General features: G+C 48.7%; 41 protein-coding genes, 1 tRNA gene, 1 pseudogene and 1 riboswitch (1 of these 44 cut by a window edge). Of the genes and pseudogenes, 15 read left to right on the top strand and 28 right to left on the bottom strand.

Features of this window, described 5'->3' with window-relative positions; all coding sequences use genetic code 11:
- A pseudogene (locus B153_RS0128905) lies at positions 1–257 on the top strand (IS5 family transposase); the annotation flags it as partial.
- A 216-nt stretch (positions 258–473) separates the two neighbouring features.
- On the opposite strand, the gene B153_RS38810 reads toward B153_RS0128905, so the two are convergent.
- The 3 genes from B153_RS38810 to B153_RS0128895 form a co-directional block, all read right to left on the bottom strand.
- Positions 474–1,226 carry a site-specific integrase gene (locus B153_RS38810; RefSeq protein ID WP_342664821.1) on the bottom strand — a complete coding sequence of 251 codons (753 nt, stop codon included), beginning with the start codon at positions 1,224–1,226 and terminating at the stop codon, positions 474–476.
- Positions 1,205–1,804 carry a hypothetical protein gene (locus B153_RS38805; RefSeq protein ID WP_020600245.1) on the bottom strand — a complete coding sequence of 200 codons (600 nt, stop codon included), beginning with the start codon at positions 1,802–1,804 and terminating at the stop codon, positions 1,205–1,207. Before B153_RS38805 ends, B153_RS38810 begins: the two co-directional genes overlap by 22 nt.
- Before the next feature lie 165 nt (positions 1,805–1,969).
- Positions 1,970–2,042 (bottom strand) — tRNA-Thr (locus tag B153_RS0128895).
- A 75-nt stretch (positions 2,043–2,117) separates the two neighbouring features.
- Here B153_RS0128895 and abc-f point away from each other — a divergent pair.
- Both abc-f and B153_RS0128885 read left to right on the top strand, forming a co-directional pair.
- Positions 2,118–4,055 carry a ribosomal protection-like ABC-F family protein gene (gene abc-f / locus B153_RS0128890; RefSeq protein WP_020600244.1) on the top strand — a complete coding sequence of 646 codons (1,938 nt, stop codon included), beginning with the start codon at positions 2,118–2,120 and terminating at the stop codon, positions 4,053–4,055.
- Between the two features lie 133 nt (positions 4,056–4,188).
- Positions 4,189–5,247: a PA0069 family radical SAM protein gene (locus B153_RS0128885; protein ID WP_020600243.1), complete on the top strand. Its 1,059-nt coding sequence runs from the start codon at positions 4,189–4,191 to the stop codon at positions 5,245–5,247.
- A 54-nt stretch (positions 5,248–5,301) separates the two neighbouring features.
- Here the strand turns inward: B153_RS0128885 and B153_RS0128880 are convergent, their stop codons facing one another.
- Positions 5,302–6,246 carry a bestrophin family protein gene (locus B153_RS0128880; RefSeq protein WP_026262533.1) on the bottom strand — a complete coding sequence of 315 codons (945 nt, stop codon included), beginning with the start codon at positions 6,244–6,246 and terminating at the stop codon, positions 5,302–5,304.
- 137 nt (positions 6,247–6,383) lie between these two features.
- Here B153_RS0128880 and B153_RS0128875 point away from each other — a divergent pair, with 137 nt between their 5' ends.
- Positions 6,384–7,679, top strand: a complete 1,296-nt coding sequence (locus tag B153_RS0128875) for a type IX secretion system plug protein (RefSeq protein ID WP_026262532.1) — start codon at positions 6,384–6,386, stop codon at positions 7,677–7,679.
- Between the two features lie 61 nt (positions 7,680–7,740).
- Here the strand turns inward: B153_RS0128875 and ychF are convergent, their stop codons facing one another.
- Both ychF and B153_RS0128865 read right to left on the bottom strand, forming a co-directional pair.
- The gene (gene ychF, locus B153_RS0128870) at positions 7,741–8,841 is read right to left on the bottom strand and encodes a redox-regulated ATPase YchF (RefSeq protein WP_020600240.1); all 1,101 of its coding nucleotides are present in this window, start codon (positions 8,839–8,841) and stop codon (positions 7,741–7,743) included.
- 280 nt (positions 8,842–9,121) lie between these two features.
- Positions 9,122–9,448 carry a DUF3276 family protein gene (locus B153_RS0128865; protein ID WP_026262531.1) on the bottom strand — a complete coding sequence of 109 codons (327 nt, stop codon included), beginning with the start codon at positions 9,446–9,448 and terminating at the stop codon, positions 9,122–9,124.
- Between the two features lie 274 nt (positions 9,449–9,722).
- Between B153_RS0128865 and B153_RS0128860 the strand changes: the two genes are divergently transcribed.
- Entirely contained in the window at positions 9,723–10,157 is a 435-nt protein-coding gene (locus B153_RS0128860; protein WP_020600238.1) for a septal ring lytic transglycosylase RlpA family protein, read from the top strand.
- 214 nt (positions 10,158–10,371) lie between these two features.
- Positions 10,372–11,283 (top strand): DUF58 domain-containing protein, encoded by a 912-nt coding sequence (locus B153_RS0128855; RefSeq protein WP_020600237.1) that lies wholly within the window; start codon positions 10,372–10,374, stop codon positions 11,281–11,283.
- A 92-nt stretch (positions 11,284–11,375) separates the two neighbouring features.
- Here B153_RS0128855 and B153_RS0128850 read toward each other — a convergent pair whose 3' ends face one another.
- The gene (locus tag B153_RS0128850; RefSeq protein WP_020600236.1) at positions 11,376–12,872 is read right to left on the bottom strand and encodes a TlpA family protein disulfide reductase; all 1,497 of its coding nucleotides are present in this window, start codon (positions 12,870–12,872) and stop codon (positions 11,376–11,378) included.
- Positions 12,873–13,037: 165 nt separating this feature from the next.
- Here B153_RS0128850 and B153_RS0128845 point away from each other — a divergent pair, with 165 nt between their 5' ends.
- The gene (locus B153_RS0128845) at positions 13,038–13,850 is read left to right on the top strand and encodes a YdcF family protein (protein WP_020600235.1); all 813 of its coding nucleotides are present in this window, start codon (positions 13,038–13,040) and stop codon (positions 13,848–13,850) included.
- A 181-nt stretch (positions 13,851–14,031) separates the two neighbouring features.
- Positions 14,032–14,331, top strand: a complete 300-nt coding sequence (locus tag B153_RS0128840) for a hypothetical protein (RefSeq protein ID WP_020600234.1) — start codon at positions 14,032–14,034, stop codon at positions 14,329–14,331.
- Between the two features lie 232 nt (positions 14,332–14,563).
- Here the strand turns inward: B153_RS0128840 and pfkA are convergent, their stop codons facing one another.
- From pfkA to B153_RS0128765, 15 genes are all read right to left on the bottom strand, one after another.
- Positions 14,564–15,538 carry a 6-phosphofructokinase gene (gene pfkA, locus B153_RS0128835; RefSeq protein WP_020600233.1) on the bottom strand — a complete coding sequence of 325 codons (975 nt, stop codon included), beginning with the start codon at positions 15,536–15,538 and terminating at the stop codon, positions 14,564–14,566.
- A gap of 240 nt (positions 15,539–15,778) precedes the next feature.
- A complete protein-coding gene (locus B153_RS0128830; RefSeq protein WP_020600232.1) occupies positions 15,779–16,537 on the bottom strand; it encodes a glycosyltransferase family 2 protein in 759 nt (252 codons plus the stop codon).
- A 62-nt stretch (positions 16,538–16,599) separates the two neighbouring features.
- Positions 16,600–17,904 (bottom strand): glycosyltransferase family 4 protein, encoded by a 1,305-nt coding sequence (locus B153_RS0128825; RefSeq protein ID WP_020600231.1) that lies wholly within the window; start codon positions 17,902–17,904, stop codon positions 16,600–16,602.
- Positions 17,901–18,857, bottom strand: a complete 957-nt coding sequence (locus tag B153_RS0128820; RefSeq protein WP_020600230.1) for a hypothetical protein — start codon at positions 18,855–18,857, stop codon at positions 17,901–17,903. The genes B153_RS0128825 and B153_RS0128820 overlap by 4 nt, the downstream gene beginning before the upstream one ends.
- Before the next feature lie 106 nt (positions 18,858–18,963).
- Positions 18,964–19,770, bottom strand: a complete 807-nt coding sequence (locus B153_RS0128815) for an FkbM family methyltransferase (RefSeq protein ID WP_020600229.1) — start codon at positions 19,768–19,770, stop codon at positions 18,964–18,966.
- 104 nt (positions 19,771–19,874) lie between these two features.
- Positions 19,875–21,374 (bottom strand): lipopolysaccharide biosynthesis protein, encoded by a 1,500-nt coding sequence (locus tag B153_RS0128810; protein WP_020600228.1) that lies wholly within the window; start codon positions 21,372–21,374, stop codon positions 19,875–19,877.
- A 68-nt stretch (positions 21,375–21,442) separates the two neighbouring features.
- Positions 21,443–22,522: a pseudaminic acid synthase gene (gene pseI, locus B153_RS0128805; RefSeq protein WP_020600227.1), complete on the bottom strand. Its 1,080-nt coding sequence runs from the start codon at positions 22,520–22,522 to the stop codon at positions 21,443–21,445.
- Positions 22,519–23,040 (bottom strand): GNAT family N-acetyltransferase, encoded by a 522-nt coding sequence (locus B153_RS36105; RefSeq protein ID WP_020600226.1) that lies wholly within the window; start codon positions 23,038–23,040, stop codon positions 22,519–22,521. Before B153_RS36105 ends, pseI begins: the two co-directional genes overlap by 4 nt.
- A gap of 26 nt (positions 23,041–23,066) precedes the next feature.
- Entirely contained in the window at positions 23,067–24,098 is a 1,032-nt protein-coding gene (gene pseG, locus B153_RS0128795; RefSeq protein ID WP_026262530.1) for a UDP-2,4-diacetamido-2,4,6-trideoxy-beta-L-altropyranose hydrolase, read from the bottom strand.
- 53 nt (positions 24,099–24,151) lie between these two features.
- Positions 24,152–24,847 (bottom strand): pseudaminic acid cytidylyltransferase, encoded by a 696-nt coding sequence (gene pseF / locus B153_RS0128790; protein WP_020600224.1) that lies wholly within the window; start codon positions 24,845–24,847, stop codon positions 24,152–24,154.
- Positions 24,844–26,016, bottom strand: a complete 1,173-nt coding sequence (gene pseC / locus B153_RS0128785; protein WP_020600223.1) for a UDP-4-amino-4,6-dideoxy-N-acetyl-beta-L-altrosamine transaminase — start codon at positions 26,014–26,016, stop codon at positions 24,844–24,846. The genes pseF and pseC overlap by 4 nt, the downstream gene beginning before the upstream one ends.
- 63 nt (positions 26,017–26,079) lie before the next feature.
- Positions 26,080–27,096, bottom strand: a complete 1,017-nt coding sequence (pseB, locus tag B153_RS0128780; protein WP_020600222.1) for a UDP-N-acetylglucosamine 4,6-dehydratase (inverting) — start codon at positions 27,094–27,096, stop codon at positions 26,080–26,082.
- A 5-nt stretch (positions 27,097–27,101) separates the two neighbouring features.
- The gene (locus B153_RS0128775; RefSeq protein ID WP_020600221.1) at positions 27,102–28,643 is read right to left on the bottom strand and encodes a sulfatase family protein; all 1,542 of its coding nucleotides are present in this window, start codon (positions 28,641–28,643) and stop codon (positions 27,102–27,104) included.
- Positions 28,640–29,545 carry a hypothetical protein gene (locus tag B153_RS0128770; protein WP_020600220.1) on the bottom strand — a complete coding sequence of 302 codons (906 nt, stop codon included), beginning with the start codon at positions 29,543–29,545 and terminating at the stop codon, positions 28,640–28,642. Before B153_RS0128770 ends, B153_RS0128775 begins: the two co-directional genes overlap by 4 nt.
- A gap of 142 nt (positions 29,546–29,687) precedes the next feature.
- The gene (locus tag B153_RS0128765) at positions 29,688–30,638 is read right to left on the bottom strand and encodes a GNAT family N-acetyltransferase (protein WP_020600219.1); all 951 of its coding nucleotides are present in this window, start codon (positions 30,636–30,638) and stop codon (positions 29,688–29,690) included.
- Positions 30,639–30,776: 138 nt separating this feature from the next.
- Here B153_RS0128765 and B153_RS36100 point away from each other — a divergent pair, with 138 nt between their 5' ends.
- Positions 30,777–31,592 (top strand): hypothetical protein, encoded by an 816-nt coding sequence (locus B153_RS36100; protein ID WP_020600218.1) that lies wholly within the window; start codon positions 30,777–30,779, stop codon positions 31,590–31,592.
- A gap of 32 nt (positions 31,593–31,624) precedes the next feature.
- Here the strand turns inward: B153_RS36100 and B153_RS36095 are convergent, their stop codons facing one another.
- Together B153_RS36095 and B153_RS0128750 are read right to left on the bottom strand one after the other, a co-directional pair.
- Complete coding sequence (locus tag B153_RS36095) at positions 31,625–32,989, bottom strand: sensor histidine kinase (RefSeq protein WP_020600217.1); 1,365 nt, start codon at positions 32,987–32,989, stop codon at positions 31,625–31,627.
- A 185-nt stretch (positions 32,990–33,174) separates the two neighbouring features.
- Positions 33,175–34,065: a Ppx/GppA phosphatase family protein gene (locus B153_RS0128750; RefSeq protein ID WP_020600216.1), complete on the bottom strand. Its 891-nt coding sequence runs from the start codon at positions 34,063–34,065 to the stop codon at positions 33,175–33,177.
- A 257-nt stretch (positions 34,066–34,322) separates the two neighbouring features.
- Between B153_RS0128750 and B153_RS0128745 the strand changes: the two genes are divergently transcribed.
- The 5 genes from B153_RS0128745 (at position 34,323) to metH (ending at position 42,087) form a co-directional block, all read left to right on the top strand.
- The gene (locus B153_RS0128745; protein ID WP_020600215.1) at positions 34,323–36,185 is read left to right on the top strand and encodes a carbamoyltransferase family protein; all 1,863 of its coding nucleotides are present in this window, start codon (positions 34,323–34,325) and stop codon (positions 36,183–36,185) included.
- A gap of 30 nt (positions 36,186–36,215) precedes the next feature.
- The gene (locus B153_RS0128740; protein ID WP_020600214.1) at positions 36,216–37,379 is read left to right on the top strand and encodes an SGNH/GDSL hydrolase family protein; all 1,164 of its coding nucleotides are present in this window, start codon (positions 36,216–36,218) and stop codon (positions 37,377–37,379) included.
- A gap of 52 nt (positions 37,380–37,431) precedes the next feature.
- Entirely contained in the window at positions 37,432–37,581 is a 150-nt protein-coding gene (locus B153_RS38085; RefSeq protein ID WP_020600213.1) for a DUF5989 family protein, read from the top strand.
- A 2-nt stretch (positions 37,582–37,583) separates the two neighbouring features.
- Positions 37,584–37,946 (top strand): SxtJ family membrane protein, encoded by a 363-nt coding sequence (locus tag B153_RS0128730; protein ID WP_020600212.1) that lies wholly within the window; start codon positions 37,584–37,586, stop codon positions 37,944–37,946.
- A 130-nt stretch (positions 37,947–38,076) separates the two neighbouring features.
- Positions 38,077–38,197, top strand: a riboswitch (SAM riboswitch).
- A gap of 104 nt (positions 38,198–38,301) precedes the next feature.
- Positions 38,302–42,087: a methionine synthase gene (gene metH, locus B153_RS0128725; RefSeq protein ID WP_020600211.1), complete on the top strand. Its 3,786-nt coding sequence runs from the start codon at positions 38,302–38,304 to the stop codon at positions 42,085–42,087.
- A gap of 120 nt (positions 42,088–42,207) precedes the next feature.
- On the opposite strand, the gene B153_RS0128720 is transcribed toward metH, so the two are convergent.
- The 4 genes from B153_RS0128720 to B153_RS0128710 form a co-directional block, all read right to left on the bottom strand.
- On the bottom strand, positions 42,208–42,687 hold the full coding sequence (locus B153_RS0128720) for a PIN domain-containing protein (RefSeq protein WP_020600210.1): 480 nt from the start codon (positions 42,685–42,687) through the stop codon (positions 42,208–42,210).
- Between the two features lies 1 nt (position 42,688).
- Entirely contained in the window at positions 42,689–42,931 is a 243-nt protein-coding gene (locus tag B153_RS0128715) for a UPF0175 family protein (RefSeq protein ID WP_020600209.1), read from the bottom strand.
- Between the two features lie 61 nt (positions 42,932–42,992).
- Positions 42,993–43,196, bottom strand: coding sequence for a hypothetical protein (locus tag B153_RS37435; RefSeq protein ID WP_083928266.1), 204 nt, complete (start codon positions 43,194–43,196; stop codon positions 42,993–42,995).
- 129 nt (positions 43,197–43,325) lie between these two features.
- On the bottom strand, positions 43,326–45,806 hold the full coding sequence (locus B153_RS0128710) for a ribonucleoside-diphosphate reductase subunit alpha (protein ID WP_020600208.1): 2,481 nt from the start codon (positions 45,804–45,806) through the stop codon (positions 43,326–43,328).
- Positions 45,807–46,411: 605 nt separating this feature from the next.
- Here B153_RS0128710 and B153_RS0128705 point away from each other — a divergent pair.
- Positions 46,412–46,469, top strand: partial view of a type B 50S ribosomal protein L31 gene (locus tag B153_RS0128705; protein WP_026262528.1) — the start only. The gene runs 185 nt beyond the window's last position; the window shows 58 of its 243 coding nt (coding positions 1–58); it begins with the start codon at positions 46,412–46,414; the stop codon falls past the right edge of the window.

Here is a 46,469-nt window from a genome sequence, read left to right as displayed (position 1 = left end):
AAGCCTACAACGGCGTGTTTGCTCAAGAGCTTGACCGTTGGAGTATCGATTTTGAGAAAGCGTCGCGGCCTGAATCAGCCCAAGGTTTTGTACCGGTGGCCAAACGATGGGTAGTGGAACGAAGCATTGCCTGGACGAACTATTTTCGGAGAATCGTCAAAGACTATGAGCATACAGCATCTTCTTCGGTCAGTTGGCTGTATCTGGCCAATAGCCAGATCATGTTACAACGAATCGAGACTTATTGCCAAAGATGATTTCCCAACATACTCTAAAGCAGAATATTTCTTAGAATCTGTCTCAATGGCTTTATAATGGTTAGATTTTTCATAAGAGAGGCCTAATAGATGTATATCCTGTAACTCTTTAGATAAATCTTTGGTAGCTCTTCTAAAAACGTCATTTATACGTTCTTCTATGTCACTTGTTACCATTGGTTTAATTTCGTTTGGTCAGAAATCAGATAATAAAGATTATCCTGCAACACGTATAGCTGAACCGTTAAAATGAGGGTGCTCCAACATCAATAGTGCATTTTGCTCTGATGAAATTTTGATATAACGCAAAAACACAGCCTCTGAACGGTGTCCTGTTATCTTCATAATCGACACGGTAGGCACTTTCGCCAAAAATGCATTCGTAGCAAATGACCTTCGGGCGGTATGGGTCGTGACCATTTCACATTTTTCAAGGTATCGAGTTTCTTTCTTACCTCCCTTTGTTCGGCTAACTTCTACTGCATCCGTTATTCCAGCAAGGCGGCACAACTCCTTCAAGTAGTCATTCATCTTCTGGTTAGTAATGGTACGGGGTGGAGTGCCTTCATATTTAGCGAGAATAGAAAGGACTTTAGGGTTTAAGGGTATAGAAACCCGCTCCGATGTTTTAAGCGTCTTACGGGTTAAAATACGGCCATTGTGGGTAATGTTTTCGGGTCGTAGCTCTGAGAAGTCAGAAAATCGTAGGCCTGTGTAACAACCTATCAAAAACAAATCCCGTACTCTATCAAGTCGGGCGTTTGTCGATAAGTCGAGGTTATAGATTTGGGTTAATTCATCGTCTGTTAGGTAAACGTTGTCTACCTCCTCAACCAACTTTTTAAAGTCCCGATGCTGAAAAATCAAATTTGTGTGTTTTCCGTCGTAGTGTGCCTGTTTCAGCATCACTTTTAAGTCTTTCAGCAACGTACCTACATAGTTTAAGGTCACCCCCGGCCTGTTAGCCAAAGTTTAAAGGCGTTATAGTAATCGAGGGTGTATGCATCGTAATCGACAGAGTTGCCGGTTTCAGCCCGATACCGTTCCAGGATGCGTTTTAGTTTCATGTACCCGGCTAATGTGTAGGCCGCATAATGAACGCTACGGGCATTGAGTCGTTTGCCGGATTGAGCCTCTTTAACAAACCGTTCGATATAGGCTGTAAATGGTTCGTAGGAAGCTGCTACTTCCTCAACAGGTTTTACCTTTTTCGCTCGTCCTAATTCAGCGTCTAAATGCTGTTTAATCGTTTCGTTGTCGTATGGAATTTGAGCCAGTTGCAGCGCGGTTAATACTTTCTTAGTTGCAGATCGCCAACGGTCGAGGTGTGCGTTAATCGTTTCAAAGGGTTCACGGGCTACCCGGCTCCTTTGATTCGTGTAGGCACGTTGGGCGGTTTTATCCCACTGGTATGGCTCAATGGTTAAACCTGTTGAGGTTTTGAACCGCGTGTTTTCGTAGCGAAAAACAAGGTTTATGAGCGTTGGTCTGTCAGCGCGGGAATCTTTAAGTAGGAACTTAACGTCCTTATCGGCTATAGTCTTCATTATTACTTGGTTTGGTCAAGACCAAGTGAGGGATAATGTAAAGACGAGGGGACGGATTGAATTTACTGGAGCGTGCTATTGTAAAGTATTATAAACAGAAAAAGGCTAATCAGTTGAAATAGAGGGTTTTCGCTCTAAAACTGATTAGCCTTTTTTCAAAAACAGAGCCTCCTACGGGATTCGAACCTGCGACCTACGCATTACGAATGCGTCGCTCTACCAGCTGAGCTAAGGAGGCTTTTGCGGGTGCAAATATAATGGTTTCCAATTTAAGAATGCAAGTATCCGGCATCTTTTTGGTAAATTTGCGCCCATGATTTCCATCACAAACCTCTCGTATTACCTCGGTAGCCGGGCTCTTTATGAAAATGCCTCGCTGCATATTAAACCTGGACAGAAAATCGGCCTCATCGGCCTGAATGGTACAGGAAAATCTACTCTCCTTCGAATTATCAATGGCGAATACCAGGCTGATGGCGGCACGATATCCAAAGCAGGTGATGTAACCATCGGGTTTCTGAATCAGGATCTGCTATCGTACCAGACGGATGATTCGATCTTGTCGGTGGCGATGCAGGCTTTTGAACGGCAGAATCAGCTACAAAAGCAAATCGACGATCTGCTTCACGAGATGGAGACCAATTATCGGGATGAGTTGGTGGACAAACTGGGTAAAGTGCAGGAAGAATTTGATGCACTGGATGGGTATTCAGTACAGGCAAAGGCCGAAGAGATACTGGAAGGGCTTGGCTTCTCGACGGATGATCTTCAAAAGCCGCTACGGACGTTCTCCGGAGGATGGCGTATGCGTGTTATTCTGGCAAAACTGCTGTTGCAGAAGCCGTCGCTGCTGATGCTTGATGAGCCGACCAACCACCTTGACTTACCGTCTATTCAATGGGTGGAAAAATACATCCAGACCTACGAAGGTGCGGTGATTGTGGTGTCGCACGACCGCGAATTTCTGGATAATGTGATCGATGTAACGGTGGAAGTATCCGGTGCAAAGCTGCATTATTATCCGGGCAATTACTCGTTCTATCTGGAAGAAAAAGCCTTGCGAAACGAAATTCAGAAAGGAGCTTACGAAAACCAACAGGCTAAAATTCGTCAGACCGAACGCTTTATCGAACGTTTTAAAGCGAAAGCCACAAAGGCGAAACAGGCCCAAAGCCGGGTGAAACAACTGGCTCGTATGGAACTGGTTGATGCCGTGATCGACGAAACGGCACGGGTAAATTTCAAGTTTCAGTTTTCGACCCAACCGGGGCGGCATATTCTGCACCTCGACGATATTACGAAGCATTACGGTCCTAAACGGATTCTGACCCATGCCGATATCCGACTCGAACGGGGAGATAAAGTCGCGCTGATCGGCGCTAACGGTCGGGGGAAATCGACTTTGCTGCGTATTATTTCGGGTTCGGAACCGCTCAACGATGGGCGTCGGCAGTTGGGGCATAATGTGTCGTTCAGCTTCTACGCTCAGCACCAGTTAGAGTCGCTGAATGTGGAAGATACCCTTCTCGACGAATTGAAGCACGCTAATCCGACCAAAACGGAAGGTGAACTTCGGGGAGTATTGGGCTGCTTTCTGTTCTCGAACGAGGAAGTATTCAAAAAAATCAAAGTGTTGTCGGGGGGCGAAAAATCGCGCGTGGCCCTGGCAAAGGTACTTCTGTCGCAGGCCAACTTTCTGCTGCTTGATGAGCCGACTAACCACCTCGATATGCAGTCGGTGAATATCCTGATTCAGGCGCTGGAGCAGTATGAGGGCACCTATGTGGTTGTATCGCACGACCGCTATTTTGTGTCGCAGATTGCGAACAAGATCTGGTATATCGAAGATGAACAGATCAAGGAGTATCCCGGAACCTACGATGAATACGAATGGTGGATGGAAGAACGGAAAGAGCAGGGAACTGGAAGTAAGGGGGCCAAAGCCGCTCCTGTTCCCGTGGCACCCACTCCGGTTGCCCATACATCGGATGATGAGCGGAAAGAATGGCAGCGGATGTTGAAAAAACTGAACCAGCAGGCCGAAGAGTCTGAAGCCAAAATAGAACAACTGGAAGAGCGTAAAAAGCGGCTCGAAACCGAATTGGCAGATCCGGCTACCTACGGTGATGATAAGCTCATGCAGGCTAAAAACGACGAATACCGACGTGTTGTGGCCCAGATTAGCCAGCTACAGGACGAATGGGAGACGGCCATGCTTGAAGCCGAAAAGTGGGAGAAAAAACTAGCCTGAGTGAAAGATCGAAAGAGTGAATGAGTAAAAGAGCGAAATTGGCTTGCGTCAGTTTATCACTCTTTTACTCATTCACTCTTTCGCTTTTGTTTTTATCGTACAAATAAAATATAATTGTATTTTACTTGTGTGTATGGGCGACTTTAAAAAAGGGCGAGGGGCGCAGTTTAACACGGCTAATTCATTTGCTAAACATCAATATGAACCAACGGAGGGAAATGAATCTATAGACGACGATTTTCCTGAACCAGCGGTGAAAACACATTTTTTTGAGGAAACCCCCAAGCAGATTATTAGTCGCTCGGATAGTCCTGATATTGGTTTTTCGGCTTCCATAAACCCTTACCAGGGGTGCGAACATGGGTGTATCTACTGCTACGCCCGCCCAACGCATGAGTACTGGGGCTTTTCGGCTGGTCTTGATTTTGAGAGTAAGATCATGGTCAAGAAAAATGCACCCGTCTTGCTTGAAAAGCAGTTTCAGGCGCGTACATACAAACCCGTTGTCATTCATTTTTCTGGAAATACCGATTGCTATCAGCCCGCCGAGCGAACCTATCAACTTACCCGGCAGATGTTGGCGCTTTGTCTGCGTTATCGAAATCCAGTCACAATTATTACGAAAAATGCCCTGATTTTACGGGATCTGGATATTCTGAAACCTCTGGCGGAGCTTAATCTGGTTAATGTCGCCATCTCGATTACGACATTACATGAAAACCTGCGCCTGTTGATGGAACCCCGGACGGTTACGGCTGCTCAGCGGCTAAAAACGATGGGGGTTTTACACAAAGCGGGGGTGCCCGTTGGCATCATGACGGCCCCGATTATTCCCAGCCTCAATGATCACGAAATTCCAAAACTGATTGAACAGGCGGCCGAACAGGGAGCGTGCTGGTCGGCGTATACGGTAGTGCGCTTGAATGGTGCGCTGGGGCCACTCTTTACCGATTGGCTGAAACAGACTTTCCCCGACCGGGCTGAACGTGTATTGCATCAGATTGCTGACTGTCATGGTGGCAGCGTGGCTGATTCCCGTTTTATGACGCGTATGTCGGGCGAAGGACAGTATGCACATCAGATTGCCCAATTACACCGTATCGCCTGTCAGAAATACCTGAGCAACCGCAAAATGCCGACATTGACAACGGGATTGTTTCGACCCGCCGGCCAGATCGGGCTGTTTGAGTAACCGGATATCCAGGCCGGGGGTTAACGACTTGTTCGGTACCTGCCTAAGTCCACATTACCGATCATAGCGAAATCCTTTTTTAGGGCTGTCGGATGATTCGGCCTGCTCCAGCGTCAGTTTGTGATCGAAAGACTGGGTTACGGTTTTATGAATGCCTTTGCAAATGGTGTCGAGTGGTAGATCATTTTCGTCGATACCGAACGGATTTTCAATTTCCTCGGCAATAACTTCCAGGCTGGCCAGTACATAAAATACGAATACGACCAGTGGAATAACCAGATAATGCAGATTTGATACGTACCCCAGGGGCAGCGTAAGGCAGTAGGTGAAAATGAATTTCTTGATAAACGAACTGTAGGAAAAAGGAATGGGTGTGTTTTTGATTCGTTCGCAGGCTCCGCAAATGTCCATAAATGACTGAACCTCTGGATTGAGAAGAAGCAAATGCTCGGCCAGCAGGATTTGCCGACGTTGTAGATCAACCAACTTCCCAAACATAGCCAGTGCAATTTGTTGGGGAACGTGTTCGTTCATGTGCAGTTGTTGCGCATCAAAAACGGTGGTGTTGGTAAATTCGGGTTCGATCGGTCGGCTGCGGAGGTGGTTTTTGAGGGCAAAGGCAAAATTGGGAATCATGGCCCGGAAAAAGTCCCGGCTTTCGGCTTCTGAACTACCCAGCAATTGATCTAGCTTTAGGGCCATGTTCCGGCTGTTGTTGACCAGGCTCCCCCATAATTTCCGACCTTCCCACCAGCGGTCGTAGGCCGTATTGGTCCGAAAAACCAGCAACATCGAAATCACAAAGCTCAGCAGGGTGTGCATGAGCGAAAAGTTTTTGAGATGAGGATTTTCGCTTAGATCGAATAATTCGAGCAGATGGACGATGATGAACGAATAAACGCCTATGCCGATCAGGGCAGGGGTGAGTTGCCGAACCGTATCGGCTCGATTAAACGCAAGGATAAACCGAATCCATTCTTTCGGGTTATAATTGACCATAGCTACGCTGCGTTGAGTATACTTGTGCTGATAAAAATGAATGATGATGAATTTGGAATGAATAATGGAGGATGGGAAGTACCCATTTCGCATTAATCATGATTGATAACCCTTGTATGACCCTAAAAGTAACGCTCATGCGCGTTTGTATCCTGCTGTTGGCCGGTTTATTTTGGTGGATACCCCTTCTGTCGGTAGCTCAGCAGCTCCAGACCATCGACCATATTTATGATTCGCGCATCCAGACCGTGCTGTTGTTTCCACAGGTGAGCGCCAACCCGAACGATCCCGCACTAACCTTAAACCCACCTGTAATCTCGCTGGATGAGGAAGTGCCGCTCCAACTGGCATTCGATGATCTGACGGGCAATTACCGTTCGTTTCGGGCCAGGCTGGTGCATTGCAATGCCGACTGGCAGCGGTCCATTCTAAACGACATTGAGTTTACGTACGAGTATAACGATAACCCGATTACGGACTATCAAATTTCGGTTAATACCAAGATTCCGTACTTTCATTATCGGTTTACACTGCCTAAAGTGAAGCTGCCGGGCAATTATGTGCTGGTGGTGTATGACGAGCGTAACCGAAGCAATATTATTTTGACTCGTCGGTTTATTACGTACCAGAATCGGCTCAACGTAGCCGCGTCGGCGCGGTTTTCAAGTGATCCGGGTCGCCAGTTTTCCGATCAGCAGATCGACTTTACGATCAATTACCGGGGCTATCAGGTGATTTCGCCCCAGGATGATTTCAAAGTGGTGATTCGGCAGAATTACCGCGACGACCGGACGCTTCATGGCTTACGGCCCACCCATGTGCAGGCATTTGACCAGGTGCTTGAATACCGATTGATTGATCTCAGTAACACGATGCCCGGTGGTAATGAATTCCGGTTTTTCGATACCCGAACGGTCTTATCCCGTGCCAACTATATTGACCGTATCGATCGCAATGCCGACCGGAACATGGCTTATGTGCAGGTCGATCTGCCCCGTAGCCGTGGTGCGTATATCCAGAGCGACGATTTTAACGGCATGTTTGTCATCGATCACCGGGAAACCGGGAATGGCGCTACCAATGCGGATTATATCGAAACGATTTTCACCCTCAAAACCCCAGAAATCCCTGGTGTGGAAGTGTTTGTGAATGGGGCATTCAATTTCTGGCAATTAACCGACCGAAACCGGATGGAGTATGACGCGCTCCTGGGGGCATATCGGGCGTCTATCCTGTTGAAACAGGGCGTTTACAATTACGATTACACCGTTAAAACGACTGGGGCCACCCCGCGCGTCGATGAGAATTTTGTGGAAGGAAATTACTCCTCAACCGAAAATGACTACGAAATTCTGGTTTACCATCGCCCTCCGGCTTCCCGCGCCGATCAACTGGTAGCCTATCAGCGGTTAGGCATCAATAAACGTAAGTAATTTGCTAATGCGGCATCCCGTTTGCAAGTTAGCAGGTCGGAATGCCGCATTGCCAGGTTATTTATGCGCCGTGCAGGAACTCCATGATGTCGCCATCCTGCACAATGTATTCTTTGCCTTCTACAGCCAGTTTACCGGCTTCACGAACCCCCGATTCGGTTTTGAACTGCTGGAAATCGGGAAGTTTCATGACCTGCGCCCGGATGAATTTTTTCTCAAAATCGGAGTGGATTACTCCCGCTGCCTGGGGGGCTTTCCAGCCCCGGTGGATGGTCCAGGCCCGGACTTCTTTTACCCCAGCCGTGAAGTAGGTGATCAAGCCCAGCAACTTATACGATGCTTTGATTAGCTTGCTCAATCCTGATTCGGTCAGGCCATATTCGCCCAGAAACAGCTCACGTTCTTCGGGGTCTTCCATTTCGGCAATTTGCGACTCAATGCCCGCACTGATGATAACCACGTCGGCACCTTCGTCTTTTACGGCATCGCGAAGGGCATCGGAATAGGCATTTCCGTTTGGCAACGAACCTTCATCGACGTTTGCCACGTAAATCACCGGCTTGATGGTAAGTAGCGCAATATCGCCAATGGCTGCTTCACGTTCTTCGGGCGACAGGGCTACCGTTCGGGCACTTTTGCCTGCTTCCAGGGCTGTTTTGTACTGCTTCAGAATTTCCAGCTCGGCTTTCGCTTTGGCATCTCCAACCTGGGCCGCTTTCGAAATGCGCTGAATTTTCTTGTCAACAGATTCCAAATCCTTCAGTTGCAACTCAGCGTCGATGATTTCCTTGTCGGCGATCGGATTCACCTTTCCTTCGACGTGCACGATGTTATCATCTTCAAAGCAGCGAATCACATGCACAATGGCGTCGACTTCTCGGATATTGGCCAGAAATTTATTGCCTAAACCAGCGCCCTGGCTTGCTCCTTTTACGAGTCCGGCAATATCGACAAACTCAATAATGGTGGGTACTACTTTTTGGGGTTTCACCAGCCCTTCGAGTATATCCAGCCGTTCGTCGGGGACGATCACTACACCGACGTTTGGTTCTATTGTACAGAACGGATAATTGGCGGCTTCGGCCTTTCCGCTCGAAATCGCATTAAACAGCGTCGATTTACCGACATTCGGTAAACCCACGATTCCACATTGTAAACCCATAGTTAAGTGTGAATGAGCAATTGAGTGATTGAGTGAATAGCTTACGCAGAGCGTATTGGCCGGAAGGTATTCACTCAATCACTCATTCACCCATTCGCTCATTGATTTTTGCAAAAATACACTCGCAACGGCGGACCGCAAAAAAAGCCTTCGGTGGAGTACCGATGGCTAAGGAAGAGCTGGGCAGAAAGCCAAATTTTTGAGCTGTAAAGTTTACGTCATAAATAGCGTATAAGGCGGAATGCGTTACGACAACGGTGGGCTTTTTCAAATCGATGGCTTACTCCCACTTCAACTCACTGGCAAAGTCGTCCTGCTCATCACGTTCGCGTTGGACAAACTGCGTAAAATCCACGTCAGGCATCAGTTCGGTTTTGACATGCTCGACGGTTTCCTGCAACGCTTCAACAAACTTGTCGAAGTCTTCTTTATAAAGAAACATTTTATGCTTCTCATAAATAAAGCCTTCGCCCTGCGGATGTCGGCGACTTTCGGTGATGGTTAAATAATAATCGTTGGTGCGGGTCGATTTAACATCGAAAAAGTAGGTTCGTTTTCCCGCCCGAACACGCCTGGAATAGATTTTCTCGCGGTCTCTGTCGTCCACAATCAATTAGGTTTAGTAAGTTCACAACCACTAAAGTACGGTCATAAACCAAAGAACAAAAACAAAGCCAACAAATATATTTTGGGGTAGAATTGCCACAAAACGAAACCGGGGTTGTGGAGGCCGTTCCACAGTTTTTTGGCTAAATGCTTGGTTATTAAGTCCGTGTAAGCTATCTTTGTTTTACAGGAATTGCACTTTTTGGGGACGGGTGGTGTATGAGATACTTATCTGCATATGCCCCGTTTATTTTTTTCACGTAACCAATAGCTGTATGAGTTTGATCATGTCCATTATGTTGTTTTTTAGCAACATAAAACCGGCGGAGGCCCTTCCGGGCCTCATACAGAAAGGCAAAGCGTCTTTTTATTCCAAGAAGTTTAACGGTCGCAAGACCTATTACGGTGAGCGTGTTAGTTCCGATGCCCTCGAAGGCGCTCATCTCCACCTGCCACTCAATACCCTGGTTGAAGTTACAAACCTTGACAACAACCGCTCGGTAATTGTACGAATCAATGATCGGGGTCCCTTTTCCAAAGGGCGAATCATCGATCTTACACATGCGGCAGCGCGTGCACTTGGTATGGTTTCGAAAGGAATCGCCAATGTATCGCTTCGGGTTGTCGGAAAAGGCCAGGCCATTGCGCTGGCGCCTACCGCATTTGATACCCCCATCGATTACCAGTTTATGCTGGAACCTGTACTCTAACCCATCTGGTAAGCTGTACCAACCGAACCGTTTGAATTTCCCTGTGCAATTCCTGTGGGAGATGTCAAACGGTTCGGTTTTTGCGTTAAATTCAATGAGCGGATTTAAAGAGCGAGATAGTGAATGAGCGAAAGAGTGAAAACCTGCCGGATGGTTTTTGCTGACGCGTCAGCCCTTCGCTCTTTCGCTCATTCACTCTTTCGCTCTTTAATCCATGAAGCAACCCCTTAATCTTAGTCAGGTTCGTTCGTTTGGTAACGTTGAATTTCTGGCCCGTCAGTTGGTCGAAGGATTTATTACCGGGCTGCATAAATCACCATTTCATGGTTTTTCGGTGGAGTTTGCCGAGCACCGGCTGTACAACACAGGTGAAACAACCCGCCACATCGACTGGAAGGTCTTTGGCAAGACTGAAAAGTTATTTGTGAAACGGTACGAAGAAGAAACGAACTTACGCTGTCACCTGCTGATCGACACGTCATCGTCGATGTACTATCCTGATGCCAATTATGGCAAAATAACGTTTAGTGTGATGGCGGCTGCCTGTCTGGCGTATATGCTCCAGCGTCAGAAGGATGCGGTAAGTCTGACTACGTTTGCCGATCAGATCGATCTGCAAACGCCTACTAAGTCGACACCGTCGCACGTTCACAAACTGTTTACGCAACTGGATCAGTTAATGCAACAGCCTAAACCACTGCGTAGAACATCAGCGGCCGATGTGATTCACCAAGTAGCTGAAAAAATAAACAAGCGTTCGCTGGTCGTGATTTTTAGCGATATGTTCGAGAGTGCTGAAAAGTCGGATGCATTATTTTCGGCACTTCAGCACCTACGCCATAATCTGCATGAAGTTTTGCTGTTTCACGTTACCGACAAGAAAACAGAAGAAGACTTTGCCTTCGATGAACGGCCCTATGAGTTTATCGACCTCGAAACGGGTGAGAAAGTAAAACTTCAGCCTGGGCAAGTGCGCGAAACTTATCAGCAGGCTGTTAAATCGTATTTTCAGGAATTAAAGATGCGATGTGGCCAATACAAAATCGACTTCATCGAAGCCGACATCGCCCAGGGTTTCGACCAGATACTGACCGCCTATCTGGTGAAAAGAACAAAAATGAAGTAGTTAGTAACGAGAAGTGAGAAGTGAGAAGGGCTGACGCATGAAATCTATTGATGCGTCAGCCCTTCTCACTTCTCACTCCTTGTTACTAACTACTATTTTTTTACACTTGCCTTTGCATTGGCGGGTGCTGAAGCGGGGCTTTTAGCAGCCTGAGCAGCCTGCTGGCGTTTGTGGAATAGAATGAAATCTTCCATTTGCTCGACCGGGAGTTTACGCGCTATAATTTTCTTGTTCTTGTCGAGCACATAGATTGTTGGCGTTGTCCAGACGTCGTATTGATGCCGATAATCGGTTCGGTAGGTGAAATCGTATCCGTTGATAGCGTTGCCGAGCTTAAACTCCTTGATAAACTTCTTCCAGTCTTCAGGGCTTTGGTCAATGGCAACAGCCACTACGTCAACACCTTTTCCTTTGTAGGTATCGGCCAGTTTCTGGACCTTCGGGGCACTCTCACGACAGTGACCGCAGGTAGGCGAATAGAAGAACACTACGGTGTAATCAGATTTCAGGGCCGAGAAGTTAATAGGCCGCCGAAGGGTGTCGCTCATGACGGGGGGAACGAGTGTTTTGCCAACGAGGTTCGGTTTTAACGTAGCCACCCGCTCTCCAATCGATTTCAGGGTCGATGAATCCGAAACGGTCATTACCCCGGTGGCGTAGTATTTCTCGAACATGTGTACAAACAGGCCATCTGTGCCCATCACCTTGGGTTGTTCGTACTCTTTGGTGATGTAATAAATGGTGTAGTATTTTACTTCGGTATTTTTTCCGGCAATTGCCTTATTGACCAGGAAGTCGGCTTCTTTAATGAGCGAATCGGGAACCTGAACCGTTAGCTCTTTGATGTACCGCTCAATTTTCTGTTGTAGAAACGGGGTTCTGACAAAGCGTTCATCCGCAAAATCGAAATTGTCCCAGAAATGGCGTTTGAAGTAGTTAAATACCCAGGTTGAATCGGGACGTCCGTTGGCAGCCTTGGGGGCCGTGGGTACGTCGGGCTCGGCGGTCGCCGTAAATAACTTAACGGCAAATGCACCGTTGTTTTCTTTCAAAAACTGGGTGCGATAGTCGGCTGCCTGTTTTTGAAGATCGCCCATCTGCTTGTTGAGCATGGCTACTGAAACAGCATCATTCTTTATTTTTTTCTGAAGGTTGAGTACCTGGGCTTCTTCTGAAAGCTGCCCCATTTTTTGCTGATAGGTATAAAATAGTTCGTTTTCTTTCGAGCCCGTTATCTTCATGCTTTTAGTAATACTGGCGGTATCGGTATCGAATGAAAACTGCTGGTCGGCAGTAATCAAAAACTGGATATATGGATTTTTAGTCGGTACCACCACCATGTACAATCCCTGAGGCAGACTTTTTTTTCCTTCAAAGGTCATGTTACCAGCTGCATCAATGCGTGCCGTGTCTTTGGGGATATACTGAGTAGAACCGAAGTAATGGGCCAGAATACAGGTTGTATCTTTCAAGCCTTTGATGTGTCCCGTAATTTTAAATCCGTCAGTAGGCGTATCGGTGGTCGACTGTGCCCATACAGCCGGAAGCAGAAATAAGCCAAGCAGAGCAGTCAGGAGAGGGTTTTTCATAAAAATGGGTGCGTATCTTCGCAGATAAATAACGACAAATTTACGGCAAGAATTTGGTATGCCATGTAGGCTATTCGGGTTACGCCCGGTGTCTGAATACCTATAAACCGAATGCCTTAAACAGACTTAACCTATACAAAACGCTTGCCACATCTTCCGTAGTCTATGTTTTATTTCTTTTCTAAAACCATTTCGTTTGTATTGACCCCCGCTGGTTGGCTCGTATTGGTTTTAGTGTGGGCTTTTTTTACCAAAAAATCGTACATCCGTCGTCGGTTGGTAGGGGTTGCTTTGGGCTTGTTTTGGGTATTCGGCAATCCATTTCTTACGAATGAGCTGGCGTTGTGGTGGGAGTATCCGATTCAGAAAGTACCGGCGGCCCCTACCGATTCGACAAAGCGCGTGGCCGTTGTCCTGACGGGAGGGATGATCAATGGCCGAAAGGAAATTCCAGATGCCAAAACCGACCCTGCGCATACGCTTCAATTTATGCTCTGGCGCGAAGCTGATCGGGCAGCACAGGCTCTGTTTCTGTATAAAGTTGGCGCTGTACAAAAGATTCTGATTAGTGGTGGCGTTGCGGCTATACCGTTTCGGTCGGCCAGTTTGAACGACGAAGGCCAAATGACGGCCCGGTTTCTGATCATTGGTGGGGTGCGGCCCGACGATATTATTCTGGAAAATAAATCGCGTAATACACACGAAAATGCGGTTTTTACGGCCCAAATGCTACACCAGCGTTTTCGGCAAAATCAATGCGTGTTGATTACATCTGCCTGGCATATGCGTCGGGCAATAGCCTGTTTTCGGAAAGAGGGCGTACGTGTTACACCGTTTCCTACCTGTTTTCTGAGCAATCAGCGATCGTTCGCACCAGGCGACTGGTTGCTTCCTCACGAAGAAGAGTTCTTCAACGCCTATTACCTGGTCCGCGAACTGGTTGGGTATGTATCCTATTGGGTAGCAGGATACATTTGATTGAATGGGTCGGGCCAAGGCTTAATGAGTAGCTTCCGATATGGAACAACCGACCCGTTCATGCAAAAGAAAAATAGCTGACGAGTACCTGTCAAAAACAAATTGCCGAAGAAGTGGTTATTTGTGACAGTATTTAACGCATCTGGAGCAGGGCTCCTTTTACCATCACACAAAAAACGTTATGAAAACGAAAATGCTTTTATCGATTGTCCTTTGTGCAGCCTTAACCACTGGAGCATTAGCACAGGACGATGCAACTACGCGGGCAGCCCGTAAAGAAAAAACCAGAGAAGACGTAAAACGCGTTGGCGATAAAGTCGAAAACGGAGTTGCCGACGGGGCACACGCTGTTGGTACGGCTGGCAGAGCCACAGGGAAAGCGGTCGCTAAAGGAGCGAAGGCAACTGGTCGGGCTGTTACAAAAGCAACCAAAGCAACAGGCCGTGCTATCAGCGGAGAAGCTAAAAAGATAGACAATTAGCCTTTATACTTAGCGGTTCTTCAGCGCTACCCGATCAACGGGAAAACGACTAACCGGGGCATCAAGACACCTTCAAGACCAATGCCTCTGATTCTGTAAGGTTCAGTATAGGAATACTGCCCATGGGATCTCAAAGGGGCGTCGCTGGGTGCTACCAGTAAAGCCAATCGATTAAGTAATTGAAAGTAATGTTAAAACGCCTTCAATTATTTAAACGATTGGCTATCTACTTTTAAACACTTAGAATCTTCACCATTCGCAACAAATCCTCGTTGATCGGTTTGGGCAACCGGATGGTGTCGCGGAAAGGGGTATAAACCAGTTCATTGTTTACAATTCCGGCCATAACGTTCTTCTCGCCGTTCATTAATCCTTCCAGGGCGCCTAAGCCTAAGCGACTGGCCAGAATCCGGTCATAAGCTGTTGGAATGCCTCCGCGCTGAATATGCCCCAATGTGGTTACGCGCATGTCGATGTCAGACGCAACCTGCTGGCGGATTTTTTCGGCAATTTCCGTGGCATTACCTGCTTCTTCGCCTTCTGCAATGACAACGATGGACGATGATTTCTGACGGCTCCAGCCCGACTTCAGGGCTTCAACAACCTCAGAAATTGGGGTCAGTACTTCAGGAACCATCACCATCTCGGCGCCACCGGCAATACCCGACTGGATGGCAATATACCCGGAGTCGCGGCCCATCACTTCAATAAGGAAAATCCGGTCGTGCGAATCGGCAGTGTCCCGAATCTTGTCGATAGCTTCTAAGGCGGTATTTACGGCCGTATCGAAACCAATGGTATAATCAGTACCGTAGAGGTCGTTGTCGATGGTTCCGGGTGCGCCAACGGTTGGAATGCCGTACTCATCAAAGAAAAGGGTTGCCCCCGTAAACGTACCGTTACCACCAATAGCGACCAGACCTTCAATACCAAACTTTTTAATCTGGTCATACGCTTTGGCGCGGCCTTCGGGTGTCATAAACTCTTTACTGCGGGCCGATTTCAGAATGGTGCCACCGCGTTGTACGATGTTACTGACCGAGTGAGAGGTCATCTGAAAAATATCGCCATTTATCATACCGCTGTACCCCCGGCGGATACCGAATACTTCGATTCCGTGATAGACCGCCCCCCGGACCACGGCCCGGATACAGGCGTTCATACCCGGTGCGTCGCCACCCGAGGTAAAAACAGCTATTCGTTTCATAGGTTAGAACAATTTTTTAACGGAATTTCACAAAAAGGTTGGTAGGGTACCGAAATAAACCCCGCAAATTTATCCGCATTTCGCAATCTAAAGGCATTAAACTGGTAATTATCCCATTGTTTCCAGCTAAATTTTACAAAATAGTTAAATACGTTTTTTACCAGAGAAGGTATTTCAGATCATTCTGATTACTCAATTTTTACGATAGATCTTATCGGCAATTCGCTCAGGTACAGCCAGTCAGGGCTGCCGAAAACGCCGGGCCCGGAGAACGATCTGAATATGATTACCTATCGTTTTTAGCCAACCGAAATGAGTTACCAGTACACGGAATCGATCAATCAGCGAGCGCCGATGCTGCTGAACCGATAAGCCTCCCACCAGATACTTACAAAGAACAAAAGGAAGAAACTCAATTTTTTGGGCCGCCTTCAGGCAACGAATTTCCCAATCCAGGTCGGCGCTTAGATTATCAACCGGATAATCAGGAGCAATGGAACGACGGGCAACAAAAGCCTGGTGGCAAATTTTCATGCCCAGTTGCATATCCTGCCAGGTAATATGTTGCGGGAGTGTATGCGGGGTTACCTGACTTCGTAAGCCAATCGCTGTGCCGGAACGCTGGCCGCCATCATCCCGAACAAAGAGGGCGTCGCTGTAATAGACATCGGCTTTGGTTGTCCTGATTCGGCTTAACAGATTGGCCAGCGTTTGCGAATCATGCAATTCATCGCCCGCGTTCATATACCAGACATACTCACCTTGGGCCCGGTGAAGTCCCTTGTTCATCGCATCGTAAAGCCCCTGATCGGGTTCCGAAATCCAGTGGGTGATATGCTGCTCGTATTGATCAATAATAGCCCGTGTTCCATCGGTTGAGGACCCATCAATCACCAGGTATTCAAAATCGGTCGCCTGCTGCGCCAATACGCTCTGTATCGTACGCTCCAGAAACCGCTCGGCATTGTACGTGATGGTGATGATGGAAACGGTTGGCATAAGTTAATGATTGAATGGTCGAGTGATTGAATGATTGAATAGCTGACGCATACTGTATTCAATCATTCAATCACTCGACCATTCAACAATTGATTATAAAGGTCAATATGTTGCTTTGCTACGATGTTTTCGGAGAAACGATCTTCGGAAGATTGGCGTGCGTTTTGACGAAGGGTTTCGGGCAATGTATGCTTTAAAATGAAGGCCATACCATCGGCTAGTTGCTGGGCCGAACCCACATCGGCCAGATAGCCATTTTGCTGGTGATCAATCATTTCGGGGATACCACCCGTTCGGAAGCCAACGACTGGGGTTCCGCAGGCCATCGCTTCGATGACCGTGTTGGGCAGGTTATCTTCCAGCGATGGGACAATCATGACGTCGGCCGCATTATAGGCGGCTACAATATCGTCGGTAGAGGTTAAAACTCCCAGATGCCGGACAGGATAGGGTAGTTCATTAAACAGATACGAACGGCCTTTTCCGAATACCAGGATTTCTGGATTCAAATCTGGGTGTTGCTGATGGAGCAGGGTTAAGGCTTCAGCAAAATAGCGGAAACCCTTACGAACATCGGTCACGTTGGCACTGCCAAATAACAACCTCGGTCGATTGGTATCGGGTAGCTCCAGATGAGCGTTAGCTTCGGTTCGTTCGACAGGTTCAAAAACCCTTTGGTCAATGGCATACGGAATCACCGTAAATGGAAAATCACGTAAGAGCGCACTTTGTTGTGCTTCGCTGGCCAGCCAATGACTAGGTGGTGTAAAATGGATACGGGCGTTGCTGAAAAGGGTTTTCTTTTGGCTAAATACCCGGTTCGATAAATCGTGTTCAGATGGTTTTTTCAGGTAGGGGCACTGACCACAGTGGCTCAGAAAACGATCGCAGCCCCGCGAATAATGGCACCCACCCGTAAAGGCCCATTGGTCATGCAAGGTCCAGACAATCGGTTTACCTAACCTGAACAGCGATTGAAGGCCATTAAGTGACAGGAAGCCAAAATTGATCCAGTGCAGATGCAGTATATCGGCCTGTTGAATGGCTGGATGAAAGTCAAGGGCAGCACCAAATCTGGCGGGCGAGAACTGAAACCGCACCGATTGATCCCGTTCATGAGGCAGAAAATAGAGTCGTTCGGCCACAAACCGCCCGAAGGCAGTTTGCTCAGCCAGAAAGTTATTGGCCAGATAAAGTACACCTGGTTCAGGCTTGTGCGTTTCGAGTCGATTGGCCGTGCCGACGAGTAGGGTACTTTCAATAGATTGCCCATTCCAGATCTGATTTTGCAGGGCGCGATGAAGTCGTGTGGCGGCTACGGCTGCTCCTCCAAACAGGTGATAGGTGCTCAGGTGCGTAACTCTCAACGTCCCAGAAGTTTATCGAATTTTTTCACCACTTCAGGCCAGAAACCTAATCCGAACACCCGTCCCCAGATGCTTCGACGGGAATAGGCTTCCATCTCGGCAAAGATTGGGTCAGAAAAACGGCTTTTGGCTTTCTGGGTTAGAATCAACGCAAACCCATGTTGGCTGAGCGTCGTTGCAAACACCCAGCCTAGGAGCAGATTGCGTTGCGTTAGGGTTGCTTCATCAGCAAAACGATTCAGGTAGGTCATTTCGCCCCAGACGGCACTGTTTTTCAACGAAAAGAGAACGAATTTCTTAACCAGCGGCTGGCTCGTAAAACTGTCGAGTAGGGCAGGGGTGATACGCGGGGAACCTTTCGGTAATAGCTCGGCCAGCCAGTGACTGCCCGTTTCCTCCATGTACTGCAAAACCGTGTAGAGTTTGTCTTCACCTTCATAAATCGACGCAATACCGGGTTCAAATTCAGCGGTCAGTACCTTAGTTGCGCGGTCGTCGCCCAGGTTACGAAACAGCCGCAAGTCGGTTCCCTGCGAGTCGGTTTTGAACCAGTCGACCTGACCGATATTCAGGCTGTCCAGTGTTGAGCGTAGGCTGCGCGTTTTCAACTGAACAACTTTGGTGGGTTCAAACTTTGGCGCAAACGCATATTCCTGAATCCAGTCGGGGCGGGGTTTCAATAAACTGGAGCAGTGGGGCGATTCGGTCAGGTAAAAATTGGCGGTCTCCGTGTCCGAATTGGTAACGATATGGTTGAACGTGTACAGCTTTCGAAAATGACTGGATTCGCTTTCGACATAGCCAAAGTCGCGATCGTCGGCATCGAAGGCTATGCAGATGGCATATTTGGCAAATGATTTCCAGCGCGTATGTAGCTGCCCCGACGCACCAATATCCACCAGCACAGGTGGTTCAGTTTGGAACTCAGGGCGGGAAAGAATTTTGTCGATCATCTAAGTAATGGTCATTGATGGTCTTTTGTGGTCATTGACTGTCATTTTGATGTTCACTATTAATGACTGCGAATGACTACCGATAACTGTTAAATGACATCAATAACTAGTTTCTGTACGCAAAGATATTCAATTGTAAGTCCATGCTGTCGTTGCCTTTGTAGCGATGGTTGACCAATGGGGCCGGGCGGTATTGGCTGGTGTTGATGTAATACCGGAAGCCGCTATTTTCCAGTACCTTCATCACTTCGGCCAGAGTTTGCGGATGGTCGAGGTAGGCATGGAATTCAACGAACAGATTCTGGACGTGAGCCAGTGCATCCTGGCAGTCGGTGAGTACGGCAGTTTCGGCTCCTTCGATGTCCATTTTGAGCATATCGATTCGGGTTTCACGCAGCAAGTAATCCCGTAATCGAACGGAGGGAACAAGCTTGCGGTCCGTTTGCGAAAAAATAGAAGCTGAGTCGGCCTGATCGCTCCCAAACCAGATGCCTTTATCGTTGGTCCAGACGGCCTTCGTAATGACCTCTACGCCCGAAATCTGGTTCTGCCGCAAGTTGTTTTGTAGCGTAGCACTGATGTGCTCGTCGGCTTCAAACGCTACGATGCGGGCGGTTGGGTAATGCTCGCGGAAGTAGGCAATGCTGGTACCAACATTTGTACCGCAGTCGAAAATGACCGGATTGGTATTGGTTGCGGTAAACTTGTAAAACTCATCGACGAAAATCTCCCGATACTGCCAGACAAACGACAGCGCATCCGGCACGCGAAACCGATAGCTTCCAACTGAAACATCGACGGATTGATTTCGCGGTCGGTCGCCATACTGGAGTGCCAGCCACAGCAGTCGACGACCTTCTACCGAGCGCAGGAGCCGGGCCGTTTCGGTGAATAAGAATTTAAAAAACCACATAAGCTATCTTGTTACACAGAGATTTACGGAGGAATAGAAGAGGCACAGAAGGTTTCTCCGCGAATCTCTTTTAACGATGTGTATCTGCGTGTTATACCGTTTACCTATTTAAAAAATCGCTTTCGTAATCCAACTACTGTTTCGTTAATATCTGTTGAGAGTTTGAGCCCGATAACGCCCCCGCCGAATAGCGCTGTAATGAATGCTGAACGCCAGGCAAGATCGAAAATGACTTTCCATTTTGGCGCATCGGCAGCCGGGTAGGGGATTTGCACCGATACCCACCAAACGGCCAAAGCCAGGACAATGACGACCAGATTTCGCCAGGTGAACGGCTGTAATTTAAAGGCAATACCGACAAACAGGGTTCGAACAAAATTGTACAGAAACGTAGCCAGCGCAGCCCCAATAGCCGCCCCATTGATACCAAAGCGGGGTATTAAATAGATATTCGCGCCAATGGTGATAAAAATGAGTACGACAAAAAAAGCCGAGTCGTAGGCATAAAAACGGGATGTGTTCAGAATAATGCCGTTTACACCCGTAGCCATATCGATGAGTTTCCCCAGCCCCAACCACAAGATGACATAGTAACCAGCGGCATAATCGGCCGGAAGGAATCGAAAGACGTTCGACAGGTTAGCCGCTACTCCAACGAATACCAGACAGCCCGCAATGAGCTGATTCAGACAGCTTTTTCGGTAAATCATCGCGATGTTTTGCAGGTCGTTGGTTTTCCAGGATTCGGCTATAAGTGTTCCCGAAACTTTGTAGAGCATCGTAGCCGGTATGGCGATCACAGCCGCAAAATACGAAGCGGTACCATATACCCCTGTGTCGCCCAGACCTTGTTTACTGTTGATCATTACTTTATCAATCGTCCAGACAATCTGGGTCGATAGGGCTGAGGTAAGCGTAATACCCGCATAGCGCATCAGGTTCCGGCGTAGGGTTGCATCGATCGACACAAACCGACGGCTGAAAAACAGGGCTTCGTCGCGGGCTACACTGACGATCATCACCAGCAGAGGTACCAGAAACGCTAACAACCATACCCCCAGAAATTGCGGTAACGTGACCCAGCCCAGCCAATATAAGCCACCTGCCAGCAGGATAAGTACCCGTTGGACGAACTGTTGCAGGATGGTGCCCGTAACGGGGTCGTACAGCAGCCGGGCATAGTTGTCGAATACGGTGAAATAGACGGTAAACAGCGTAAGAGGAATGAGCAAATAATAGTATTCGACGAACAGAGCCGAGTCTTTCTGATACCACTCAATGACCCACGGACGGGCCAGCCACAGAGCAAAGACACATAGAGAAAACCCAGCTAGTGTGGTCAGGCAGGCAATCAGCAGATACCCATTGTGTTGCTGCTCCGCATTCCGAAAAAATGGAAAATAGCGGCCTCCTGCGCCATTCAACCCCAGATTGGAGGCCTGTGCCAGAACCTGCGATAATGAAATGAGCAACGTCAACAACCCAACAACCTGCGTTCCCTGAAATATATTTGGAAAGAAAACGCCCTGCGTTAAAAAACCAACGGCCACACCCGCGTAGGCATAAAGGGAACTCTGAATGGTTTGCCGTTTAATGATACCCATGTAGATGAAAGGCGAAAGAGTGAAAGAGTGAAAGAGTGAAATGCCGACGCAAGCCAACATTCGCTCTTTCACTCTTTCACTCTTTCACTCTTTATTAAATTCCAGCTAAGGGCTGTGCCTGCGGTGATGTCTTGAGTGGCGGTTTTGCCCAGGATGGTGTCGTAATAGCGGGTATGCAGACCGTTGGCCGGACGAATACTGCGGACATTTTCAGCGGTAAAAGGCTCGCCCACTTTCACATCCTGTACAACATACAGCGACCGTTTGAATTGAAGGCTTTTCTCTTCTTTGGGGGTGAGCGAATAACTTACCTGCCCCATCGCCAGATGTGCCCGTTCGGTTTCGATGACCAGACTTTTTAGTTCGTCGGGCTCCAGCGAAAAAGCTGAATCGACCCCACCATCAGCCCGACGCAATGTAACGTGTTTTTCCAGCACCACTGCCCCTAAAGCGACTGCTGCTACGGCTGCCCCAATCCCCATCGTGTGATCGGAGAGGCCCACAGGTACATCGAACAGGTCACGCATGTGTGGTATGGTGAGCAGGTTCGTACTTTCTGGAGTAGCTGGATACGTGCTGGTACATTTGAGCAGTACCAAGTCTTTGCAGCCATGAGCCCGGAGAACTTTGACCGATTCGTCGAGATCAGCCACCGAAGCTACACCTGTGCTCATAATGACCGGCTTACCCGTCTGCGCTACTTTTTTGAGCAGGATATGGTCGGTATTTTCAAACGACGCAATTTTATAGAGGGGTACATTGAGCGACTCCAGAAAATCGACGGCGGTAGTATCGAATGGCGAGCTAAACGCAATCATCCCCCGCTTCTGAGCGTGTTCAAAAATCGGTTTGTGCCACTCCCAGGGTGTATACGCTTCTTTGTACAGCTTATACAGATTTTTGTCGGCCCAGAGCGACTTGGCATCCCGAATGTAAAACTCCTCCGAACCTCCATTAAAGGTGATGGTATCGGGGGTGTAGGTCTGGAGCTTGAGCGCATGCGCACCCGCATCGGCTACGGCATCGACAATTTCTAGGGCTCGTTCCAGCGACTGGTTATGATTGCCCGACATCTCGGCAATAACAAACGGACGATGCGCGGGACTGAGGGTATAGTGGGCAACCTGAATCGGTTGAGTACTACTCATTGACTGTTTATGTAAAGCAGGCTTTGCGTTGGCTGGCCTGATGTGATCCGGCCTGATGAAGAGGGGCTGGAATCCCCAAATTTACCGCTTTCACCTGACAATCTGAAACCGGCTCGTTCAAAGGCGTGTATGGATGCCTGATTATCCGGTTTGATATAGGCATGAATGGTAACGGCTTCCCAGCGCTCCCGACAGATAGCACAGGCGTGCCGAATGAGTTGAGGGGCCAGCCCTTTTCCCCGGAAATTAGCATCAACTGAAATGCTTATGACGATTTCATCAGGCATATCCGCTACGGGTGTTCGCTCAAAACGTACCTGACCAACAGGTTGCCCGGTATCGCTCAAAAAAACAAGTAAAAGGGCATTGGGGTCGGCTAGCTTACGGGTAAACCAGGCCGTGTGGGTTTCCAGCGAAATCGGAGCCGAGCTAAATGACTGCCGTCGGGTATCGGGGTCATTGGCCCAGTCGAAGTAAAGCTGGGCATCAGTAGGGCGGGCAGTTCGATAGGTAAGCATGGCTGATTCGAAAACGGTTGATCGAATTAAGCACTTAAATTTCGAAATAACGCACGAAAACGCTCGGGTGATTGTCCGTCGAAATAATGACGTTGAGCGCGTAGGGAATGAGTGACGATTTCGCTCGTGGGCTGAAAGTCCTGTACTGCCAGTCGGATTTGCTCGTCCAGACCCAGAACGGGAATCCGGCTTGTCAGGTAGGTGGAAAAAAGTACGGACAAGGCCAGTTTTTCGTCCAGAAGGAATCGGGCCAGCCGCGTCTGGTTATCGGCCGTTACAACGGCAATCAAAGGGCGGTTAATGGCACAAACTTCATAACTGATGGTACTACTGGCCGTAATGGCCAGGCTACAGGCCTGTAAGATGTCGACCATCTGACGGGCACTCAGATTTTGTAAAATAGTCAGATTGGGTAGGTAGTCCTGAAAGGCTTCAATCGCTGGTCGGTTAGGATGAAATGGCCCTAAAACGATGTTGACAGGCAAATGAGCATCTACTTTCTGGATTCCCTGCAATACCGCAAGCGATCTGTTTTCTGGGTCGGCACCACCCAGACTAACAAAAATAGGGCCGTTGGCTGATGGCTTACCGAAGCCTTCCGGTTCAAGAAATTCAGTTCGGAGCATTGTATAGTGCGGCCCCAGGTAAAATTGGGTGTATGGTTCAGCGTCATACTCATCAGCCGAAACACCACCGGCATGATTGATGACCACATCCGCCACCTGATGACCCGTAACCAGATCATCAATAAAAACGAGCTTTCGGGCTCGTGAGCGTACTGACCGTTGAAAGGCTTCATCAAATGCATAGCCGTCCAGTACTACAATATCGCCTGGTTCAATCTGGTTAATAAATGCCGACTGTGAATCGGATTCCGGTAAGGGCAAAACGACTGCGCCAGACGCTTCGATCAGGTTTTTAAGAGTGGTTGTTGGCTGTACACTGGCGAAACGTACCGAAAAAACATCTTTGAGCATGTTGGCCAGGGCCAGACAACGCATCACATGACCAAGACCGATTTGAGCGTTCCCCTCCGCCCTAAAAAGTAGTCGACCCATATCGAATGATGAATGATGATGAATGAATGATGAATGCGCATTTGGCAGATACATTATTCATTCGTCATCATTCGTAATTGGAGTTTCATCTCGGCAATTTGCCAGTCAGTTTCGTTGTCGATGTCGTGGGCGTCCAGTTCTGAAATAACGATACCGCCCGCATTATCGGTAATTAGCCGATGACTTTTTCGAAAGGCGGCCACGTTGAAAAAATAGAATTGACCGGCATCATGAAAGGCAGGTTCTAAATCTTGTGATCGGGTGAGGGCATGTTCCGGATTAAACCAGGCTACTTTTGAATCGTGCAACCGGACGGCCCGTTGAATGGGAAAGCTGAACGGCTGAACTGGATAAACCGTATCAAACCTGTGCTCGGTCAATTTTGTAAAAGCCTGGTTGAGCAGGTTTGATGTGACAAACGGAGCAGTAGGGTAGAGGCAGCAGGCATACTCGAACAGGTGTCCTTGTTCGGCATATTGATTAAGTACTTCCTGTAGCACATCGGCTGTGGTGGCAAAATCATCGGACGTTTTGGGCTGGCGCAAAAACGGGATGGAAGCGCCATATTGTTGGGCAATATCCGCAATTTCGGCATCATCGGTCGAGACCATTACCTCATTGAACAAACCCGATCCGAATGCTGCCTGAATGGCATAGGCTATGATCGGTTTGCCCAGAAAGGGGCGAATGTTTTTACGCGGAATCCGTTTGCTGCCCCCTCGTGCTGTGATGATTGCAACGGTGCTCATAAGCCTATGAATTCGTTGACGCAAGAAATGACATACTGCTGCTCAGCGTCGGTCAGGGTCGGAAACATCGGAAGGCTCAGGCAACGGGCGTAATAGTGTTCGGATTTTGGGAAATCACCCGGTTTCCAGCCAAACTGCCGATAGTAGGGCATCAGGTGTACGGGGATGTAATGTACCTGCGCCATGATCTGTTTGGTTCGCAGAAAGTCGTATAGGCCTTTGCGGTCGTCCACCTGAATGACGTACAGATGGTAAGCATGCGTGCTGTTGGCAGGTGGAGCTATTGTCGTAATAATGGTTCCGGCGAAGGCTTCGTCGTAACGTTTGGCAATTTCCTGCCGTCGGGCCATCATATCGTCGGCACGATTTAACTGGCTCATACCCAGAGCGGCCTGCATGTCGGTCAGTCGGTAGTTATAGCCCAGCTCCTGCAACTGCATATACCAGCCTCCGCGTTCAGGTTCGCCGGGGTAGGGCTCAACCAGTTCATCAGGTTTGTTGGTAATACCGTGTGTGCGTAACCGAAGCAGGTGTTTATAAAGGGTTTCGTCGTTGGTGGTAATCATACCACCCTCACCAGCCGCAATGTGTTTGACCGGATGAAAACTGAAAATGGCCAGTTCGGCCAGCGACCCGTCCCCACACCGATGGACCGTTCCTTCTGTGTCGGTAAATGAGCCACCCGGTGCATGACAGGCATCTTCCAGAATCCACAGACCATACTCATCGGCTAATTCCCGAAAAGCGGCTAAATCGACTGGATAACCCGCAAAATCGACCGGAATAATACCCGAAAAATAGCCTTTGGGGTGTTGCTCAAGCAGTGTTCGCACCGCGTTTATATCGAGTACGGCGGTGGTAGGGTCGATGTCGGCAAAGTACACCTCACCCCCGCAGTACCGAACGCAGTTGGCAGAAGCGGAAAACGTGATGGGGGTTGTAATGACGCGTGTACCTTCGGTAACACCCAGAGCCAGGCAAGCGAGGTGCAACGCGGCCGTTCCATTGGCAACAGCTACCGCATACTGACACCCGATGTAAGCCGCAAAGGCCGATTCGAACGCTGCAATGTGTGGCCCCTGCGTCAGAAAAGGACCACGCAGAACATTGGCAACAGCGTCAATGTCTTCGTCTGTAATGTGCTGGCGGCCGTAGGGAATGGGATTCATAAATCAGTAATGCGGGAGAGAGCCCGCTTTAAGTGATTACAAATTGCGGATTCTCTCCCCGCATTACACTTGAAAATCAGGATCAACGTGTTGCCGAATCTGATCGCGGAGTTGATCGATGGTGAGCCAGTCGGTATTTGTACCGGAATTGTATTTGAAGCCCATCTCAACCTGACGACCGTTGAACGCTTGCATATACTCGTCGATGCTCCAGGTAGGTGTAGACGGGGTAATGACGTAATATTTATCCGTCTCGACGGTGTTGAGCGAGTCGGTTTCGGTGATCATTTCTTCGTGCAGTTTTTCGCCCGGACGAATACCAACTAACTTCTGTTCGCAGCCGGGGCCGATGGCGGTAGCGACATCCGTGATTCGGTACGAAGGAATTTTTGGTACGAAAATCTCCCCTCCCCAGGCATGTTCGAGAGCATGGAGGACCATCTCAACCCCTTCTTCGAGCGAAATGTTGAAACGTGTCATATCAGGGTGGGTGATCGGAAGAATACCTTCTTTTCGTTTATCCAGAAAGAAGGGTACTACCGAGCCTCGTGAGCCGATTACGTTGCCATATCGAACAACCGAAAATCGTAAGTCGCGGCTCCCTTTCATGTTGTTGGCGGCCACAAACAGTTTGTCGGAGCATAGTTTCGTAGCCCCATACAGGTTGATGGGGGCGGCAGCCTTATCGGTCGAAAGCGCTACAACACGCTGGACACCGTTGTCAAGTGCCGCATTGATGACATTTTCAGCACCGAACACGTTGGTTTTGATGCACTCCATCGGGTTGTACTCGGCGGCTGGTACCTGCTTCAGAGCAGCCGCGTGAACAATGATGTCGATGCCTTCGCAGGCCCGTTTGAGCCGCTCCGCATCACGTACATCGCCAATGAAAAAGCGGATGGATTTGTAGTGAGCATGTGGGTAATGCTGCGACATCTCAAACTGTTTCAGTTCGTCGCGAGAGTAGATCACTAAGCGTTTGAGATTCGGGTGCCGCTGGTACATCATTTCGACAAACTTCTTGCCGAATGAGCCGGTGCCGCCCGTAATCAGAATCGATTTATTGGTTAGATCAAGCATAGTCTTTATGGTTCATTCGTATACCCTTCGGTTTCGCGGACGGCCTTTAGCAAGTCAGCAAGTTGGCTTGTCCGTTCTGGTTGCTGATTGGCCAGATTAACCGTTTCACCGAGGTTAGTTTTTAAGTTATAGAGTTGTGCGTTAGGGGCATAGCCCGTTTCAATATTGACTTCCTGCATGTGTGCAGGGCCAGCATGTGCTTCAATGTATTTCCAGTCGTTCTGAATGATCGAAAGGGTTCCATTGAGCGCGTGTTCAATAACATAGTTCCGATTCTTTTTCGACTTTCCCAGAAACGTAGCCAACGAGTTAAAGCTATCCCGGGCATCGGTTTTTGATAGGGTTTGGCCGGTGAGAGCCGCAAAGGACGCCAGCAAATCAACCTGACTGACCAGCGCATCACTAACCCCCGGCTTGACCTGACCGGGCCAGCGCAGGATAAATGGCACCCGGGTTCCGGCATCGAAGGCACTGTACTTCCCTCCCCGTAGTGGTCCGGCAGGGGTATGGCTTCCCAGTTTTTCGACGGCCTGATCTTTGTACCCATCATCAACCACCGGACCGTTATCGCTACTTACGATAACCAGGGTATTCTGGCTGAGCCCCAATCGGTCGAGCGTTTTCAGGACTTCGCCCACACACCAATCCAGTTGCAGAATCACGTCGCCCCGTGGACCCATGCCGCTTTTGCCCGCAAACCGTGGGTTCGGCATACGCGGCACATGAATGTCGTGAGTTGAGAAATAAACGAAAAACGGACCTGTTTTGCTATCTTCTATAAATTGAGTCACTTTGCCAACCAGTACATCGGCCATGGTTTCATCGACCCACCGAGCCGTTTTTCCACCACTCATATACCCAATTCGACTCACACCATTGACAATGGTCTGATCATGCCCATGTGAATAAGTCATTTTGAGCCGTTCTGGATGGGCTTTACCCGTCGGATCGGAGCCAATGGGGGTTGTATAACTTACCTGAATGGGATCGTTGGGGTCTAGACCAACCACCCGATGGTTTTCTACATACACACAAGGCACCCGGTCGCCGGTAGCGGGCAGGAGATACGAATACGTAAATCCGATTTCGAGTGGGCCGGGTTTGATGTCGCCGTTCCAGTCGGGGCCACCCTGTGGCCCTAACCCCAGATGCCATTTCCCCACAACGCCTGTTTTATAGCCCGCTTTTTGTAAAATACCAGGCAGGGTGGTACGATTAGTCGGGATAAGCAATGCGGCATCGCCGGGGGCAATGCCCGTTCCCGACTTTCGCCAGGCATATGAGCCCGTTAACAGCGTATAGCGTGAGGGCGTACAGGTCGACGAAGAGGCATGGGCATTGGTGAAACGAAGGCCCTCACGGGCAATTCGGTCAATATTAGGTGTGCGGATTTGGGTAGCTCCATAGCAACTGACATCTCCGTAGCCCAAATCATCGGCATAAATGAGTACGATATTTGGTCTTTGCTGCCCTACAGCCTCCAGGCTAATCAGCCAGAACACGCTAAAAAGCAGACTTAGTACGAGTTGGGGGCGGGAATGGTTCATGGGTTACTGACGGATTGGGGAAGCTTTTCGCGTTCGAACGCGTCAATATAGCTTTTCGCGCTGGCGTTGATCACTTTCACACCCTGGTAATCGGCATAGTCTCTAAGCACTTCGTAGCCCCGAAATACTTTGTGCAACGATAAAAACTGCGAAGCCATCGAAAAGGTACGCTGGCGTTGCGCATCGGAGTAAACAGGCTGATGCGTAACATCTTTCGGTTTGTCGTAAAAGTGAATCTGCTTAATCAGTAACTGGTTCTGATCATTGAGCCGGATTTGTTCATGCCAGGATGTATCGGCTCCGAATAGATAGATCCGTTCGAACTTCCGGTTGATCATCAGGGCCAATGCAGCAATGATGACCGTTTGCGCCTGCGGCATACCTAATCCTTTGGCATACAGCCAGTAAATCAGGCTCCGAAAGCCGCGTACAACAGTGTAATTGAAATAAACAACTGAAATAGCCGGATTGCTCTGCTCAATGGTCTTCAGCAGGTAGGAGCCCCTGGCAAAATGGGGTACATACAACGTCATGGGCCAGTTGACACGCTCGCGGAAAGAGGCCAGGGTTTGTCGGATGTCGTCGCGGTCGGTAGTATGCTCTGTAAAAACGAAGTAATTGGGGTCTGAAATAATGTAATTCTGAGGCTGTAATCGAGTAAAAATGTCGGCGTGGGCAAAGTTGTTGACGCAGACAATTTCGGTTTGTCGGATAAAATCAAATTGGTCGGCCAGGGATTCGTTGAGTGACGGACCATTGCCTAAAACCGAACAAACGGGCTGTTGACGCGGGGGTAAATGCGTGGCATGTTGGAAACGTATGGCCACTTTCAGCAGCGATACCAGCGATGCGAATACTGCATTCAGAAATTGACTAACCGAATTAAAAACTGCTTCAATCATGCCGTCGGCTCCGGGCGAGGGCTCCTTTTTTTTCTGTAAAATAACGAAGAAATTAGCAGACCGACACGAGTTGGTTTTTGGGAGTGGTTTAGAAGGGTTGAGTCGAAGATCAGGGAAGCAGGCGAAGCTTCGGGAAGATGGATTAAAGATCCTTCTCAAAAATTAGTTTTACAGATTCAGAAGCGCCCAGATTGCGCTTGAAGCGTATTAAACCTGGTTTAGGTGTATGGAGGTTGTCGAGCGATACGCCCAAATCAAGCAGTTGAATGTGGTGTTGCTGACAGTAAGCAAACAAGCCATCGAGCAGCAAGACCATCGGGCTGAACGTTTGATAGACGGGATTTGATGCGGGCAAAAAATAATAGAGAATGTCCTGACGAACACGCACGGTTATGGCAAGCGCTGCCAGATCTGATCCATCCGTAACGCTGAAAATCAAAAACTTATCGGGGAATGTACACAGCAACTCCGTAAGCCGTTCGGGAGATATATTGAAGCGATAGCCCAGTTTTTGCCGGGTTTCGGTGATAAACGTGAGGACGTCTGCCAGTACAGGGTTAGCCCAGTATTGAAAACGAAAATTAGCCCGCAGGCATTTACGAAGTCGTCGGCGCTCCTGGGGGCGAATTGCCTGTTCGAATGGTCGATTGCTGATTGATAAATGCAAATTTTGATGGGCTGCTACCAGGCGGAACCCATGTTCGAACAGTTTGGTGGTAAGGCGGTTTGCTTGTTGAGGGGCGTAACAATCAGGATAATTCACAAGTCGGAGGGTGGGCTTTTTGAGGAGCCTGACCGACGAAAGCAGGGTTTCCAAAAATTGATCCAGCACGGCATCGGGCAAGGTTTCGGTAAACTCAATCGAACCAAACGGAGCGGCTGTCGGACTGACTACCTGATTACACTGATTAAAAAAAGCACACCGAATATCGGTCTGTTGTGTGGACTGGTTAACAGCCGTTAGTAAGTAAAAATGGCCATCGGCCTGTTGTCGGAGGTGCTCGATTTCATTAAAGAAAAACCCATCCTGATGAAAGGGTGGGGTGTCGGACCGATGCGGATTATGCTGGAGTAAAAACCGATACGCTGCCATGCAATGAGCGGTTGGCTCATCAAGACGGAGACTGTATGGAAAAAGTAACCTGACCAGACAGAATTAGAATTTGACGGCCCGGTTGTTTTTAAAATGTGGAATCAAGCGTAACTTAGCCTTTGAGGTTCGGACAGAGGGATGGCTTATAGAAAGAAATCAACGGATGCAGGTAACGTTAGGAACGTATTTGTCGGGCTAACTGAGGTTACGCTTCGTCGGGTTGCACTGTGCTTTTGCCTGATTTTTTTCTGTTTATGGTCTATCCAAAAGGTAAAAGCACAGTGCCCTTCCATTACCAATACGACCCAGACCTCGGTAACGGTTTGTTCGGGTTCACTTGTCGATAGCTTACAGGTTAGAACCACCGCGTTCTGGCCTGATAAAATTGAACTGGTGCGCTTTGATACGCCACAGCTAAACCCTTATCAGGGGGGCGTATCGTTGGGTGAGTTGATTTCTTCGAATGGGATTGCGACCATGCGTACCGTTGCCTTTCCACCAAACACCGATGTTTCGGATAAAACCTATTACGTTTATGGACGTCTGAATCCACTGTCTGCTGACGGTAGCTGTCGTCCGTTTGCCCTGGTAACTGTCATCGTAAAACCACTGCCTCAATCTACGGTATTAGCCCAGGAAGCAACCTGCCAGAATTCGGTCTCTCTAGCCGATGGCTGGGTACGGATCAATGGATTTTCCGCAACCGACACGTACGAGCTGGCCAACAATGGCGTATTCTCCGGCTCCAGCCACCCGATTCCTACTGATGGCGTTGTCGTACAGAATCTTAAGCGGACAGGGAAGCCAGAAAGTTATATGGTGAGAATCTATAATGCATTTGGCTGTTTTGTCGAACGGTCGGTTTTGTTGGCCAATACCCTCTGTACTTGTCCTCCTACCCGATGTGTACCGATTGTCATTCGTAAAATAAAAGGAGGCCGCTCGGGTCAATAAGTGATCAGCCACTACATGGGTAAGTCCTGTCGTCAGGCTGTGGGTTGTGTAGGAAGATAAACCAGGAAAGTAGCGCCCTGGCCGGGTTGGCTCATAGCCTTGATGAAGCCCCGGTGATTTTCGGTAATCTTTTTCGCAATAGCCAGCCCAATGCCTGTTCCCGGATATTTTCCCTGACCATGCAATCGCTGAAAGGTACCGAAGATGCGTTCGGCATGTTGGACATCAAACCCAATTCCATTGTCCGTTACGTCAATGAGCGCGTAGTCGGATGGAGCGGCCAGGAGTAAAAATTCGGCTGGTAAATCCGAACGTTTTATGTGCGTACTTCGAATACGAATGTGGGGAACGCAATCGGGCTGCGTAAATTTGAGGGCATTCGAGAGTAGATTCTGAAATAACTGCCGGAGCTGGCTCTCATCGCCGGGTACGATGGCCAACTCCCCAATGTCTATCTGGGCACCTGACTCCTGAATGGACATATCCAGCTCATTGGCTACCGATTCCACAATCTCACTCAACGACTGCGGGCGCCAGGTATCCGATTGTAGGGTTAGCCGGGAGTAGTCGAGCAGGTCCTTGATGAGCAGCGACATACGCTTGGCTGCCAGCACCATACGATCGATAATGTCGGCACCTTCCTCGTCTAAATGGGGTGCATACGCCACTTTCAGCCGGTCGCCGAAGGAACGGATTTTGCGGAGCGGCTCCTGCAAATCGTGCGAAGCTACGTAACTAAAAGAGGCCAGTTCGGCGTTTCGGTTCGTTAATTCCTGATTTTTAGCCAGTAATTCTTCATTGACGGCCTTTAGGTCGGCTTCATATTTTGTCCGCTCCAACTCAAACTCGGCTCGTTTGGCAACAATCTTTAATAAGGAAGCAATGTATTCGGGTTGATCGATGGTCGATTGGTGCATAACCGTCAATATGCCAAACGCGTTGCCTTTTGTGTCATACAACGGGTAGCCGATGTACCCTTCCACATTAAACTGAACCAGGGTCTGGTTTTTGGGAAACAATCGGCGGCATTGGCTTGGGTATTTCGACAGTTGGCCCTGAATCACCTGCTCACATGGACCATCGGGCAAATCGTACTGAATATTTCCAACCGTTTGCCCGTAGGCTGTGAGGGCAATGGTGCGAATGGCAAATTGATTGGGGACGGGCTCAATCAGTTCGCCCAGAAAGACAAAATCCAGCCGGGTTTGTTCGGCAATGTATCTGACCAGAGAGTGAAAAAACTCATCACCAACCGTATACGTAGCAAACTTGTCGGAGAATTCAATCAGGAATCGTTGATCGACCTCCTGTTGGTCTAACTGCGATTTCAGCCGGATATTCTCACGGATAAGTGTATCGATTTGTTCTTGTAACGGAACGGTAGGCATCACGTCCATGGTGTTTAGAGTAAGCTTGCTTTAGATGGTAGCGAGGATAGGCATTCAGGATGCATTATAAGCAAAAAATAAACCAACTAGCCTTGAATGACGAACCGAAAGTAATTAATCGTTAACGTAATGGTAAGTTAAGTGGTCAAATACTTGAAAATGGCGATTCGAAAGAGGGATATACAGCTATTGGTTCAGTAACCGATTGGTTTGCGCTTGCCCAAATGGGCATACACGAGTTGAATGATCCCATCTTTCAGGCCCAGATCTGGTACGATAATACGATCGGCCCCTGCCCATTTCATCACCGAAATGTAAATGTCGGAAGCGGGTACAATCACATCAGCCCGGTCGGCATTCAGGCGGAGTCGATTGATGCGTTCGTCCAGACTGAAGCCCGAAATATAATCCCGTATGCGTTCAATCTCGTCGCGGGTGGTTTCTGTCTCCGATATTTTGGACGCCAGATTGAACAGTTTACTAATGTTGCCGCCTGTGCCCACGGCTACGATTTCCTTTGACGAATCAATATTCTCTTCGACCCAATCTTCAATTTTACGCCAGGCTCCTTTCGTTTCTTTACCTTCCAGCAACCGAACCGATCCTATTTTAAACGATTTTGAATTGATTTTCTGCCGATTTTCATAGACGTTCAATTCCGTACTGCCACCGCCTACATCAATGTGCAGGTACTGTTTTTCGTCCAGCGCCTGTACAACTACATTATTGATCAATTCAGCCTCTTTCCGGCCGTCGATAATGTTGATTTTTATGCCTGTTGCCGCTTCAATCCGTTTGGCCACTTCATGTCCATTCGATGATTCGCGCATGGCCGACGTGGCACAGGCCATATAATCCTCGACTTCATGGAGTTCCATGAGCAGCTTATAGGCCTGCATGAGTTTCGTGGTACGGGCTTCGCTTTCGGGGGTAAGTTCGCCGAAATTGAATACATCATGCCCTAGCCGAAGCGGGAAACGAACATATTCCACCCGTTTGAAACTAACCTGATTGTCATTGTATAATACCGTTGAGATTTGGAGACGAGCTGCATTAGAGCCGATGTCGATAGCTGCCAGTTTCATTCAGTAAAGAGCGAAAGAGTGAAAGAGCGATTGAGCGAGATTAAGTTTGGTAAAAAAGACCTCTACAGATCATTTCACTCATTCACTCATTCGCTCTTTCACTCTTTATGACTGGCCAAAGATACGCTTTTTTAGCACCCTAAAGCCTATTTCCCCGTGTATGTCGATTGACCACTGAGTAAGTCCTGGAAAGCTTAATAATACGTTTACCAAAAAATCAGTTAATTTTGGCCCCTGTTTGAACAGGACTATAGTTCATGACCATATTAGGTATTTCTGCTTTTTATCACGATTCAGCGGCTGCGCTAATCGAAGACGGCCGTATCGTTGCCGCAGCTCAGGAAGAGCGATTTACGCGTAAAAAGCATGACCCAGGATTTCCGGCTCACGCAATTCAATATTGTCTTCAATACGGTGGGGCAGACCTCAATAAATTAGATGCCATTGTCTTTTACGACAAACCGTTGCTGAAATTTGAGCGATTACTCGAAACGTATTATGCCTTTGCCCCTAAGGGCATACGGTCGTTTCTGATGTCGATTCCGGTTTGGCTGAAAGAAAAACTGTTTTTGAAGCGACTGATTCGGGAAGAGCTGGAAAAGATAGGGTATAAGTCATCCAGCAAAGTAAAACTGCTGTTTCCCGAGCACCATCTCTCGCATGGAGCCAGTGCGTTTTATCCATCGCCGTTCGAGCGGGCAGCTATTTTGACCATCGATGGCGTTGGCGAATGGGCAACGGCCTCAATCGGGCTGGGTGAAGGGAAAAATATTTCGATCCTGAAAGAACTGCGGTTTCCGCATTCGCTGGGGCTTTTGTATTCTGCATTTACGTATTTCCTGGGTTTCCGGGTGAACTCAGGTGAGTATAAATTGATGGGTCTGGCTCCCTATGGTGATCCTACGTCGCCCGATGTAGCTCGCTATATGGCGATCATCAAAGAAAAACTGGCTGATTTGCGACCCGATGGTTCTGTTTGGCTCAACCAGGAGTATTTCGATTATGCAACCGGGCTTACCATGGTGCATGATGAAAAATGGGCCGAACTGTTTGGGTTTCCGAAGCGTCAGCCGGAAGATGAGCTTCAGGCGCATCATTGCAACCTGGGGCTGGCCATTCAATACCTGACCGAAGAAGTGGTACTCAACATGGCCCGTGAAGCGAAACGACTCACGAACGCCGATGCGCTTGTACTGGCGGGTGGGGTAGCCCTAAACTGTGTATCGAACGGAAAGCTTCAGGCAGCAGGCTTATTTAAGGATATCTTTATTCAGCCTGCAGCAGGCGACGCGGGTGGTGCTCTGGGAGCTGCTTTAGCCGCATACCACATCTATTTCGGTAAGGAGCGCGAAGTTACCAAAGAGCGGGATGCTATGCGCGGTTCGTATCTGGGGCCAACTTTCTCCGATCTGGATGTGGAACTGATGGCTGTAAAGTATAAAGCCGTTGGTAAACACTTCGACAATTTCGACGAACTGAGCCGGGAAACGGCCCGATTGCTGGCCGAAGGCAATGTAGTTGGCTGGGTGCAGGGTCGTATGGAGTTTGGTCCTCGTGCATTGGGTGGTCGTAGCATTCTGGGCGATCCGCGCAATGCTGAGATGCAGAAAAAACTGAACCTGAAAATCAAGTATCGGGAGTCGTTCCGGCCGTTTGCTCCGTCCGTATTGGCCGAAGATTGCGCTGAATATTTCGATTATGACGGCATTTCGCCGTATATGCTCTTAGTGCATCCGGTAGCTCAAAAGCGTCGTACACCCGTACCGGCCAATTACGCTAGTTTCCCGCTGCGTGAAAAGCTGTATTACCAGCGGTCCGATTTACCGTCAATTACGCACATCGATTATTCGGCCCGGATTCAAACAGTGCATAAAGACACCAACCCTCGGTATTACCAATTGATTGATGCGTTCAAGCAACTTACCGGGTATGGCGTTATTGTGAACACCAGTTTCAACGTTCGGGGCGAACCCATCGTTTCCACGCCCGACGACGCCTATCGGTGTTTCATGCGTACCGAAATGGATTACCTGGTTGTCGGTAACTACCTGTTCGATAAGCGTCAGCAACCCGAATGGCAGGACACCGACAACTGGAAAGAAGAGTTTGTTTTAGACTAACGGGCGCTTACCGCCGAATGTGCTGAATTAATGCAATCAAAATTTGTTTCGAGTGGTATTCGTTTACTATTCCTGGCGTTCTTAGCGTTTCTTCTGTATTACGGAGATCGAATCCATGTGGTTCTGGATTACCCGCATAGAGGTCTTTTCGACAATGTTTACGTTCGGCTAGCCAAAATTGCCGTTCTGCTTCTGGTGATGATGGAGTTGGTTCGGCTGTATTATTACGGAGTAGTTAAGAACCCAAATCCGCCTAAGCTGATCGGAAATCTGGCTACATTGCTGGTGCCAACAGCCCTGTTGCTGGTGTTCGTCGAAATTATTTTCATGTTCATTGCGCAGAGCCAGGAGGGTGGGCTTACGTTGGCATCGCACATCTGGTTCGAGCGGTACTGGCCCCCCATGGTTGGCGATTATCGCGATACGCCCAGAACCGATACTCTGGGTAAGAAATTGGTGCTGGTCGTGGGCGATTCGTTTACGTCAGGACACGGCCTAAAACGGGCAGAAGAACGATACGGAAACGTTCTGGGCGAAAAACTGGGTAATCAGTATATAACCTATAATCTGGGTATATCAGGCTCAGATACCCGGAATGAATACGAACGACTGGTTAAGTTTGGTAAAAAACCAGATATACTGGTGTTGCAGTATTTTCCGAATGATATCGAAAAAGTGGCCCACGATCATGGCTTAGTACCGGCTTCGTTCGAGCCTTATTCCGATGTACCCCGGGTATTTCAGTCATTGTTCATCAAGTCTTATCTGCTCAACTACCTCTACTGGCAGTTTCCGCATGGCAACTTCGCTCCGTTCGATACGTATGCCCGCACGGCCTACGGAACGCCAGCGATTATTAACGATCATTTGAGCGATCTGGCTAAATTTGTGACGTATGCGAAAGAGCATAAGGCTCGGTTTTATGTTGTTTTATTCCCATTTTCGCATAATCTGGAGAAAACAACAGAATACGTTAAGCCAGTCGTTTCCTTCTTTCAGCAGAACAATGTACCTGTGCTGGAAGCGGGTAAACTGATGGGGGATATTGAACCGAAGGACCGGGTTGTTGGCCGGAACGATGGTCATGCCAGCGCTTTAGTGAATGCACGCGTAGGAGAGGCTCTGTTCAAGCTGGTTCAGTCCAATCCGGGTATGGGGCATATGACGTCAGATAGCAGTCGTGTTAAGCTTTAGCTTTTTTCAAGATTACTGGTTCAGTAAACAAGTACATAATTCAAATTAGATCATGGAATTTTTGCAGGACATTATCAAATTCATGCAGCAGCGTAAAAAATGGTGGCTGGCACCAATGATTATTCTGTTGCTGCTCATTGGTATTCTGATTGTTATTGGTGGCGGGTCGGCCGTTGCACCGTTCATTTACACGCTGTTTTAAGCATGGACGTTTCTGAAAAGGTAAAGGCCCAGTTGGTTATCGTAACTGGACTGGTAGTACTGTATTTTATATTCAAATCGCCCTGGTGGTTGTATGCTGCGGCTGCAGTAGGCGTGTTGAGCCTGGCGATTCCGGTCGTAGGGGATCTGATTGTGAAAGTATGGTTTAAAATCGCGGAGGTGTTGGGAAACATCAACGGCAAAATCATTCTCTCCATTCTGTTTTTCGTCTTTTTATGGCCTATTGCGATGCTCTATCGGCTAACGGCTAAGAATCCGCTGGCTATTAAGCGGACTGATCAAAAGTCGTTTTACAACGAACGAAATCATCAGTATACAAAAGAGGATTTAGAACAAACCTGGTAAGTAGGTAGCTGCCTTAAACGGGTTGTCGATACGAGATAGGCTCATTTCCAATCCGTATAGGCTATACGATTCGCTGAATCTTAGGGTACACTAGGTAGAGTGTACCCTATTTTTATCTATTTTTGCTTTAGGCTTATCCAGAAAGACGGAGGGACGGACCCGATGAAGTCTTGGCAACCCTTTCATAACCCCAGGGTTATTGGAACTCGGTGCCAATTTCCTCCCGGTATACAAACCGGGCCAGATAAGTTAGCGCTCCGCTACCTGTCTTTTTGGTGCCTAATCTTTTGCGGTTTTGGACTTTTTTAAGGACACTGATTGTTAGTATTCCTACAATCGCACTACATAACTGCCTTTGAAAACGATATACGAACTTCTGAACGAGCGAATTCTCGTTCTCGACGGTGCCATGGGCACCATGATCCAGCGGTATAAATTGACAGATGCCGATTATCGGGGGGAGCGATTTAAGGATTTTCCACACGACATAAAAGGTAACAACGATTTGTTGTCGATTACCAAACCAGAGGTGATCAAGGCCATTCATCGCCAGTATCTCGATGCAGGAGCCGATATTATTGAGACCAATACCTTCAGTGCCACCAGCATTGCTATGGCCGATTATTACATGGAGGACCTGGTTTATGAACTGAATTACCAATCAGCAAAAATTGCGAAGGAAGTAGCCGAGGAAGTAACCCGTCAAAATTCTGACAAACCCCGGTTTGTGGCAGGGGCTATGGGGCCAACTAACCGTACGGCATCGCTCTCGCCCGATGTGAATAATCCAGCGTACCGGGCGGTTACGTTCGATGATCTGGTCGATACGTATTATGAACAGGTGGGTGGACTGGTTGAAGGCGGAGCCGATTTGCTGTTGGTTGAGACGATTTTCGATACCCTGAATGCGAAGGCGGCTATGTTCGCCATCGATAAATATTTTAATCTGAATCCACAGCGGCCGGTTCTGCCCGTCATGATTTCGGGAACGATTACAGACGCCAGTGGGCGAACCCTTTCCGGGCAGACAACTGAGGCCTTTTTGTATTCTGTTTCGCACTTGCCGCTGTTGAGCGTAGGGCTAAACTGTGCACTGGGGGCCGAGTTGATGCGTCCGTATATCCAGACATTGGCCAAGGAAGCGCCCTTTTTTACGTCGGCCTATCCGAATGCTGGTTTGCCGAATGAGTTTGGTGAATACGATCAGACGCCCGACGAAATGGCCGCTCAGGTGGAAGGCTTTATCCGGGATGGCTTCGTAAATATCGTTGGTGGTTGCTGTGGTTCCACCCCCGACCATATTCAGGCCATTGCGCAGGCAGCCGCCAAACACGCCCCCCGGCAACGGCCACAGGCTGAACCCTATCAGAAACTGAGTGGTCTGGAACCGCTGAAAGTAACGGAACAAACCAATTTCCTCAACATCGGTGAACGCACCAATGTGACGGGGTCTAAGAAGTTTGCCCGGTTGATTAAAGAGGGCAATTATGACGAAGCCCTTAGTATTGCTCGTGGACAGGTTGAAGGGGGCGCTCAGGTAATTGACGTCAACATGGATGAAGGTATGCTCGATTCGGTCGAAGCCATGACCACCTTCCTGAACCTGATTGCCTCCGAACCCGATATTGCCCGCGTCCCGATCATGGTCGATTCGTCGAAGTGGGAAGTGATTGAGGCCGGTTTGAAATGCGTACAGGGCAAAGCTATCGTCAATTCCATTTCGCTGAAAGAGGGCGAAGAAGCGTTCATCGAGCGGGCGAAGCTCATCAAACGGTATGGAGCCGCAACGGTGGTGATGGCATTTGACGAAACAGGCCAGGCTGATTCGTATGAACGGCGTATCGAGATTTGCGAACGGGCTTATCGAATTCTGGTCGACAAGGTTGAGTTCCCTCCGCAGGACATCATCTTTGACCCTAATATTCTGACGGTTGCAACGGGGATCGAAGAACATAACAACTACGCCGTCGATTTTATCAATGCCACCCGCTGGATCAAGGAAAACCTACCTCTGGCTAAAGTAAGCGGTGGGGTATCGAACATCTCATTCAGCTTTCGGGGCAACGATGTCGTGCGTGAAGCCATGCACTCGGCCTTCCTGTACCACGCCATCCGGGCGGGTATGGACATGGGTATCGTAAATGCAGGCCAGTTGGAAGTGTACGACAACATACCCAAAGACCTGCTGGAACGCTGCGAAGATGTACTCCTCAACCGTCGGGACGATGCCACTGAACGGCTCGTTGAGTTTGCCGAAACGGTAAAAGCCAAGGGAAAAGCCGTAGTGCAGGACGAAAGCTGGCGGTCTGAGCCGGTCCGTGAGCGGTTGAAACATGCCCTGGTAAAAGGTATTACGGACTACATCGACGAGGATGTAGAAGAAATCCGTCAGCAGGTCGAACGGCCCCTCCATGTCATCGAAGGCCCGTTGATGGATGGTATGAACGTAGTTGGTGACCTGTTTGGTGCCGGTAAAATGTTCCTGCCGCAGGTGGTCAAATCGGCGCGGGTAATGAAAAAAGCCGTGGCCTACCTGACTCCGTTCATTGAGGCCGAAAAATCGGGTGGAGGCTCGTCGTCGGCGGGTAAAATTCTGCTGGCAACGGTGAAAGGTGATGTACATGATATTGGCAAAAATATCGTCGGAGTGGTGTTGGGCTGTAATAATTACGAGATTATCGACCTCGGTGTGATGGTGCCAACGCAGAAAATCCTGGACGAAGCCAAAAAACATAACGTCGATATTATTGGCCTGAGCGGACTTATTACCCCTTCGCTCGATGAAATGGTTGGTGTTGCGAAAGAGATGCAGCGTCAGGGATTTACCCTGCCTTTGCTGATTGGGGGCGCTACCACCTCACGAACGCACACCGCTGTAAAGATTGATCCGCATTACGACGGACCCGTTGTTCACGTACTCGATGCCAGTCGGAGCGTGCCTGTGGCGGGTCGACTGACCAGTGAACAGGTAGCAACGCGTAACGAGATTTTCAATGAAATAAAAGCCGAGTACAGCAAACTTCGCGACGATCATGCCCGCCGTCGGCAGGAGAAAGCCAGCCTGACGATTGACAAAGCGCGTGCTAACCGTGCGCCAATCGATTGGCAGAATTTCGAACCAACAAAACCTACCTTCCTCGGGAATCGCTATTTTGACGATTACGACCTGGCAGAGCTACGAGATTATATCGACTGGACGCCCTTCTTCCAGACCTGGCAACTACACGGCAAATACCCCGCCATCTTCGAGGATGCAACCGTGGGTAATGAAGCCCGACAATTGTTTGACGATGCCAACCGGCTGTTGCAGGAAATCATCGATGGAAAGTTATTGAAAGCGAAGGCCGTTGTCGGTTTTTTTCCGGCCAACGCTGCCGACGATGATGTGCTGCTGCATGAGTTTGAAGAACAGGTTCGTGAAATTCCCTGCGAGCGCCATGGATCGCATCGGCATATCGAGTACAAAATCAGCCGAGCGCAGTCACAAACGGCGGTAAGTCCGGTTGGCGAATTGATTTACGATACCAAAACGGTATTGCATTTCCTGCGTCAGCAGAATCAGAAGGCACCGGGCTTGCCGAACTATTGCCTGTCGGACTTTGTGGCTCCCCTCGAAAGCGGCCGCGAAGATTATATTGGTGGATTTGCCGTAACGGCAGGTATCGGCATTGAAGCGTTGCTGGAGAAATACGACCGTGACCACGACGATTACAACAGCATCATGGTAAAAGCCATTGCCGACCGACTGGCCGAAGCCTTTGCGGAGCGGATGCACGAACGTGTACGGACAGAATTCTGGCCCTATGCTACCGGAGAAACCTTCTCAAACGATCAACTGATTAAGGAGGAGTATCAGGGTATCCGCCCTGCACCCGGCTATCCGGCCTGCCCCGATCATACCGAAAAAGGGACGTTGTTTGAATTGCTGGATGCGGGGAAAATTGGCATCGAACTAACCGAAAGTTACGCCATGTACCCGGCCTCGTCGGTGAGTGGATTCTATTTTTCGCACCCTCAGTCGAAGTATTTTGCCGTCGGTAAAATCAACAAAGATCAGATACTGGATTACGCCCAGCGGAAAGATATGCCGGTTGACGAAATCGAACGATGGCTCGCTCCCGTGTTGAGTTATGATGCGTAAACGTGATAGGCGTTCACCAAGCATTCACACGAGAAAAGAGATAATTCGAATAGCAAAAACAAATAACCCTAGAGATAGCATTTCTAGGGTTATTTGTTTTTGCTGACTAAATAAAATCGATTATTCGCCAACAGTATTTAAAATCTGCTCTTTGAGCGAATCTCGTACCCAAAAACCTGCTTCAATAGTTAAGCGATTCAACAACTCTCGGAGATTACTGATTAGGCCGATCTGTTTTGCCTGAACTAAGATACCAAGTGTGCCAATTACAGATAAGCCGAGTCCTTGCGCAACTGCACGTCCTTTTTTCTCATCGATGATTAATAAATCTGCACTCATCTCTATTGCTAATACGATAGATTCTGCCTCTCCTGCATCTATCTGTTGACGAAGTAAATTGACATAGTCTTTTCGCTGAATCGCTTTTACATATACCCATTCTTCAGATAACAATGTTTCAACAGACTGATTAGCCATTTCTCGCAACTCATCGACCACAACTTGCGGAATAATAATTTGACTATAGAGCGCTGATAATAGATGTGTATGCTGAATATGGATCAGGTTACTCAGCGTGGTTGTATCACTAACGACCACCATGCTACTTTGCCTGATTTAGCCGACGAATGGTTTTCAAATCTTCCTGAAAAGCGACCTCATCGTAATTTACCGGAATCTGACGGCTTGCTAGTAAAAATTGAAACCGTATCCGATCTGTGTTAGCTAAACGGGCGGCCTGACCCATAGAAAGCTTACCCTTCTGATATAGAAGAACGGCTAATTCGGTTTTCACTTCTTCCTCACTCATATTGGCTTCGAGAAGGATGTCATCAGTGATCGTCATGGTTGATAAAGCTGTTTCTTGCGAATATACGTCGGAAATGACTTTAATCTACTTCGGAAGTTTAGCATGCCGACGCATACATAGCAAATGCCGAACCGTCAAGCCTCGGCGGATTATCTACGTCATAATTAAACGCAACACTATTCAGGTAGGCCGCTACCTGTAAACGCTCAACCAGTGTCTTAGGGCTATTTTGCGCATGATACCACTCGGCTTCTGCGTGCGTTCCGGCATGAAAAGCTGTACGATCTAAGCGAAATAGCATAATAGTTCGTAGTTATAGCTTGATGGTACATACATAAGAGTTCTGCTTCTATATAAACAGCACTCCCGGCCATGTCAACCACAGCCGGGAGCGAAAACTTGAAACTGAAACGTATAACTTAAAACGCTACTACGAACCGCACATCTCACAACCTTCTGGATCATCCAGTGAGCAGGTCATGGCAGCATATTGCTGTTCGAGGTCGGTCACCATTGGTACAGGAGCGGGCGCTACGTTCTGTGCGTGCTCCTTGGCGTACTGTACGTAGTTGAGGGGTTTCTCGACAGGTGCTGTTTCGGCCATAACGGGTTCGAGTTGTGGCTCGGCCTGTGGCTGTACTACGGTGAACTTCACCGCATCGGTAGCAGCTTTGGTACGGAGGTAGTACATGCCTGTTTTCAGACCTGCTTTCCAGGCGTAGAAGTGCATCGACGTCAGCTTGCCGAAGTTCGAATCCTGAATGTGGATGTTCAGCGATTGCGACTGACAGATGTACGCACCCCGGTCGGCAGCCATGTCGATGATGTGCTTCTGCTTAATCTCCCAAACCGTTTTGTACAGGTCTTTGATGTTCTGCGGAATGCCCGGAATCGCCTGAATGGAGCCGTTGGCCAGAATCAGGTTGTTCTTCATCGTATCGTTCCACAGACCCAGTTTTACGAGGTCTTTCAGCAGGTGCTTGTTCACCACCACAAACTCGCCCGACAAGACGCGACGGGTGTAGATGTTGCTGGTGTAGGGTTCGAAGCACTCGTTGTTGCCCAGAATCTGCGAGGTCGATGCGGTAGGCATGGGGGCCAGCAGCAGCGAGTTCCGAACGCCATGCTCGATTACATCTTTCCGCAGGCTTTCCCAATCCCAACGGGTCGATTTTGGGTTTACTCCCCACATATCGAACTGGAAGATACCCTGCGAAATCGGAGAGCCTTTCCAGGTTTCGTAGGGGCCAAATTCTTTCGCCTGCTCCATCGAAGCCGTCATGGCGCCAAAGTAGATCGTCTCGAAAATATCTTCGTTCAGGCGACGGGCTTCTTCTGACTCAAACGGCATCCGCAGCATGATGAATGCGTCGGCCAGCCCCTGTACACCTAAACCGATTGGCCGGTGGCGCATATTGCTCCGACGGGCTTCTTCGACCGGGTAGTAGTTGATGTCGATGATTTTGTTCAGGTTGCGGGTAGCGACCTTCGTAATCTCGAACAACTTCTGGTGATCGAAACGCATAATGCCGTCTGGATCACGCTTGATGAACTTCGGCAGCGCGATCGACGCCAGGTTACAAACCGCTACTTCGTCGGGGGCCGTGTACTCAATGATTTCGGTGCAGAGGTTCGACGATTTAATCGTACCCAGGTTTTTCTGGTTCGACTTCTTGTTGGCAGCATCCTTGTAGAGCATGTAGGGCGTGCCGGTTTCGGTCTGCGATTCCAGAATCTTGAACCACAACTCCTGAGCCTTCACGGTCCGACGGGCGCGGCCTTCGCGCTCATAACGCTCGTACAACGCTTCGAATTCCTCGCCATAGCAATCGGCCAGACCCGGACACTCATGCGGACAGAACAGCGACCATACGTCATCGGCTTCCACCCGTTTCATGAACAGATCGGGCGTCCAGAGCGCATAGAACAGGTCACGGGCGCGAACTTCCTCTTTCCCGGAATTCTTTTTCAGATCCAGGAATTCAAAGATATCCGCATGCCAGGGCTCCAGATAAATGGCAAACGAGCCTTTCCGCTTTCCGCCACCCTGGTCGACATACCGAGCTGTATCGTTGAACACGCGCAACATGGGGATAATCCCGTTCGAGGTTCCGTTGGTGCCTTTAATGTAGGTACCCGTTGCCCGGATGTTGTGAATGCTCAGACCAATTCCCCCTGCCGACTGCGAAATCTTAGCTGTTTGTTTCAGGGTATCATAAATACCGTCGATGGAGTCATCCTGCATCGTCAGCAGGAAACAGCTCGACATCTGGGGTTTGGGCGTTCCAGCGTTGAACAACGTCGGGGTTGCGTGGGTGAACCACTTTTCCGAGAGCAGATTGTACGTCTCGATGGCCGAGTCGATATCTTCCTGGTGAATCCCAACGGCTACCCGCATCAGCATATGCTGTGGACGTTCGGCAATGCGTCCGTCAATCTTCAGCAGATACGATTTTTCGAGGGTTTTGTAGCCGAAATAATCATAGCCGTAATCGCGATCGTAAATGATCGTTGAATCCAGCAGAGCTGCATTCTGGCGTACTACTTCATACACTTCCCGCGAAATCAGCGATGCATTCTCGCCAGTTTTGGGGTCTTCGTAGTGATAAAGCTTTTTAATTGTGCCCGAAAATGATTTATTGGTCTCTTTGTGGAGGTTGGAAATCGCAATCCGGGCCGCCAGAATGGCATAGTCCGGGTGCTTGGTGGTCATCGAAGCGGCTGTTTCGGCTGCCAGGTTATCGAGTTCTGTTGTTTTAACGCCGTCGTAGAGACCGCTCACAACTTTTACGGCGACTTCAACGGGTTGTACATAAGCTGGATCGAGACCGTAGCATAGCTTCTCGATTCGAGCCGTGATTTTGTCGAACTTGACAGATTCCCGGCGGCCATCACGTTTGATTACGAACATGATAAGTTTGGGCTAGTTATGTAAGGATAAATGTTTGATACAATTGAAAGTGAACGTGGTGTTACGGAATAGCGATACTCAGTTACGGTGTTTATGATCGACTTGCCCAGGCAGATGAGAATGAATCGCTTCAGTGAGCTATCCATTCAGTGCGAAAGGGACCCGTTACGAGACTTTAAAGTTCTGTTGAAATAGACGGAAAAGCAACCCAGAAGGTTCGCCCATTTTACGAATTCATTGAAACGTGCAACTCTGCTAAGTAGGTTAAGAAATTGTTAAGCCATCATCCTGAATGACTTAAGAATATCCTACTGCAGCGATATTCTAAGAAATAAAAAAAGTAATTTTTATTTGGCGGTTTGCGGGACCGGCTATCGGTCGGGCTATGCCGTTGGAGAAGCGTAATGGTGTAGAAATATATGAAAAAATGACCTCAAAAACAAGCTTTTAGTACACGGATATTACCCAACGGTACCATTTTAGGTTATTCATAAGTTGGCCTTTAAAGAAGCGGTAAAAAGTCTTTGTAATCCCCATAAAACGCCTTACCTTTGCAGTCCTTTTCGGTCGGAAACCGAGAAGATGACAAGAAACAGCGATTTATCATGAAAAAGGGCATTCACCCGGATTACCGCGATGTGGTATTCCACGACCTGTCGAGCG

Origin of the sequence: Spirosoma panaciterrae DSM 21099, assembly GCF_000374025.1 — a bacterium.
Lineage (GTDB): Bacteria > Bacteroidota > Bacteroidia > Cytophagales > Spirosomataceae > Spirosoma > Spirosoma panaciterrae.
This window is presented reverse-complemented; position numbering and strand designations above follow the sequence as displayed.

Bases quoted from the DNA above. Each gene is read 5' to 3' on its own strand.
- B153_RS0128715 (WP_020600209.1), bottom strand. From the start codon at position 42,931: ATGACGATCACTGATGACATCCTTCTCGAAGCCAATATGAGTGAGGAA.
- B153_RS0128860 (WP_020600238.1), top strand. From the start codon at position 9,723: ATGAGTTTGATCATGTCCATTATGTTGTTTTTTAGCAACATAAAACCG.
- B153_RS38805 (WP_020600245.1), bottom strand. From the start codon at position 1,804: ATGAAGACTATAGCCGATAAGGACGTTAAGTTCCTACTTAAAGATTCC.
- B153_RS0128820 (WP_020600230.1), bottom strand. From the start codon at position 18,857: ATGATCGACAAAATTCTTTCCCGCCCTGAGTTCCAAACTGAACCACCT.
- ychF (WP_020600240.1), bottom strand. From the start codon at position 8,841: ATGGGTTTACAATGTGGAATCGTGGGTTTACCGAATGTCGGTAAATCG.
- pfkA (WP_020600233.1), bottom strand. From the start codon at position 15,538: ATGAAACGAATAGCTGTTTTTACCTCGGGTGGCGACGCACCGGGTATG.
- B153_RS0128740 (WP_020600214.1), top strand. From the start codon at position 36,216: ATGCAATCAAAATTTGTTTCGAGTGGTATTCGTTTACTATTCCTGGCG.
- pseG (WP_026262530.1), bottom strand. From the start codon at position 24,098: ATGGGTCGACTACTTTTTAGGGCGGAGGGGAACGCTCAAATCGGTCTT.
- B153_RS0128815 (WP_020600229.1), bottom strand. From the start codon at position 19,770: ATGTGGTTTTTTAAATTCTTATTCACCGAAACGGCCCGGCTCCTGCGC.
- B153_RS0128840 (WP_020600234.1), top strand. From the start codon at position 14,032: ATGAAAACGAAAATGCTTTTATCGATTGTCCTTTGTGCAGCCTTAACC.
- B153_RS37435 (WP_083928266.1), bottom strand. From the start codon at position 43,196: ATGCTATTTCGCTTAGATCGTACAGCTTTTCATGCCGGAACGCACGCA.
- pseC (WP_020600223.1), bottom strand. From the start codon at position 26,016: ATGAATCCCATTCCCTACGGCCGCCAGCACATTACAGACGAAGACATT.
- B153_RS0128875 (WP_026262532.1), top strand. From the start codon at position 6,384: ATGCGCGTTTGTATCCTGCTGTTGGCCGGTTTATTTTGGTGGATACCC.
- B153_RS36095 (WP_020600217.1), bottom strand. From the start codon at position 32,989: ATGGACGTGATGCCTACCGTTCCGTTACAAGAACAAATCGATACACTT.
- B153_RS0128750 (WP_020600216.1), bottom strand. From the start codon at position 34,065: ATGAAACTGGCAGCTATCGACATCGGCTCTAATGCAGCTCGTCTCCAA.
- B153_RS0128830 (WP_020600232.1), bottom strand. From the start codon at position 16,537: ATGCCAACCGTTTCCATCATCACCATCACGTACAATGCCGAGCGGTTT.
- B153_RS0128775 (WP_020600221.1), bottom strand. From the start codon at position 28,643: ATGAACCATTCCCGCCCCCAACTCGTACTAAGTCTGCTTTTTAGCGTG.
- B153_RS0128880 (WP_026262533.1), bottom strand. From the start codon at position 6,246: ATGGTCAATTATAACCCGAAAGAATGGATTCGGTTTATCCTTGCGTTT.
- B153_RS0128850 (WP_020600236.1), bottom strand. From the start codon at position 12,872: ATGAAAAACCCTCTCCTGACTGCTCTGCTTGGCTTATTTCTGCTTCCG.
- B153_RS0128720 (WP_020600210.1), bottom strand. From the start codon at position 42,687: ATGGTGGTCGTTAGTGATACAACCACGCTGAGTAACCTGATCCATATT.
- B153_RS0128770 (WP_020600220.1), bottom strand. From the start codon at position 29,545: ATGATTGAAGCAGTTTTTAATTCGGTTAGTCAATTTCTGAATGCAGTA.
- B153_RS0128810 (WP_020600228.1), bottom strand. From the start codon at position 21,374: ATGGGTATCATTAAACGGCAAACCATTCAGAGTTCCCTTTATGCCTAC.
- pseB (WP_020600222.1), bottom strand. From the start codon at position 27,096: ATGCTTGATCTAACCAATAAATCGATTCTGATTACGGGCGGCACCGGC.
- B153_RS0128845 (WP_020600235.1), top strand. From the start codon at position 13,038: ATGTTTTATTTCTTTTCTAAAACCATTTCGTTTGTATTGACCCCCGCT.
- abc-f (WP_020600244.1), top strand. From the start codon at position 2,118: ATGATTTCCATCACAAACCTCTCGTATTACCTCGGTAGCCGGGCTCTT.
- pseI (WP_020600227.1), bottom strand. From the start codon at position 22,522: ATGAGTAGTACTCAACCGATTCAGGTTGCCCACTATACCCTCAGTCCC.
- B153_RS38085 (WP_020600213.1), top strand. From the start codon at position 37,432: ATGGAATTTTTGCAGGACATTATCAAATTCATGCAGCAGCGTAAAAAA.
- B153_RS0128855 (WP_020600237.1), top strand. From the start codon at position 10,372: ATGAAGCAACCCCTTAATCTTAGTCAGGTTCGTTCGTTTGGTAACGTT.
- B153_RS0128765 (WP_020600219.1), bottom strand. From the start codon at position 30,638: ATGGCAGCGTATCGGTTTTTACTCCAGCATAATCCGCATCGGTCCGAC.
- B153_RS0128885 (WP_020600243.1), top strand. From the start codon at position 4,189: ATGGGCGACTTTAAAAAAGGGCGAGGGGCGCAGTTTAACACGGCTAAT.
- B153_RS36105 (WP_020600226.1), bottom strand. From the start codon at position 23,040: ATGCTTACCTATCGAACTGCCCGCCCTACTGATGCCCAGCTTTACTTC.
- B153_RS0128730 (WP_020600212.1), top strand. From the start codon at position 37,584: ATGGACGTTTCTGAAAAGGTAAAGGCCCAGTTGGTTATCGTAACTGGA.
- pseF (WP_020600224.1), bottom strand. From the start codon at position 24,847: ATGAGCACCGTTGCAATCATCACAGCACGAGGGGGCAGCAAACGGATT.
- B153_RS0128710 (WP_020600208.1), bottom strand. From the start codon at position 45,806: ATGTTCGTAATCAAACGTGATGGCCGCCGGGAATCTGTCAAGTTCGAC.
- B153_RS0128745 (WP_020600215.1), top strand. From the start codon at position 34,323: ATGACCATATTAGGTATTTCTGCTTTTTATCACGATTCAGCGGCTGCG.
- B153_RS36100 (WP_020600218.1), top strand. From the start codon at position 30,777: ATGGCTTATAGAAAGAAATCAACGGATGCAGGTAACGTTAGGAACGTA.